The sequence below is a fragment of the Corynebacterium meitnerae genome, assembly GCF_027570075.1.
In the GTDB taxonomy this organism is placed as follows: domain Bacteria; phylum Actinomycetota; class Actinomycetes; order Mycobacteriales; family Mycobacteriaceae; genus Corynebacterium; species Corynebacterium meitnerae.
This window is the reverse complement of the sequence record NZ_JAKMUS010000008.1, coordinates 57,672-103,045: the sequence shown is the minus strand read 5'-3', so window position 1 is coordinate 103,045 and position 45,374 is coordinate 57,672. Positions and strand designations below refer to the sequence as shown.

Annotated in this window: 45 protein-coding genes (1 of these 45 only partly in view); 21 read left to right on the top strand and 24 right to left on the bottom strand. The window is 60.7% G+C overall.

The genetic code is table 11. The features are described from left to right. Nucleotides 1-110: 110 nt before the first annotated feature. The 3 genes from L8U60_RS06585 to L8U60_RS06575 are packed head-to-tail and all read right to left on the bottom strand — an operon-like array spanning nt 111 to nt 2,251. Complete coding sequence (locus L8U60_RS06585; protein ID WP_269965569.1) at nt 111-1,121, bottom strand: hypothetical protein; 1,011 nt, start codon at nt 1,119-1,121, stop codon at nt 111-113. After that, complete coding sequence (locus L8U60_RS06580) at nt 1,122-1,880, bottom strand: ATP-binding cassette domain-containing protein (protein ID WP_269965568.1); 759 nt, start codon at nt 1,878-1,880, stop codon at nt 1,122-1,124. Next, nucleotides 1,877-2,251, bottom strand: coding sequence for a GntR family transcriptional regulator (locus L8U60_RS06575; RefSeq protein ID WP_269965567.1), 375 nt, complete (start codon nt 2,249-2,251; stop codon nt 1,877-1,879). The genes L8U60_RS06580 and L8U60_RS06575 overlap by 4 nt, the downstream gene beginning before the upstream one ends. 210 nt (nt 2,252-2,461) lie before the next feature. Here L8U60_RS06575 and L8U60_RS06570 point away from each other — a divergent pair, with 210 nt between their 5' ends. Beyond that, a complete protein-coding gene (locus L8U60_RS06570; RefSeq protein WP_269965566.1) occupies nt 2,462-3,760 on the top strand; it encodes an NYN domain-containing protein in 1,299 nt (432 codons plus the stop codon). Between the two features lie 8 nt (nt 3,761-3,768). Here L8U60_RS06570 and L8U60_RS06565 read toward each other — a convergent pair whose 3' ends face one another. Both L8U60_RS06565 and L8U60_RS06560 read right to left on the bottom strand, forming a co-directional pair. Continuing rightward, nucleotides 3,769-4,608 (bottom strand): PspA/IM30 family protein, encoded by an 840-nt coding sequence (locus L8U60_RS06565; protein ID WP_269965565.1) that lies wholly within the window; start codon nt 4,606-4,608, stop codon nt 3,769-3,771. A gap of 150 nt (nt 4,609-4,758) precedes the next feature. Further along, the gene (locus L8U60_RS06560; protein ID WP_269965564.1) at nt 4,759-5,136 is read right to left on the bottom strand and encodes a thioredoxin family protein; all 378 of its coding nucleotides are present in this window, start codon (nt 5,134-5,136) and stop codon (nt 4,759-4,761) included. Between the two features lie 96 nt (nt 5,137-5,232). On the opposite strand from L8U60_RS06560, the gene L8U60_RS06555 reads away from it, so the two are divergent. Genes L8U60_RS06555 through L8U60_RS06540 form a run of 4 tightly spaced genes read left to right on the top strand, consistent with a single transcriptional unit; the run spans nt 5,233 to nt 9,184 of the window. Then, nucleotides 5,233-5,436, top strand: coding sequence for a copper chaperone (locus L8U60_RS06555; protein WP_269965563.1), 204 nt, complete (start codon nt 5,233-5,235; stop codon nt 5,434-5,436). Nucleotides 5,437-5,457: 21 nt separating this feature from the next. Next, nucleotides 5,458-5,673 carry a heavy-metal-associated domain-containing protein gene (locus L8U60_RS06550; protein ID WP_269965562.1) on the top strand — a complete coding sequence of 72 codons (216 nt, stop codon included), beginning with the start codon at nt 5,458-5,460 and terminating at the stop codon, nt 5,671-5,673. 1 nt (nt 5,674) lies between these two features. Then, on the top strand, nt 5,675-7,858 hold the full coding sequence (locus L8U60_RS06545) for a heavy metal translocating P-type ATPase (RefSeq protein WP_269965561.1): 2,184 nt from the start codon (nt 5,675-5,677) through the stop codon (nt 7,856-7,858). A gap of 15 nt (nt 7,859-7,873) precedes the next feature. After that, nucleotides 7,874-9,184 carry an MFS transporter gene (locus L8U60_RS06540; RefSeq protein ID WP_269965560.1) on the top strand — a complete coding sequence of 437 codons (1,311 nt, stop codon included), beginning with the start codon at nt 7,874-7,876 and terminating at the stop codon, nt 9,182-9,184. A 12-nt stretch (nt 9,185-9,196) separates the two neighbouring features. Here the strand turns inward: L8U60_RS06540 and dnaB are convergent, their stop codons facing one another. From dnaB to L8U60_RS06505, 7 genes are all read right to left on the bottom strand, one after another. Continuing rightward, entirely contained in the window at nt 9,197-10,723 is a 1,527-nt protein-coding gene (gene dnaB / locus L8U60_RS06535) for a replicative DNA helicase (RefSeq protein ID WP_269965559.1), read from the bottom strand. Nucleotides 10,724-11,216: 493 nt separating this feature from the next. Next, nucleotides 11,217-11,669: a 50S ribosomal protein L9 gene (rplI, locus tag L8U60_RS06530; RefSeq protein ID WP_034663823.1), complete on the bottom strand. Its 453-nt coding sequence runs from the start codon at nt 11,667-11,669 to the stop codon at nt 11,217-11,219. A 57-nt stretch (nt 11,670-11,726) separates the two neighbouring features. After that, the gene (locus L8U60_RS06525; RefSeq protein ID WP_269965558.1) at nt 11,727-12,296 is read right to left on the bottom strand and encodes a single-stranded DNA-binding protein; all 570 of its coding nucleotides are present in this window, start codon (nt 12,294-12,296) and stop codon (nt 11,727-11,729) included. A 174-nt stretch (nt 12,297-12,470) separates the two neighbouring features. Further along, nucleotides 12,471-12,761 (bottom strand): 30S ribosomal protein S6, encoded by a 291-nt coding sequence (gene rpsF, locus L8U60_RS06520; protein ID WP_269965557.1) that lies wholly within the window; start codon nt 12,759-12,761, stop codon nt 12,471-12,473. 476 nt (nt 12,762-13,237) lie between these two features. Then, nucleotides 13,238-14,668, bottom strand: coding sequence for a glycosyltransferase family 87 protein (locus L8U60_RS06515; RefSeq protein WP_269965575.1), 1,431 nt, complete (start codon nt 14,666-14,668; stop codon nt 13,238-13,240). Between the two features lie 104 nt (nt 14,669-14,772). Next, on the bottom strand, nt 14,773-17,067 hold the full coding sequence (locus L8U60_RS06510) for a transglycosylase domain-containing protein (RefSeq protein ID WP_269965556.1): 2,295 nt from the start codon (nt 17,065-17,067) through the stop codon (nt 14,773-14,775). Between the two features lie 193 nt (nt 17,068-17,260). Then, complete coding sequence (locus tag L8U60_RS06505; RefSeq protein ID WP_269965555.1) at nt 17,261-17,626, bottom strand: DUF5318 family protein; 366 nt, start codon at nt 17,624-17,626, stop codon at nt 17,261-17,263. Nucleotides 17,627-17,708: 82 nt separating this feature from the next. Here L8U60_RS06505 and L8U60_RS06500 point away from each other — a divergent pair, with 82 nt between their 5' ends. The 3 genes from L8U60_RS06500 to L8U60_RS06490 all read left to right on the top strand — a co-directional run bounded on the left by L8U60_RS06500 (nt 17,709) and on the right by L8U60_RS06490 (nt 19,765). Beyond that, nucleotides 17,709-18,173: a MarR family winged helix-turn-helix transcriptional regulator gene (locus tag L8U60_RS06500; RefSeq protein WP_420840164.1), complete on the top strand. Its 465-nt coding sequence runs from the start codon at nt 17,709-17,711 to the stop codon at nt 18,171-18,173. 94 nt (nt 18,174-18,267) lie between these two features. Further along, complete coding sequence (locus tag L8U60_RS06495) at nt 18,268-19,254, top strand: universal stress protein (protein ID WP_269965553.1); 987 nt, start codon at nt 18,268-18,270, stop codon at nt 19,252-19,254. 10 nt (nt 19,255-19,264) lie between these two features. Beyond that, nucleotides 19,265-19,765, top strand: coding sequence for a hypothetical protein (locus L8U60_RS06490; RefSeq protein ID WP_269965552.1), 501 nt, complete (start codon nt 19,265-19,267; stop codon nt 19,763-19,765). A 45-nt stretch (nt 19,766-19,810) separates the two neighbouring features. Here L8U60_RS06490 and trhO read toward each other — a convergent pair whose 3' ends face one another. From trhO to L8U60_RS06475, 3 genes are all read right to left on the bottom strand, one after another. Continuing rightward, nucleotides 19,811-20,689, bottom strand: coding sequence for an oxygen-dependent tRNA uridine(34) hydroxylase TrhO (trhO, locus tag L8U60_RS06485; protein WP_269965551.1), 879 nt, complete (start codon nt 20,687-20,689; stop codon nt 19,811-19,813). A 42-nt stretch (nt 20,690-20,731) separates the two neighbouring features. Further along, on the bottom strand, nt 20,732-22,225 hold the full coding sequence (locus tag L8U60_RS06480; protein ID WP_269965550.1) for a DUF1846 domain-containing protein: 1,494 nt from the start codon (nt 22,223-22,225) through the stop codon (nt 20,732-20,734). Between the two features lie 187 nt (nt 22,226-22,412). Then, a complete protein-coding gene (locus tag L8U60_RS06475) occupies nt 22,413-24,617 on the bottom strand; it encodes a malate synthase G (protein ID WP_269965549.1) in 2,205 nt (734 codons plus the stop codon). A 488-nt stretch (nt 24,618-25,105) separates the two neighbouring features. Between L8U60_RS06475 and aceA the strand changes: the two genes are divergently transcribed. From aceA to L8U60_RS06445, 6 genes are all read left to right on the top strand, one after another. Further along, nucleotides 25,106-26,398: an isocitrate lyase gene (gene aceA / locus L8U60_RS06470; protein ID WP_269965548.1), complete on the top strand. Its 1,293-nt coding sequence runs from the start codon at nt 25,106-25,108 to the stop codon at nt 26,396-26,398. A gap of 325 nt (nt 26,399-26,723) precedes the next feature. Further along, nucleotides 26,724-27,221: a ribonuclease E activity regulator RraA gene (gene rraA / locus L8U60_RS06465; protein ID WP_269965547.1), complete on the top strand. Its 498-nt coding sequence runs from the start codon at nt 26,724-26,726 to the stop codon at nt 27,219-27,221. Continuing rightward, the gene (locus L8U60_RS06460) at nt 27,222-28,031 is read left to right on the top strand and encodes an Fpg/Nei family DNA glycosylase (protein WP_269965546.1); all 810 of its coding nucleotides are present in this window, start codon (nt 27,222-27,224) and stop codon (nt 28,029-28,031) included. 47 nt (nt 28,032-28,078) lie between these two features. Continuing rightward, nucleotides 28,079-28,318: a hypothetical protein gene (locus L8U60_RS06455; RefSeq protein WP_034663850.1), complete on the top strand. Its 240-nt coding sequence runs from the start codon at nt 28,079-28,081 to the stop codon at nt 28,316-28,318. Further along, entirely contained in the window at nt 28,308-28,736 is a 429-nt protein-coding gene (locus L8U60_RS06450) for a type II toxin-antitoxin system VapC family toxin (RefSeq protein ID WP_269965545.1), read from the top strand. The genes L8U60_RS06455 and L8U60_RS06450 overlap by 11 nt, the downstream gene beginning before the upstream one ends. A 25-nt stretch (nt 28,737-28,761) precedes the next feature. After that, on the top strand, nt 28,762-30,363 hold the full coding sequence (locus tag L8U60_RS06445) for a bifunctional ADP-dependent NAD(P)H-hydrate dehydratase/NAD(P)H-hydrate epimerase (RefSeq protein ID WP_269965544.1): 1,602 nt from the start codon (nt 28,762-28,764) through the stop codon (nt 30,361-30,363). Here the strand turns inward: L8U60_RS06445 and L8U60_RS06440 are convergent. Then, nucleotides 30,360-31,088 carry a YwaF family protein gene (locus L8U60_RS06440; RefSeq protein WP_269965543.1) on the bottom strand — a complete coding sequence of 243 codons (729 nt, stop codon included), beginning with the start codon at nt 31,086-31,088 and terminating at the stop codon, nt 30,360-30,362. The genes L8U60_RS06445 and L8U60_RS06440 overlap by 4 nt on opposite strands. 151 nt (nt 31,089-31,239) lie before the next feature. On the opposite strand from L8U60_RS06440, the gene L8U60_RS06435 reads away from it, so the two are divergent. The 3 genes from L8U60_RS06435 to L8U60_RS06425 are packed head-to-tail and all read left to right on the top strand — an operon-like array spanning nt 31,240 to nt 34,332. Beyond that, nucleotides 31,240-32,370 carry an MFS transporter gene (locus L8U60_RS06435; protein WP_269965574.1) on the top strand — a complete coding sequence of 377 codons (1,131 nt, stop codon included), beginning with the start codon at nt 31,240-31,242 and terminating at the stop codon, nt 32,368-32,370. A 14-nt stretch (nt 32,371-32,384) separates the two neighbouring features. Next, nucleotides 32,385-32,957 (top strand): pirin family protein, encoded by a 573-nt coding sequence (locus tag L8U60_RS06430; RefSeq protein ID WP_269965542.1) that lies wholly within the window; start codon nt 32,385-32,387, stop codon nt 32,955-32,957. A gap of 31 nt (nt 32,958-32,988) precedes the next feature. After that, the gene (locus tag L8U60_RS06425; RefSeq protein ID WP_269965541.1) at nt 32,989-34,332 is read left to right on the top strand and encodes an IS1096 element passenger TnpR family protein; all 1,344 of its coding nucleotides are present in this window, start codon (nt 32,989-32,991) and stop codon (nt 34,330-34,332) included. Nucleotides 34,333-34,338: 6 nt separating this feature from the next. On the opposite strand, the gene L8U60_RS06420 is transcribed toward L8U60_RS06425, so the two are convergent. After that, nucleotides 34,339-34,680 carry a DUF202 domain-containing protein gene (locus L8U60_RS06420; protein WP_269965540.1) on the bottom strand — a complete coding sequence of 114 codons (342 nt, stop codon included), beginning with the start codon at nt 34,678-34,680 and terminating at the stop codon, nt 34,339-34,341. A gap of 14 nt (nt 34,681-34,694) precedes the next feature. After that, nucleotides 34,695-35,072, bottom strand: coding sequence for a YidH family protein (locus tag L8U60_RS06415; RefSeq protein ID WP_269965539.1), 378 nt, complete (start codon nt 35,070-35,072; stop codon nt 34,695-34,697). A gap of 39 nt (nt 35,073-35,111) precedes the next feature. Here L8U60_RS06415 and L8U60_RS06410 point away from each other — a divergent pair, with 39 nt between their 5' ends. Next, entirely contained in the window at nt 35,112-36,086 is a 975-nt protein-coding gene (locus L8U60_RS06410) for an acrylyl-CoA reductase family protein (RefSeq protein ID WP_269965538.1), read from the top strand. Nucleotides 36,087-36,213: 127 nt separating this feature from the next. On the opposite strand, the gene L8U60_RS06405 is transcribed toward L8U60_RS06410, so the two are convergent. The 3 genes from L8U60_RS06405 to leuS all read right to left on the bottom strand — a co-directional run bounded on the left by L8U60_RS06405 (nt 36,214) and on the right by leuS (nt 40,326). After that, nucleotides 36,214-36,732, bottom strand: coding sequence for a hypothetical protein (locus tag L8U60_RS06405; RefSeq protein ID WP_269965537.1), 519 nt, complete (start codon nt 36,730-36,732; stop codon nt 36,214-36,216). Between the two features lie 180 nt (nt 36,733-36,912). After that, entirely contained in the window at nt 36,913-37,455 is a 543-nt protein-coding gene (locus tag L8U60_RS06400; protein ID WP_420840163.1) for a VanZ family protein, read from the bottom strand. A 9-nt stretch (nt 37,456-37,464) separates the two neighbouring features. Next, nucleotides 37,465-40,326 (bottom strand): leucine--tRNA ligase, encoded by a 2,862-nt coding sequence (leuS, locus tag L8U60_RS06395; RefSeq protein ID WP_269965535.1) that lies wholly within the window; start codon nt 40,324-40,326, stop codon nt 37,465-37,467. 197 nt (nt 40,327-40,523) lie between these two features. On the opposite strand from leuS, the gene L8U60_RS06390 reads away from it, so the two are divergent. Beyond that, nucleotides 40,524-40,934: a hypothetical protein gene (locus L8U60_RS06390; protein WP_269965534.1), complete on the top strand. Its 411-nt coding sequence runs from the start codon at nt 40,524-40,526 to the stop codon at nt 40,932-40,934. An 8-nt stretch (nt 40,935-40,942) separates the two neighbouring features. On the opposite strand, the gene L8U60_RS06385 is transcribed toward L8U60_RS06390, so the two are convergent. From L8U60_RS06385 to L8U60_RS06375, 3 genes are all read right to left on the bottom strand, one after another. Further along, nucleotides 40,943-41,464 (bottom strand): flavodoxin domain-containing protein, encoded by a 522-nt coding sequence (locus L8U60_RS06385; protein ID WP_269965533.1) that lies wholly within the window; start codon nt 41,462-41,464, stop codon nt 40,943-40,945. Between the two features lie 23 nt (nt 41,465-41,487). Further along, on the bottom strand, nt 41,488-42,945 hold the full coding sequence (locus tag L8U60_RS06380; protein WP_269965532.1) for a DUF5129 domain-containing protein: 1,458 nt from the start codon (nt 42,943-42,945) through the stop codon (nt 41,488-41,490). Nucleotides 42,946-43,032: 87 nt separating this feature from the next. Beyond that, complete coding sequence (locus L8U60_RS06375; protein WP_269965531.1) at nt 43,033-44,262, bottom strand: dicarboxylate/amino acid:cation symporter; 1,230 nt, start codon at nt 44,260-44,262, stop codon at nt 43,033-43,035. Nucleotides 44,263-44,360: 98 nt separating this feature from the next. Here L8U60_RS06375 and L8U60_RS06370 point away from each other — a divergent pair, with 98 nt between their 5' ends. Further along, nucleotides 44,361-44,816: an SdpI family protein gene (locus L8U60_RS06370; protein ID WP_269965530.1), complete on the top strand. Its 456-nt coding sequence runs from the start codon at nt 44,361-44,363 to the stop codon at nt 44,814-44,816. 30 nt (nt 44,817-44,846) lie between these two features. Beyond that, on the top strand, nt 44,847-45,374 hold the 5' end (the start) of the coding sequence (locus L8U60_RS06365) for an anthranilate synthase component 1 (protein ID WP_269965529.1). It continues 1,017 nt past the right edge of the window; 528 of the gene's 1,545 nt are visible here — the first part of the coding sequence; the start codon lies at nt 44,847-44,849; its stop codon lies beyond the right edge, outside the window.

The following is a 45,374-nucleotide window of genomic DNA, read 5'->3' as shown; positions in this document are numbered from 1 at the left end:
CAACCCAGTCCCAATCAGACTGTCTGGCGGGGCGTTGTCGGTCACGCTGACTCACATAAAGCTACACACACCCACACAACAACACAAATCAGCTGGCTAGGTCATGTTTTTCAGAGCTTCTTTTGAGCATGTTTCGGGCTGATTGAACCCAAGAGATACCCAGCCTGAATGACAATGCCGATCAACGCGAGGATTCCGGCTGTCACCAGTGCAAAGATGACTGCGCCGTCGCGGAAGCCTTGGGCATTGGATGCCCCATTGGCAATGAAGAACATCAGGTAGCCGGGGCCCATGCCCACTTCCGTGCGCCAGATCTTCACTGCGGCGCCGATGATGGCACTGGCACAACCGCCGGCACCGATGGTGATCACTGCAGCCCAGGAGAACTCGGATGGCGATGCCAGAGCAGCCACGCCGATATACGCCGCGACCGAGACCAGCGCAGCCACCCATGAGAATGCCAGCCAGCGTCGGCGCGGCACGCCATAGCTCGCGCCAGTTGCCGGCCCGGGGATGCCGATCCCCTGCATGCAGTAAGCGGAGTACCAAACGATGATCGGTATACCACCGAAGAGCAGGCGAAATCTGTCATTGCCGATGAAGTCCGACAGGTACAGGAAGCCGCAATGCGCAATGGCCACAGCGAGAGCCCACAACAGTTGCGGTTTGAAGATCAATTCGAATTCGAAGCTGCCGCTTCCAAGATGCGAACCCGCCTTCCGGTCATCAGCCACTCCATCGCCGGCTATGTATTGCCCGCCGAAGAGCAGCCCCGACACCAGCGCCACGAGTGCGCCCGCGGCTCCAACCCAGTCCGGGCGCGCGACCAACGCAATGCCCGCGCTGAACACCACTGAGGGGACAACAGCCATGGCAGTGAGTTTTTTGGCCCGAGACTTGGGCATCCCGTATGCCGTATAGGCGGTGTCCTCCGACGACAACGCCCCGATCATGACGGCCGTCAGGATCATTGGGCCGAATATGACGCCGACTACTGAATCACGGGTGACATAAAGCAGCCCGAATGCAAGCATCGCCAATATCGGAGTCATCCAGATCAGTCGGGTCAGCGGTGGCGCGACGAACTGGTGGCGGAAATACCCAACCAGACTCGTATTCATCTAGGACACCTCCAAGTAGTGCTCAATGAGGTCGTCGAAAGTGGCAGCGCGAGCATGACGCGGGGCGTCGTAAATGGGCACAAGGTCCGGGCCCGCGACAGCGAATTCATCAGCATCCTCAGGGGCACATTGCTTGAGCACGACCCCATCACGCCCCAAGATCACCGCATCATCCAGGACTTTTGCCGCATCGTCGATATGGTGCGTGGCCATCACAATCGTCCGGCCGGAATCAGCCTGGGCAAGAAGATGGCGGTAGAAGACGTCCGTGTTGTGGGTGTCGAGGCCGACATAGGGTTCGTCGAGAAGCAAAAGCTCTGTACCCGATGCCAGCCCGATAATGATGGCGACCATGGCACGCTGTCCGCGCGAGAGCTTGTCGTAGCGGGTGCTCAGGGCACCGCCCATGACGAAATCGGCGATGAGCTCGTCGGCAAGCGCTGGGTCCCACGTGCGGTAGCGCAGCTGCGCACCTTTGATTACGTCCGTGCCGGACCACGTGCCGGGGTATGCGGTATCCACGCCGGTCAAGCAGGTGTTGTCCATGACGCGGGCATTGTCGAAGGGGCGCTCACCAAAGACTTTGACCATGCCTGAATCTGGTTTGAGCTGGCCGCCGATGATCTTCAGCAGCGTGGATTTGCCCACACCATTGCGACCGAGCAGGCCGTGAATGCCGGGACCGAAGTCCAAGGTGACGCCCTGCAAAACATCGGTTTTGCCGAAGCTGTGAGCCAAACGTGAGATGTGAACGGTCATTGGTACATTCCTCTACTTTCTGCGACGCGGTCGATGAGGTCGTGGAGATCGGTGCGGGAGTAGTCGAGGCGCAAGGCTTCGTCGATAAGCGGTGCGATGTAGTCGCCGGCGAAGTCCTCGCGGCGCGTGCTCACGATGCGTTCCCGCGCACCGTCGGTGACGAACATCCCGATGCCGCGGCGTTTTTCAAGGACTCCGGCGTCGACAAGCAAGCTCAGCCCTTTGCGCGCGGTGGCGGGATTGATGCTGTGGAATGCGGCGAGCTCATTCGTTGAGGGAGCGCGCTGCCCAGGTTCGAGTTCACCGTCCATGATCTGCTCCTGGATGAGACGAGCGATCTGAAGGAATAACGGCTCAGCGTCATTGCCCACGAAACACCTCCGGTTAGTCAGTTGCGTAACCAACCATACAAGCATGAGAATTTTTTGGCGCTGAAGTGCGTTGAACAGGGCAGAAGCCACCTATGTGGGCCCGCTCAGAGCTGGTCAACGAGATTTCTTAGCGAGACCCACGCAAGTCAGGCACACTGGGTGGACGACAAAACTTTTTAGCTACATGAATAGATACGGAAATCAGGAGCCATGCTTGAACGCACACTCGTCTTTGTGGACACGTCTTATCTGCTCGCGAGCTTTTACAACTCGTGGGAGACAGGAGCACGGTCTCAGTTAGAAATTGACCTCCCAGAGGTCGTTGCCAATCTTTCCGGCATGATCACGCAGCAGCTTGATCAGCCGATTCACCGTCAGTACTGGTACGACGGCATCCCCGACTCGGGCCCGCACCGCTACCAGCGCGCACTGCGCACGTGCGACGGCGTTCAGCTGCGTACAGGTCAACTCATTGAGTGGGGTGAACGTCGCACACAAAAAGGTGTGGATACCCGCTTGGTTGCTGACATCGTGGTCAATGCCATGCGCGGGCAATACACCGATTTCGTGCTGGTCAGTGGCGATGCGGACATGATCCCAGGCGTCGAGGAAGCCACCAACGCCGGCATCCGCGTACACCTTTATGGCTTCGGCTGGGATTCCATGTCCTCTGCCCTACGCCACGCGTGTGACACGACGACGATCCTGGACCCACGCGAGGATTTCGCCGACGCGATGCAACTTCAAATCCTTGAAGGCCCCCTCCCGCCGAGCATCCGCGAACGTCCACTCGCGGATGCCGAAATGGAAGACAACGAGGGCATGTGCGACATCCCTCGCCCCGACGGTGAGCAGCCACTGTCTGCCCAGCTTGTCGACGACGCCGAGGCCGACACCGAACAGAACTTCCAGGCAGCTCCCGCAACAGCTCCCGAAACCGCCCCTGAAGGAACTCCTAAGGAGCCTGCAGTAGAGGCTGTCGCGGAGACTATGACGAAACCTGAATTCACGGCGCACCCGGAGGCTGCAGCAGATCCTGGCGGAGAGGAAGAGGAAGAAGCTGTCGCGGAGAAAACACCCGCACCCGAACCGGCGCCGGCGCCTAAGCCGGGACCATCACCAGCCCAGCTGGCTGAAACCACAAGCGACAATGGCGCGGCACACACACCGAAGCCGTCCATGATGGCACCACGCCGGAAGCTGCGTTCCCGTTATGTCCCGCTGCCGGAGGAAGTGTGGACCTCTTCCGGGTTCCAAACACCGTTTGACGTGGGACAACAGTACGCAACCTGGTGGTTCGATAACGCGGCTTCCTCGGAGCAGCGCGACAAGGCACACATGCTCTCCGGCGGCGGTCTGCCCCCGGAGATTGATCGCCCGCTCCTTCAGTTCGCCTGCGAAACGCTTCACGAATACACGCTGAGTGAGAACCAGCGCGTGAATTTGCGCGACGGTTTCCACTCAGGGATTCGCGGCGTTCTGATCAACATCCGCCGGACGCAGAATTAGAACCAGACCTAGTCGTGTTCAGGTTTGGCACTAGCGTCTGACTGCCCAGCCTCCACGCCCTGAGCACCACCGGATTCGGTGCCCGGGGTGAGTTCGCCGGCAGTGGCAGCTTCCTTCTCCATAGCTGCACGGATTTCCGCCAGCTTGGACGTTGCCGCGACATCAGCGCCCGCTTGGCCGGCTTCAATCTCAGCCATGACACCTTCTGCACCAGTGGCCGTGGACTCGGCTAGTTCCTGCTGGCCTAGCGCGGTGGCGTAGCGGCGCTCAATCTTGTCGCGCACACCATCGAGGGTGGGCACGGAATCATCGGCATTAAACTGGCCGATGGTGTCCATCGCCTGCGCAGACATCTCCTGCATGTTGGCCTGGTCAACCTGGGCGCGGAGACGGTTCACCTCGGCGAGCTGCTCCTCCAGGCGCGCTTCAGACCTACGCTGTTCTTCCTCAGCCTGCTTGGCTGCCTGCTCGGCGGCACCATACTGGGTGGTTAGGTCCGCGAGTTGCTGCTCAGTTGCCACCAGCTGGGAGGCAAGCGCCTCAGCAGTGTTGTTGAACTCCTGTGCCTTGGCTGAATCGCCCTCAGCGGCAGCCTTATCCGCCATCTGCAGCGCCGTCTTGGTCTTCGCCTGCTGGTCAGCCTGGGTTTCACGCAGGCGGTTCAGCTTGATCTCCAGCTGCTTCTTCTGGCCGATAATCTCCGCAGCCTGACGCGTGATCGCGTTGTGCTGCTCCTTCGCCGCGTTCGCGGCCTGTTCGATTTGGACCTTCGGGTCAGCATTCTCATCAATCGCCGAATCGAACGACTGCATGAGGTACTTCCAGCCCTTGCTGAAAGGGTTAGCCATGATTGCGCGTCCTTTAAATAAGTAGGGAGCAGATACAGGGGTCTAGTTTACGTGGGAATCATCGCACCCGTCGGCATCAAAAACCCCACCACTTTTTGCTCGGGTGGAGCGGGAAAGGGGTGGGGGGAGACGTCGATAAGCGAAAAGGCCTTAAGCCTCGTCTTGCTGTGCGTTCTGTGCGGCGATGTCGCGGCGGACTTCCTCCATGTCTACGTCGCGGACGGCCTGGATGAACTCCTCAAACGCTGCTGGCGGCATTGCGCCGGAGGTCTGGGTGAGGAGGATGCCGTCGCGGAAGGCGAAGATCGAGGGGATCGACTGGATCTGCAGCGCGGCAGCGAGGCCCTGGTTGGCTTCAGTGTCGAGCTTGGCAAAAACGATGTCTTCGTGCTTGTCAGAAGCCTTCTCAAATGTCGGTGCGAAAGCCTTGCACGGACCGCACCAATCGGCCCATGCGTCCACGATGACGGTGCCATTTTCCTCGATGACCTTGGTGAACGTGTCTTCCGTAATATTAATGGTGCTCACTATTAATCCTTTCGGGCTACTCGGGTAACGTCTATCAGTGAGTTCAACCCCACTCAGTTTCGATTCATTCCCACTCGGGGCAGAAAAGGAGCAATCGTGACCAAGAACTACCGGTTCGAAGGACCTCAGGACGCTGAGTCCGTTGAAAAACTCCAGTCTGAAGTGAGCCAGGTGCTGGGCACGCAGGGTGTGGACATCAACGTTGAGGCCGGAATCATGCAGGTCACAGGCGAGGGCTTCACTGATGAGCAGATCGAGTTCGCGGTTGAGTACGCGGGCTTCTCACTTATCGACGTCTAAAGTTCGCGTACTATGGGCCCCATGAGCACTGAACCAACTGAGACAACTGTTTTTAACGTAGAAGGCATGACGTGCTCGCACTGTGAGGCGAGCGTCAATGAGGAGATCGGCGAGATCCCTGGCGTGACCAGCGTGAAGGCTGATCATACGACGGGTCGCGTCGAGGTTGTTGGCTCCGGTTTTAGCCGTGAGCAGATTGCTGAAGCCGTCGCGGAAGCTGGCTACACCCTGCTGTAACATGACAAACACGCCTACTCCCACCCACCTTGATCTTGGTGTGATGGGCATGACCTGTACTTCGTGTTCTTCACGGGTGCAGCGGAAACTGAACAAAGTTCCCGGGGTCGAGGCCACGGTGAACTACTCCACTGAAACTGCGGCGGTGGATTTTGATCCGGCGCTGACTGATCCGGATGCCCTCGTGCAGGTTGTGCGCGATGCGGGCTATGAGGCTTTCGTGGTCGGTGGCACTGGTGCCCCGGCTGACACGGATGCTCCCGATATGGATGCGGTGCGCGATGAGGAGACGGAGAAGCTCAAGCGAACCGTCATCTGGTCAGCGATATTGACGCTGCCCGTGTCCCTCCTGTCGATGGTCCATGCGCTGCAGTTCCCCGGCTGGGAATGGCCGGTGCTCGCGCTGACCACGGTGGTGTACTTCGTCGCTGGCGCTCCTTTCCACCGCGCAACGTGGACGAATCTGCGCCATGGCGCGGTGACCATGGACACGTTGATCTCCATGGGGACGACGGCTGCCTACGTGTGGTCCTTGTGGGCACTGTGGGTGCAGATCACCAGCCCAGCTGGGCACGAAGCACCGCCGATTTATCTTGAAACCGTCGCGGTAGTGATCACGTTCCTGCTGCTCGGCCGCTGGTTTGAGATGAAGGCAAAGGGCCGGTCCTCTGAGGCGTTGCGGGAGCTGGCCACGATGGGCGCGAAGGACGCTAGTGTTCTCCGCGACGGCCAAGAGGTGCGCATCCCTGCCGCTGAACTGCAGGTCGGTGACCATTTTGTGGTGCGCCCGGGTGAGAAGATCGCTACCGATGGCGTTGTCATTTCCGGTTCGTCGACGGTGGATAATTCCATGCTCACCGGTGAATCTGTTCCCGTGGACGTCGGCGAGGGTGACACCGTCACCGGCACGACGGTCAACCTGTCTGGCCGCCTGACCATTGAGGCCACCCGCGTCGGCGCAGAGACCACCTGGGCGCAAATGATCGAGTTGGTCCGCAATGCCCAGGCCGGTCAGGCGCCCGTGGAGCGCTTGGTGGACCGAATCTCCCGTGTCTTTGTGCCGGCAGTGATCGTCATTGCGCTGATCACGCTGGTTGTGCACCTGCTCATCGGGCATGATGCGCGGGCAGCATTCTCCGCGGCAGTCGCCGTTCTCATCATCGCTTGCCCCTGCGCGTTGGGGCTGGCCACACCCACCGCAATCCTGGTTGGTACTGGCCGCGGCGCGCAGCTGGGCCTGCTGATCAAGGGGCCGGAGATCCTGGAATCCACCCGCAAGGTGGACACGATTGTTCTGGACAAAACAGGCACTGTGACCAGCGGCAATATGTCGGTGGATTCGGTGGCCCCGGCTGCGGGCTCTGAGCGTAGCGCCGATGAGGTGCTCGCGCTCGCCGCGGCGGTGGAAGCCGGTTCGGAGCACCCGATCGCACGCGCCATCGTCGAAGCCGCGACCGAACGAGGGCTCACCCTCCCGGAGGCTCAAGAGTTCAGCTCCGAAGCAGGTCAAGGAGTGCGGGCGCTTATCGACGGCACCCGCGTCACCGTCGGCCGTGGCCATGGCCCTGAGGCGGAAGCGTACGAGGCAGAAGGCGCCACTGCAGTGTCGGTCAGCGTGGACGGCTCCGCTGCTGGTGTCATCGCTGTCAGCGATACCGTCAAGGAAACATCCGCGCAGGCGATTGCGGATCTGCGTTCCCTGGGACTAACCCCGCACCTGCTCACCGGCGATAACGCGGGTGCCGCGCACGCCGTGGCACGGGCAGTGGGGATTGACCAGGAATGTGTGACGGCGGGGGTGATGCCGGCGGGGAAGGTTGAGGTCGTCGAAACGCTTCAAGCCCAGGGCAAGACCGTGGCGATGGTCGGCGACGGCGTCAACGATGCCGCCGCTCTTGCCACCGCGGACCTCGGCCTGGCCATGGGGTCCGGCACGGACGTGGCCATTCAAGCTGCGGATATCACCCTCATGGGGGGTGACTTGGGCAGCGCTGCTGACGCGATCCGTCTCTCGCGGCGGACCCTGCGCACGATCAAGGGCAACCTGTTTTGGGCATTCGCTTACAACGTCATCCTCATTCCTGTCGCAGCGTTCGGCCTGCTTGACCCGATGTTCGCGGGTATCGCCATGGCATTCTCTTCCGTCTTCGTTGTAACTAATTCTTTGAGGTTGCGGCGGGGCTGAGTAGGCTTTTCCGCTATGACCACCCGAAATGAGCGGCTCGACCGCCTGCCTGTCACATCAAAACACCGCCGACTTTTGGTTGGCTCCGGCATCGGGTGGGCGCTTGACGCCATGGATGTTGGCCTGGTGTCTTTCATCATCGCGGCGTTGGCCGTGCACTGGGACCTGGATAAATCCACCACGTCCTGGATCGCGTCCGTTGGCTTCATCGGCATGGCCATTGGTGCCACGCTGGGTGGTTTGCTCGCGGACAAGTTCGGCCGCCGGCAGATCTTTGCCGCAACGCTGCTTGTCTACGGTTTGGCCACGGGCGCTTCCGCCTTGGCATGGTCCGTCGGTGCGCTCTTGGTCTTCCGCTTCTTCGTCGGCCTGGGTCTGGGCGCTGAACTTCCTGTGGCGTCGACGCTGGTCAGCGAGTTTGCTCCGCGCCGTAGCCGTGGCCGCATGGTGGTTATCCTCGAAGGATTCTGGGCTGTCGGCTGGATTCTCGCGGCGGTGATTGGCACCTTCGTGGTGTCGCAGGGCGAGAACGGTTGGCGTTGGGGTTTCGCGCTCGGCGCGGTGCCGGCACTGTATGCCATCTACGTGCGGATGGGCCTGCCAGAATCGGTGCGCTTCTTGGAGTCCAAGGGCCGGCACGAGGAGGCGGAGCAGATTGTCGCTTCCTTTGAAGCGGCTGCTGATCCCGCTGACCTGGAGGATCTGGACCCTTCCCCCGACGCTATGGACAAACCTGAATTCACGGGCGGAATTTGGGGCCCTGCTTTGAGGCGCCGAACGGCCGCCTTCTGGCTCGTCTGGTTCGGCGTTTCCCTCTCCTACTATGGCGCTTTCATCTGGATCCCATCCCTGTTGGTGGACCAGGGATTCACTTTGGTGCGCTCGTTTAGCTTCACGCTGATCATCACGTTGGCGCAGGTGCCTGGCTATGCGGCGGCCGCGTGGCTCATTGAGATCTGGGGCCGGCGCATCACCCTGTCCACCTTCCTGGCGGGTTCGGCATTCTCCGCCGTGCTCTTCGGCCTAGCCGCGGCACCGTGGCAGATCATCGCCGCGGGCTGCTTGCTGTCCTTCTTCAACCTCGGCGCCTGGGGTGCGCTCTACGCCATCGGCCCGGAGCTCTACCCCACCAACATCCGCGCGACCGGCACGGGCGCCGGCGCCTCCTTCGGGCGCATCGGTTCCATCATCGCCCCGCTTATCGTTCCCCCAGTGTTGGCGTGGGGTGGGTCGATGGCCGTCTTTGGCGTCTTCGCTGTCGCTTTTGCTGTGGCCGGCATCGCCGCGTTCACGCTGCCGGAGCAGCGCGGGAAGGCGTTGACGTAACCCAGGTTCGGTCTAACCCCGCGCCATGTTGACAAAGCGCGAGTAGTGCAGCTGGTGCGCCACCGCGATCGTGTCAATTGGGCCACCGCGGTGCTTGGCCACGATAATGTCGGCCTCACCAGCACGCTCGTTGTCCCTGTCCTGGGAGTCTGGGCGGTACAACAGCATAACGATGTCCGCGTCCTGCTCCAACGAACCGGACTCACGCAGGTCCGCCAACTGCGGGCGCTTATCCGTACGCGCTTCCGGTCCACGGTTCAACTGCGAAATCGCAATCACGGGGACTTCGAGCTCCTTGGCCAGCAGCTTGAGCTGACGCGAGAAGTCCGAGACCTCCTGCTGGCGTGATTCGACCTTCTTGCCGGAACTCATCAGCTGCATGTAGTCCAGCACCACCAGGTCCAAACCATGCTGCTGCTTCAGGCGGCGCGCCTTGGAGCGAATCTCCATCATGGTCAGGTTCGGGGAATCATCCACGAAGATCGGTGCCTGCTGGATCTCTCGCAGACGCTCCGTGAGCTTCTCCCAGTCCTTCTCCTCCATCTGTCCGGAACGCATCGCGGAGAGCTTGATCTCTGTCTCGGCGGAGAGAAGGCGCATGACGATTTCGGAGGCACTCATCTCTAGCGAGAAGATCACGGAGGTCAGACCATTGTGAATGGAGCAAGACCGCACAAAATCCATCGCCAGCGTGGACTTACCCACACCAGGACGGGCAGCGATGATGATCATCTGGCCGGCGTGCAGGCCGTTGGTCAAGCGATCCAGGTCAATGAAGCCGGTGGGCACACCCGCGGCGAGCCCGCCGTCCTTCTCAAAAGCAGCAAGCTCATCGACGGTTGGCTTCAACAGCTCCGACAGCGGCCGGTAATCCTCACCCGTCTGCTTCTGTGCGACGGCAAAGATTTCCTGCTGCGCGCGGTCAACGAGGGATTCGATCTCCATGCCCTCGCCGCCGTCATAGCCCAGCTGCGCCACGCGCGTACCGGCATCCACCAGCTGTCGCAGGGTGGACTTCTCCGCGACGATGTCCGCGTAGTAGCGGGCGTTTGCCGACGTTGGCACTTCAGAAATCAGCGTGTGCAGATATGGTGCTCCCCCGGCACGCTCCAGATGTCCCATGCGATCAAGGCGACCGGAAACAATCAGCACATCGACTTCAGAACCCTGCGAGTACAGGTCCAGAATCGCCTGATAGATCAACTGGTGCGCCGGGTAGTAGAAATCTTCCACGCGCAGTTCCTCGATCACATCGACAACCGTGTTGGAACTCAACAGCATCGCACCAAGCACGCCCTGCTCTGCCTGGCGGTCATGGGGTGGTTGACGGTACTCCGCTAGATCAGTGCGGTCTTTAGTGAAGCCGCGTCCGCGATCAGACTTATCGCCATAACGCGATCCCCCGCCGCGCGACCCGAACTCCTCCGGTGGTGGCGGCGGTGGCACCGCGCTGTCCGCGAAGCTGTCAAAGCTATCCCCGTCATAATTCTGCGCATCCCCGCCAGCGGTGTTATCCGCGGTGTTTCCGCCTACCGTCATCGCTTACCTCCATCGTCCCCTTTGTTCGTTTGATGTTACCCCGCAAACGCCGTCCGACTCTCTTCCAGAACTCCTTCCACACCAGTTATCCACAACCCCTTGTGGATAACTCACCCTAAACGCACGTCGGTTTCCACACGCCCCCACCCACGGTTGTGGATAACCTGTGGATAACTCGGGTAGATCTCCACACGCCGCACCATACTGCCAGTTCATCACACTTATATTCATAAATACAATCGGCTTCGAACAGTGAATAAAACCGCTACCAGCAGGTTCGCACAATACCTGAGAATTACCTTAATTTTACCGTTTGGCTACCTTTCTACGCCCCGCGAGCAGCAGTTATCCACTAGTTATCCACAGGCCCTGTGCACAACCCATAAACAAAACAAACGCGGGCCCCACTCCTCACAAGTGGGACCCGCGTTTAATGCTGTTGTCGTTGGATTGATGTAAGGGCTTTCGCCCTGTCAATCGCCGTTAAGCGGTATTAAGCGCTCACGACCTCGAAGTTCACCTTGCCCTCCACGTCATCGTGGAGCCTGACCTTAACCTGGTAGCCACCGGTACGGGTGACCAGACCCTTAGGTACGTCAACGCGACGCTTATCCAGCGCCGGGCCGCCAGCTGCCTCAACGGCAGCGACAATGTCAGCCGGCTTCACAGAGCCGAAGAGCTTGCCATTGTTGCCGGTGCGGACCTTCACGGTCACGCCCTGCAGCTGGTCGAGCTGATCGCGCAGCTCCTTCGCGTGCTCCAAGTCGCGCACGGAACGCTGCTCCTGGGCGCGCTTGATGTCCTCAATCTGCTTCTCAGCACCGCGGGTAGCCACGATAGCCAGGCCGCGGGGGAGCAGAAGGTTACGTCCGTAGCCGTCCTTGACCTCGACAATATCGCCGGGTTCACCAAGGTTCTCAACGGCAGCGGTGAGGATCAGTTTCATGAATCCTTACCCTTCCTTTTCGTGAAAGATGTTCGTTGTTATTGAAATGCTGCGTTTTTAGAACGGGGGCTCATCGTCCATGCCGCCGAAGCCGCCGGCAGGAGGAGCGGAGTTCCACGGATCATTCGCTGGCTGGCTAGCCTGACCACCCTGGGCCTGGCCGCCCTGGCTCTGACCGCCGAAACCACCAGTGTTCTGGTTGTTCTGGAATTGCTGGCCGCCCTGGTTACCACCGAAGCCGCCGCCGGAACCGCCCTCACGCGGGTTCCGGGACACGGAAGCGGAAGCGTACTTCAGGGATGGGCCGACCTCGTCGACCTCGACCTCAAATACCGTGCGGTTTTCGCCTTCGCGGGTCTGGTAAGAACGCTGACGCAAACGGCCGTTAACAATGACGCGCATGCCCTTGGTCAGGGATTCAGCGACATTCTCGGCGGCACCGCGCCACACATTGCATGTCAGGAACAAAGCATCCCCGTCATCCCACTGGCCCGTGTCACGGTTGTACGTGCGGGGAGTGGATGCGATACGGAAGTTAGCTACGGCCACGCCAGCCGGCGTGAAACGCAGTTCCGGATCAGCAACGAGATTGCCTACGACGGTGATGGGAGTTTCGCCCTGTGCCATGATGTTTTGTCCTTACCTTTACCTTTATGCGAGTGAGTCCATGTAGTTGTGCTGGTTTTCTTTCACACCCAAGCATATAGCTTAGGGTGAACATTGCCCTTGTGCTGGGGTTTTAGCCCTTTTTGCACTGGTTTATACCGGCACGAAGAACTCTCGTTCTAAAAGTTCGTGCGCTTACTTCTTATCGGTGCGCAGAACCTTGGTTCGCAGAATGTTGTCGTTCAGGTTCAGACGGCGGTCGAGCTCCTGGACGGTCTCGGACTCGCAATCCAGGGTGACTACTACGTAGACACCCTCTTCCTTCTTGTCGATCGGGTAGGCAAAGCGGCGCTTGCCCCAGATATCAACGTTTTCCACCTTGCCGTTATCCTTGCGGACAATTTCGAGGAACTTGTCCAGGGACGGGGCAACGGTGCGCTCATCCTGACTCGGGTCGAGGATGATCATTACTTCGTAGTGACGCACGGGACCTCATCACCTCCTATGGTCGTTTCATTGATGTCGGCCACCGCCCTTGTGGCAGTGGCAGGAGGGTCGCTTACGTCAAGCAACCTCACCAGCGTACCCCAGGGGTTACGCAGGGAGAAATTGCTTTTGCTTATCGACGCTCACGGGGCCAGCCCCCTAATCGTCCCTATCCACATCCAGGACGAGCCCTTCCGGATCAATGTCGATATCGATGTCGATATCGATGTCACCGGTGACGCTAGCGGGTGGGGGCAATGGCAATCGTCGCTAGTTTCTTCATGCCTTCACCCGGTTTGACTATGTGCTCAAGCGAGAAAAGGCGACCTGGGCTTTTGCTGGGCGCAGCGTGACATAGTCAAACCAACCCTAGGGGTTGGGGGCGGCGAAGAAGACGGCGAGGGAGACGGGCAGGATCGTCATGAAGATGAAGGCCAGGATGCCGAGCGTGACGGCGAGGCCCACCGGCTTTTTCTTCACGACTGTCCAGAAGCAGGCACCGAAGAGTCCGAAGGCGATGAAGATGGAGCAGATTCCAAGGATGGTTGCAGTTCCCATTGTTGTTTCGCTTCCTCCCAATCAGTGGGTGTGGTGAGTAGGGGATCACAGCCATAGTGCGCATCGCGGACCTTGTCCGGGCGGCGGCCGTACATCTGGCGGACGACAAGCACCATGATGGCCACGATGAGTCCGTCGCGAATAAGGACGATGAGGTTCAGTGCGCCTCCTGGCAGACCGAGGTTGTCGGTGCCCATCATGTGCCACATGAGGATAGGCCAGACGAGCATGTCCGCCGTCATCCACGTGAGCAGCAGACGCCAGTGGGGCAGTGCGAGGACCGCGGGGATAATCAGCCACAGCGAGTACTGGGGGCTCCACACCTTGTTGAAGAGCAGGAAGAACCCAACGATAAGGACGAAGAGTTCCGCCACGCGCGGCATCTGCGGCGCCTTCAGCCCGGCGATAAGAACGAAGAGGCAGCCAGAGAGGAACAGCACGAGAGTCACCGTATTGAGGATGACGGGTGCGCCTTCACCCGAGTCGAACCCCGTCCACCCGGTTGCGCGGGAGATCACCGCGTAGATCGTGGTCCATTCCCAGCCGCGTTCGGTGTTGAGGCGCTGGAACTCATGCCAGGCGTCATAGTTGCGCAGCATGATCGGCACGTTGACAACGAGCCAGGAAACAACAGTGGCGGCCAGCATCTTCAGGAAAGGCACGAGGTTCTTCTGACGCAGCGCAATGACAAGGTAGGCACCCAGCAGGAACAGGGGCCACATCTTGAAAGCGGTACCGAAGCCGATGAGCACACCAGCCAGCCAGAACTTCTTGTTCCGCGCCGCCAACAGTGCGCCCACCATGAATGCGATGGAGGGGATGTCCCAGTTCGTAAACGCGTGCATGATCAGCAGGGGAGAGGCCACCACCAAGATGGTGTCCCAAATGCGGTTGCCCGCCAGTTCCGCAACCATGCGTGCGGTGCCCACCCAGATGAGGGCCATGACGAAAGCGGTGACATAGAAGTACCAGCCAGACTCGGGCAGTGCCCAGTCCATGAGCGGGTACGTCGTGCGCGCGATCCAGCCCATCAGGCCCTGGAACAGGCCACCGAGAACCGGGTACTCCATATAGCGGGTGAGGTCCCCCTCCACCCACGAGTAGTCGTAGACAAAACCCGGCTGATCAAGCCCGCGGCCACCATAGAGCGGAACGATGTCGTTGTAACAAAAGGACGTGTACTGGCGGTTGCCGTCCCAGTTGAGCTGCAAGGCGCCGTCCACAAGCTTTCCTCGCGCACAGTTTGACTTGGCTAGCGCACCGAGCGCGAGGAACACCCACGCCACCGCGATGATGGCGCGCAACGGCGTCCACCAACGACCGCGGCCGATCTGCGCGAAGCGACCCATCGGCCCGCCGAGCGCCGCGATAACACCCTGCGCGGCGGGCTCTGTCAGTGCGGGTTGTACGCGGTCAGCGGGGTGCGCCCATCCTTTTGTCACGCCGAATCCCCTTAACCCACCAGGCTGTCCAACAAATCTCCGAGATTCAGATCAGGTGCCGGTGCCGGAGCAGGAGCCGGTGCAGGAGCGGGCTCCGGTGCAGGAGCTTCACTTGGGGCTTCCTCCGGCGCGTCAGACTCGGCGGTGTAGGGGTTCGTGTAGATCGGGGTGATCGGGTACGTGCCGCCGCTGTAGGCATTCACGCCCCAGTTGATCGGGGTGGCGGTGGGGAACTGCTCCATCTCGCTGTTGGCCAGGGAGCTGTCCAGCACGCCCTTCCAGATCGAGCCCGGCGTCATCGAGCCGTACATGTTGCCGCCCCACGCGTTGTAGATACGCGAGGTGTTGTCCGCGGTACCCACCCACACGGCCACAGCCAGCTGCGGGGTACCGCCAACCATCCAGGCGTCCTTGGTGCCACCGGTGTCACCGAACTGGGCGGTACCGGTCTTCGCGGCACTCGGGCGACCGCCAGCCAGGGAGGAATTAGACCACCCAGCGATAGGCAGCATCGCCTGGATCACGTTGTCTGCCACCTGGCCGGAGATGCGGCGCTCCTTGTACTCCGGATCGAACTCGTAGAGCACCTCACCATCGGCGGAGGTCACGCGCTGCACGAAGTGCGTCGGGTGCCAGACACCACGGTTGATCAAGGTCGCCATACCAGTGGCCATATCGATGACGCGGGACTGGTACTGGCCCAGAACAATGCCGTCATACGGTTGGCCGCCATCTGGCTCCTGCAGGGTGTGCGGGATGTTCGGCAGGGAACGTGCCACGCCCAGGGCGTGTGCGGTGTCCGCGGTGTCCTGCGTCGTATTGTCCAGATCAGACTGGATGCGGATGAAGGACGTGTTGTAGGAGTTCTTCATCGCCTCAGCCACGGTGGTCATTCCGCCACCGCCGCCGCCGTCGTTAGTAATGCGCGCATTACCCACGGTGACGGGGGAGGAGTCATACGTCGCGGACAGCGGAATACCCTGCTGAAGAGCCGCAGCAAGGCCGAAGATCTTAAACGTCGAGCCCGTCTGCAGGCCCGCGTTTGCGTAATCCCAGCCCGATGCGTCATCGCCACCGTAGTAGCCACGCACAGCGCCTGTCGACGGATCAATGGCCACCACACCAGTCCGCGCATCTTCCTGCAGCGGTGCCAACTGTGCCTCCGCCGTGTCCAGAATGTTCTGCTGCACCTGCGGGTCGATGGTGGTGGTGATCTGCAAACCACGGTTGGTCACATCATCTTCGGTGATGCCGATGTGGGACAGCTCCTCAATCACCTGGTTCTTAATCAGGCCGTTCGCACCCGTTGCCTCCGTGTATGCGGAGTAGGTCGCCGGATCACGCGTCTCCGGGAACTGCGCCTCGGCGCGCTTCTCTGGGCTCAACCAGCCCTCTGCAACCATGCCGTCAAGCACGTAGTTCCAACGGTTCTCCGACTCCTGCGGGTTGTTCCACGGATCCAACTGGCTTGGCAGCTGAATCAGGCCAGCCAGCACCGCACCTTCCTCAACCGTCAGCTCAGAGGCAGGTTTGTTGAAGTAGGCCTGCGCTGCTGCCTGAATGCCATACGCGTTGCGCCCGAAGTAAATGGTGTTCAGGTAGCCCTGCAGAATCTCTTCCTTGGACCAATTGCGGGTCATCTTGATGGAGTAGACCAGCTCGTTGAACTTACGGGCGTAAGAGCGCTCATTGCCCACGATGGTGTTCTTCACATACTGCTGCGTAATCGTGGAACCACCACCAGCAGAAGCATCACCCGTGAGCTGGCCCAGCAACGCACGACCGAAACCGGTGAAGGAGAAACCGGAGTTGTTCCAGAAATCACGGTCCTCCGCAGCCAGAACAGCATTCTGAACATGCTCCGGTACCTGGTCGAGCGTGATCTGCCGGCGGTTACCTTCCGCCGGCACCACACGTGCCAGTTCCGTCGTTCCGTCAGACGCGTAAATCGTGGAGATCTGCGCGGTTTGGATCTCACCCGGCGCGGGCAAATCCGCACGCACGTAGTTCACACCAAACAGAGTCAACGGCACAGCGAGAACAAGGACCAGCGCCAGCGCGAGCGCCGCCCACCACTGGCCTGCACGACTACGCCGTGCACCAGAAGGGCGGGAAGACTTCGGGGCAGTTTTCGACGAGGACTTCGACGAGGACTTCGCCGCCGCCGCACCACCGGCACCCTTCGCGGTCTTCTTCACAGTTTTCTTCACTGTCTTCTTAACCGTCTTCTTCACAACCTTCTTTGCCTTCTTCGGCTGTGCAGAAGAGTTGCTGCCGGCGGCGCGCTTCGGCGCCTCATTACGCATGCTCGCGTCCTTGCGTTGGTGCGCACCACGGGAGCTACGGGAGTCAGATTCGCGTGACAATGGAGTGTTCTTCCTGCCTAATTAGGACACTTTTAAAGGTCAGATTACTTCAGGGTAGTTGCTTCACCCTCAAATCACAGCACCAGAGGATTAGCAGAGGAGCACCAGAGGCGTCAGATAGCTTCAGTCCGGGCTAGTCCGGGACCGGTTCTGCCCGTGCTTCGGTGAGCAGGTGGTTCCAACCGCAGCGTCGGCAGACCTCAACGCGGTGAACAGTGATCGGGCCAACTTGCCCCGTGATCTCATCTATTTCTGCCTCACTACGCGCGGTGCCAGAGCGGCGGCCGAGGTTGTCACCGTAGATCCACAGCACGTCTTGCATGACGCCTTCGCATATGGGGCAGGGGCGGGCCGAGTCGGTGCCGTGGTGTTCGGCCGCGGCTTTCAATAGGAAGTCCGCGTCACAGAGTTCTTCCTTAGGAATGTGCCCGGCGTGATAGTCCCGCAACGTCGTACGGCGTTCCCATTCGTGGGACACTTCAGCGCTGAGACGAAACACGGTCGGCGATTGTACGCCCATTAACGTTTACTTACGCGAAATTAATGACATAAATGGCGTTTTTACCTACTAATTGCCTACGATGGTGGCCATGACAAACAAAATGGATGTCGCACACGAAGTCGCGGCAGACGTGCGCCCATTTCTCACGAAGCTTTACGTTGCTTACTTCCGCATCGCTGAGCAGTCGGACCTCACCGGTCCGCAGCTGTCCATCATGGAGCGGCTGATTGAGAACGGCCCGATGCGTATTAGCCAGCTCGCACAGGAGGAAGGCATCCGCATGCCCACGGCCTCCAACACCTTGCACCAGCTTGAGCAGCGCGAACTGATCCACCGCGTCCGCGATGAAGCAGATCGCCGTGGCGTGCGCGTGCAGATTACGGATACCGGCCGCATTGAATACGACCGTGTGGCACAAGAGCGCACCAAGTACGTGACGGAGATGCTGGCCACCCTGGACGCTGATGATCTTCAGCAGCTCAAGGACGCTGTTCCGGTGTTTGAGAAGCTGTCGGAGCTCTACACCACCCACAATCTGGCCTAGGTGCACATGAGTTTCTAGCACTCCGCCCGTGGGACCGATAAGATCCAAGTAACTTCGCAACGAAGTTTCTGTCGTCCCACACTCTCTTCAGGATATGGCCGAGAATCTGCATTTGCCTGCACTTTTGTCGTCGATGGACAGCGAGCGCCCTTTACGCATCGCCGTCTGCTGGGATCATTCGGGGGAAGAGGCTGTGTATTTTGCGGGGTGGCTTGCGCAATCCCTCCCTGTAGAGATCAGGGTGCTCACAACAGCGCCGCGCCCGTGGTCATTGCGCTCCACATCGAGCAAGAAATACAAGAAGTGGCTCGAGCACACGGCTGATGAACGCACGCAAGCCGTGCGCAAAGCGATGAAAGAGTACGTTCCCAGTCGCGCATGGGACAAAGAATTCGTTGTATTCCGTGACGGAAAGCCGCGCCATAAGCTGCTCAAAGAAGAAATCAAGCGGTTTGGCGCGGATCTTGTTCTGTTTGGCTCAAAGCCGAGGGCCGCGAAGGGCCGCTTCATTCCTAGTTCTTCTGCCGATGCACTGTTGCGCTCCGCACCGGCGTCGGCGGGCATTGTTCCGCGCGGCACCAAGCTGACCAAGAAGGGCATCACGCGCGTCAACTTCGCATTCCTCGACACCGCAGAGGCCGCTGAAAATTCGACCCGTGGCATCGGACTTGCGGCCGCACTCGCGCTCACGCTTGATGTGGAGCTGCGCATCATGGCTTTCTCACCAGAGGAAACGTACAGCTACGACGATGACATCACTCATCGCCCGCTTGTGGACGAATGGAATGAATCCTCCCTTGCCCTCCTCGACCGCGCCTGGGATGTGGTGAACAATGTGGCCCACGATCTGAATATTTCAGACCCCCACGAAGAGCTTAAGAACTTCGCGGTAGAAACCTGCGTGAGTTCTGGCGGAGGATGGCGCACCGTTGTGGAATCCCAGAATTGGAAGAAGGGTGATGTCCTCTTCCTGGATTCCTCCCCGCACACGAAGACTCGCAAAGGTCACGTGTATATCGGCTCGCAGACAGCGAAGTTCCTGAATCATGCCCCGGTACCCGTTGTGATCTTGCGGCGTTAGACTGAGCCACATGGCTTCCCATGAGTATCGTCCCGGTTTCGCCCCTGGCCACCCAGAAAATGACCTGCATGCTGCTGCGGACTACTCCAACAAGGTTCGGCCAACCCCGCACAGCTTTGATGAACTAGCGGATCAGCCGGACCCGAAAGAGGTCAATGAGCGCAATGCTGCTTCAACCAAGCAAGCGCTCTGGTTCGCAGCTGCCACGGTGGCAATCACCTTCCTCGTCGCAGGCATTCTCGCGTTCATCTCCCGCATGATGGGTGGCCCGCTGTGTGAAGCCGGCGAAGCAACCTGGCTCTGCACCGGCACGTGGCGCACCGCGTGGTCAGTGATCAGCTCCATCCCACCCGTCGCCGGCATTCTTGGCTGCGCCATCATCATGGTCCGCAAGCTCAACCGCTACGAGCGCTGGATGCCCTGGATGGGCGTGTTCTGGCTGCCCATCGTGCCGTTTGCCATGTGGTGGCTGACCATCACCATCGGCATTCTCGCAGCCGACAGCGCCTAGCTGGCCGTAAACGACCAGCTAGAAAAGGCCTAGTAGAAAAAGGGCCTAGTAGGAGCAGGCTGAGCAGTACGGTTGCTTTTCCCGGCAGTCCGGGCAGCTCAAGTACTGGCGGCGGCAGTCCGGTTCGTTGGCGCAGTTGTAGTGCTGGTTCGTGGCTTCACCGCAATGAACACAGTGGCCGAGCTGCACAAAATCCGGGTCATCTTCCGGGCCGAATTCGGTGTGCATGCGCTTGTCAAAGACGTAGAGCGAACCTTCCCACAGGCCCTGATTGCCAAATTTCTCGCCGTAGCGGACGATGCCGCCGTCGATTTGGTAGACCTCTTCAAACCCGCGGTTGATCATGAGCGATGACAGGATCTCGCAACGAATACCACCAGTGCAGTAGGACACCACAGGCTTGTCCTTCATCCAGTCATACTTGCCGGATTCCAGCTCCGCGATGAAGTCATGCGTGGTGTTCACGTCAGGCACCACGGCGTTTTTAAATTTTCCGATCTCCGCCTCGTACGCATTGCGGCCGTCGAAAAAGACCACGTCATCACGCTTTTCGACGAGCTCGTTCACCTCTTCCGGCTTCAGGTGCCGGCCGCCGCCGACGACCCCGGACCCGTCGACACGCAATTCTTCCGGCACACCGAAAGTGACAATCTCATCGCGCACTTTGACGCTGAGTTTCGGGAAGTCCGCCTTGCCGCCCTCAGACCATTTGAACTCGATGCCGCGGAAGTATTCCTTGGTTTTGCGCACGTAGGTCTTGCAGGCGTCCATGTCGCCGCCGACGGTGCCGTTGATGCCGTCGGGGGAGATGATGATGCGACCGTGAAGGCCCAAGCCCTCGCACAGATCCCGCTGCCACAGGCGGACCGCTTCCGGGTCGGCGATGGGGCGGAACTGGTAGTAGAGCAGGATCTTTTCTTGCATGTGTCCAGTCTAAGAAGTTCCCGCCGTGGCCGGAAATTACGCCTAGCGGCGGTGGTACAACGCCTTGCGCCAGTACTGCGGCTCCGTGGTAGCTAGGACCCCGAGGGAGCGGAAGATCCCCTCATCCACCGAGCCCAGGATGGTGGTGATGTGCGCGTCGCACCCACGCAGGGACTGCAGCTGCTCCAACGCCAGGCGGGCATTATCATCCTCCGCCGCCGAGGTAGACAGCGCGATGAGCACCTCGTCCGTGTGCAGGCGCGGGTTACGCGAACCCAGGTACTGCGTTTTCAGGCGCTGGATCGGCTCAATCGCATCGGGGGAGAGCAGGTGCACCTCATCCGCGATACCGGCCAGCTTCTTCAGCGCGTTGAGCAGCACCGCCGCGGACGGACCAAGCAGGTCAGAGGTCTTGCCGGTCACGATCGTGCCGTCCGGAAGTTCCAGTGCCGCACCGGGATTGCCGGTGGCCTCCGCGACCTCGAGGGCCGGCGCCACCACCGGGCGATCCGCCACGGTCAGGCCCGCCTTCCGCATCACGTTCGCGGCGCGAACCGGCACTTGCTCATCCACGTCACCGCGGCGGAAATCCACCTGCGCGATCAGGAAACGACGGACGATTTCCTGCTCCGCCGCATACCGGCACGCCGCATCATCGGAGATGCAGTAGCCGGCCATGTTCACACCCATGTCGGTGGGGGACTGGTACGGCTCCGTGCCCGTGGCTTCCTTCAGCAAGGCCTTGAGCAGCGGGAACACCTCAATGTCGCGGTTGTAGGAGGAGACCTGCTCGCCGTAGGCCGCCAGGTGGTACTGGTCGATGACGTTGATGTCATCCAGATCCACCGTCGCCGCCTCATAGGCCAGGTTCACCGGGTGCTCCAAGGGCAGGTTCCAGATCGGGAACGTCTCAAACTTGGCGTAGCCGGCCTTCGTGCCCCGCTGGTTGTCCTGGTACACCTGGCTCAAGCAGGTAGCCAGCTTGCCAGAGCCCGGGCCCGGCGCGGTCATCACCACAACATCGCGGCTGGTCTGCACATACTCGTTGCGGCCGAAGCCGTCCTCCGACACGATGCGCGGAATGTCATTCGGGTAGCCAGGGATGACGCGGTGCAGTCGCACTGTCACGCCGAGGCGCTCCAGTTTGTCGCGCAGCATGTCGGCTTGTTCAGCGCCGGCTTCGTACTGGGTGATCACCACGTTCTCCACGAGGAAGCCGCGCTCCCGGAAGACGTCGATAAGCCTCAAAACCTCATCTTCGTAGGTGATGCCCAGGTCAGCACGCACCTTTTGGCGCACGAGGTCCGGCGCAGCCACGCACACGACGATTTCGACTTCGTCTTTGATGCGCTCCAGCATGGCGATCTTGTTGTCCGGGGTGAAGCCGGGGAGGACACGGGAGGCATGGTGATCGTCGAAAAGCTTGCCGCCCATTTCCAGGTACAGCTTGCCGCCGATTTCTTCTCGACGCTTAGAGATGTGCTCCGACTGCATCTCAATATATTTCTGGCGGTCGAACCCTACTGAGTACGCCATGGTTCCTCCTTGCGTCGTAGTTATCGGCACTAAACACTACACCCACAAAGCACAAAAGAACCCCGGTTGACTTGGCCTGCGAAAAATTTCGCGGGCAGGGGTCAACCGGGGCTCAGAGCTCTCGGCCTCAATGCTTGCTTAAGGCCTGGACCCGTGCTTTTGCTTGCTTAAACAGCCCTAGGGCTGTTTAAGCAAGGCCGTGTGCAGCCTTAAACTCACGACGCTTCGCGTGCAGGATCGGCTCCGTGTAACCAGACGGGGACTCGGTGCCCTTGAAGATGAGGTCCTTCGCAGCCTGGAAACCGATGGACTTGTCGTAGTCCGCAGCCATCGGCAGGTAGTTCGGGTCACCAGCGTTCTGCTCGTCGACCTTCACAGCCATGCGCTTCAGAGAATCCAGCACCTGGTCCTCGGTGATGACACCGTGGACGAGCCAGTTAGCCAGCAGCTGGGAGGAAATACGCAGCGTTGCGCGGTCCTCCATCAGGTCCACATCGTGGATGTCCGGCACCTTGGAGCAGCCAACACCCTGCTCAACCCAGCGGACCACGTAGCCCAGGATGGACTGGCAGTTGTTGTCCAGCTCCTCAGCCTTCTCTGCATCGGACCAGACATCGCCCTCGGTGCTGACCGGGACGGTGAGCAGGCCCGGCACGGAGTTACGGCGGCCAGCAGCACGCAGCTCATCCTGAACAGCGTGGACATCTACCTGGTGGTAGTGGGTGGCGTGCAGGGTAGCGCCGGTCGGGGACGGAACCCATGCGGTGTTTGCACCCTCACGCGGCTGGCCGATCTTCTTCTCCAGCAGAGCAGCCATGTGGTCCGTCTCAGCCCACATGCCCTTACCAATCTGTGCGCGACCCGGCAGGGAGTGAGCGATACCAGCATCAACGTTGTGGTTCTCGTAGGACTGCTTCCACGGTGCGGTCTGCATGTCTGCCTTACGCACCATCGGGCCGGCCTGCATAGCGGTGTGGATCTCATCGCCCGTGCGGTCCAGGAAGCCGGTGTTGATGAACACCAGGCGGTCAGCAGCAGCCATGATGCAGGCATCCAGGTTGACGGAGGTGCGACGCTCCTCGTCCATGACACCCACCTTGACGGTGTGCTTCGGCAGACCCAGGATCGCCTCGACGCGGTCGAAGATTTCGTTGGTGAAGGCAACCTCGTCCGGGCCGTGCTGCTTCGGCTTCACCACGTAGATGGAGCCAACGCGGGAGTTACCGCGAGCGTTGTCCTCGCGCAGACCCGGGATAGCAGCGGCGACGGTGATGATGCCGTCGAGCAGACCCTCCGGCACCTCCTCGCCGTCAACGAGGATCGCCGGCGTGGTCATCAGGTGGCCAACGTTGCGGCACAGCATCATGACGCGGCCGTGCAGGGACTCCTCGGAACCATCCTTAGAGGTGAAGGTGACGTCATCAGCCAGGGTGCGCTCGAAGGTCTTGTCGCCCTTGGTCACGGTCTCGGAGATGTCGCCGCGGTTCAGGCCGAACCAGGTGGCGTATGCGCCAGCCTTATCGGTGCCGTCAACTGCTGCGACGGAATCCTCAAAGTCCATAATCGCGGTGACAGCGGACTCCAGAACAACGTCGGAGACGCCAGCGCGGTCGGTCTTGCCCACCGGGTGCTCGCGGTCGATCTTGATGATGATGTGCAGGCCGTTGTGGCGCAGCACAATACCGGCCGGTGCGTCCTTGGAGCCCTGGTAGCCGAGGTAGACAGCCGGGTCCTTCAGGGCGACCTCGTTGCCCTCAGACACGATCTTCAGGGAGCCATCTTCCGCAACCTCGTAGGAGTCCACGTCAGCGTGGGATGCACCCTCAAGCGGCACAGCCTCATCGAGGAAGTTGCGTGCCCACTCAATCACGCGGTCACCGCGGACCGGGTTGTACCCCTTGCCCGGCTCAGCGCCACCATCCGTCGGGATAGCGTCAGTGCCGTACAGCGCGTCATACAGGGAGCCGTAGCGAGCGTTCGCCGCGTTGATAGCAAAACGTGCATTCGTAATCGGCACAACCAGCTGCGGGCCAGCAACGGTTGCGAACTCCGGATCCACGTTCTCCGTACGGATCGCACCATCCAGCGGCTGCTCCACCAGGTAGCCGATGGAACGCAGGAACTCCTCGTGCGCTGCCGGGTCAGGCTGGCCCGGGTTGTCGCGGTAGTACTGGTCCATCGTGGCCTGCAGCTCATCGCGGCGAGCCAGCAGCTCCTTGTTCTTCGGGGTCAGGTCTGCGAGGTAAGCAGAAACATCGCCCCAGAACTTCTCGGCGTCAATGTTGATCTCGGGGAGCAGCTCCTCCACCACGAAGTCGTACAGCGGGCGGGCAACAGCCAGCCCAGCGACCTCGACGCGCTCAGTGCGGTCCTCGAATTGCGGCGTAGTCATATATGAGATCCTTTCGGCCAAACGTTATGTTCGCCCACCCATTGTAGGGAGCTCCTGTGGCGCGGGCATGTGGAGGCCAGCTTAGTGATGACGGTCACCTGCGTTAAGCATTTGCTTATCGACGCTCCCCCCACCACCCCCGAATTCGTGAATCTCCACACCCATCCCTGCCCGCCTTTCCACCCAAAACAAAAATTCACACACGCCCTAAACCCCCACGCCATCGCGGGGGAGGTGGCGGGTGTGACCGGCGGATTCGTCGATAAGCGAGCAAGAAAACACCCCACTCACCCCGAGCGATCTCACCCCCTGAGGGAATGTAACCGCCCGTAGGTGTTGACTCAGAGGTTCACAGGTAGGGATACTGGTCTTGAACGCCTAGGGCGTGGCTCAACTCACCATGTTTACAGCGATGTGCACACGCACACGCCCACAACATGAAGTTGAGTGGAAGCTTCCAACTTAGATCCCGTCAGAAAGGGGACCACATGACCACCACAGGACAGGCTCGTACCGCACAGGAAATCCAGAAGGACTGGGACGAGAACCCGCGCTGGAAGGGCATTACCCGTGACTACACCGCAGAGCAGGTTGAGGCTCTGCAGGGCACCGTCATTGAGGAGCAGACCCTCGCACGTCGCGGTGCTGAGATCCTCTGGGACGGCATCACCAAGGGCGATGGTTCCTACATCCACGCCCTCGGCGCCCTGACCGGTAACCAGGCTGTTCAGCAGGTTCGCGCTGGCCTGAAGGCTGTCTACCTCTCCGGTTGGCAGGTTGCAGGTGACGCTAACCTCTCCGGCAACACCTACCCGGACCAGTCCCTGTACCCGGCTAACTCTGTGCCGAACGTTGTCCGTCGTATCAACAACGCTCTGACCCGTGCAGACCAGATCGCACGCGTCGAGGGCGATGACTCCGTTGACAACTGGCTCGTGCCGATCGTCGCTGACGGTGAGGCTGGCTTCGGTGGCGCCCTCAACGTCTACGAGCTGCAGCGCGCAATGATCCAGGCTGGTGCCGCTGGTACCCACTGGGAGGATCAGCTCGCTTCTGAGAAGAAGTGTGGCCACCTCGGCGGCAAGGTCCTCATCCCGACCCAGCAGCACATCCGCACCCTGTCCTCCGCTCGTCTGGCAGCTGACGTCCTCAACGTCCCGACCGTGGTCATCGGCCGCACCGACGCTGAGGCTGCAACCCTGCTGACCTCCGACGTTGATGAGCGCGACGCTAAGTTCCTGACCGGTGAGCGCTCCGCTGAGGGCTACTACTACGTCAAGAACGGTGTTGAGCCGTGCATCGAGCGTGCTAAGTCCTACGCTCCGTACGCTGACATGATCTGGATGGAGACCGGTACCCCGGACCTCGAGCTGGCTAAGAAGTTCGCCGAGGGCGTCCACGCTGAGTTCCCGGACCAGCTGCTCGCCTACAACTGCTCCCCGTCCTTCAACTGGTCCTCCCACCTGGACGCAGAGGAGATCGCCAAGTTCCAGAAGGAGCTGGGCAAGATGGGCTTCACCTTCCAGTTCATCACCCTGGCTGGCTTCCACGCCCTCAACTACTCCATGTTCGACCTGGCTTACGGCTACGCTCGCGAGGGCATGCCGGCGTTCGTCGACCTGCAGAACCGCGAGTTCCAGGCAGCTTCCGAGCGCGGCTTCACCGCTGTCAAGCACCAGCGCGAGGTTGGCGCTGGCTACTTCGACCGCGTTGCTACCACCGTCGACCCGAACTCCTCCACCACCGCCCTCAAGGGCTCCACGGAGGAAGGCCAGTTCTAAGCTTGTAGCTTGATCTGACTAGAAACCCGCACTGCCGCGTGTAGTGCGGGTTTTCGCTTTGGACCAGGCTGGGTTTGGGCGGCTTCGTCGGCTGTGGCTGGGCGGCTGTGCATGAATTTAAAAAACCGTGCACAAAATCACTATTTTCCCAGGACGTGCACTCAACTTTCGAAAACCGTGCACAACTTCCGCCGGGATCAAGCCCACACGTCCGACGAAAACAAGCCACCCGGCGCTGACCACACCCCAAAACACGGCCTGAAAAGCGTAAACTCAATAAACAACAATCCCCGAAAAACACCACAAACGAAGGAGCACAAACCCCATGACGGACATCCAGTTCATCGCCACCGCCGACATCGCCGATATCCACGACAAAGACGTACAAAGCTGCGACATCCAGTTCCGCAACTATGGCGGCAAGGTGGAATTCTGCGGCGAGATCCAGACGATTTCCTGTTTCCAGGACAACGGCCTGGTGAAGAAGACGCTGAACTCCCCGGGCGAGGGCAAGGTGCTCGTCGTGGACGGTCACGCCTCCATGCACACCGCGCTCATGGGCGACATGATCGCCGCCGCTGGCGTGAAGAATGGCTGGGCCGGCGTGATCATCAACGGCCCGATCCGCGACTCGGCTGTGGTGGCCACCATGGACTTCGGCTGCAAGGCCCTGGGCACGAACCCACGTAAGTCCAACAAGGATGGCGTGGGGGAGCAGAACATCGTGCTGCGCCTGGGTGGCATCGAATTCGTCCCTGGCCACTACGTTTACGCTGATTCGGACGGTGTTGTCGTCTCTGAGAACCCAGTCGAGCCGAAGTAAGTGCCCGAAGGTCACGTTCTTCACCGCCTCGCGCGCCAACTCAACCACGAGTTCGGTGGCCGCGAGGTTGAGGTCACCAGCCCGCAGGGGAGGTTCGCGAAAGAAGCCAAGCTTATCGACGGCTCCACCCTCACCACCGCCCACGCCCACGGCAAACACCTGTTCATTCCCTTCGAGACGGAACAGAGGGACACCTGGGTGGTGTACATCCACCTCGGGTTGATTGGTTCGCTTCGCTTTGAGCCAGCGGAGGAGGAGTGGGGGCAGATGCGTCTGCACATTTCCAATGGCACTGTGGCCGCGAATCTGCGTGGACCCCAGGCTTGCCTGTTGGTGGGGCAGGGGGAGGCGGATGGAATCGTCGATAAGTCTGGCTTTGATCCGATCGTGGAGAAGGAGCCGCCTGACGCCTTGTTTGAGCGGGTCTCGCGCTCGCGGCGCACGATTGGGTCGCAGCTGATGGACCAGAAGCTTTTCGCTGGTGTGGGCAATATTTATCGTGCTGAGGTGCTATTCAGGCAGGGAATTCATCCGTCGGTGCCCGGCAATCAGTTGAGCCGCAGCGAGTTCGACGCGGTGTGGACGGATCTGGCCGAGCTCATGGACTACGGCGTCGACCATGGCCGGATCGACACCGTCCGCCCCGAGCACACCCCAGAGGCGATGGGTCGGCCCCCGCGCAAGGACGATCACGGCGGCGAGGTGTACGTCTACCGTCGCGCCGGCGATCCCTGCTACATATGCGGCACGCCCATTGAAATGAAGGTGGTGGAGGGCCGCAAACTGTACTGGTGTCCGGGCTGCCAGTAGGCCAAAAGGCCCTTTACCTGCATCACCAATGGTGATAGGTTGACCTCATGAGGCTCACTATCAGGTTGGACGATGACGTGTACATGGCCGCCAAAACCACGGCCGCGCAGCAGAACTCGAGTATCGGTCACGTCATCAATGAGCTTGCCCGCGATGGCTTGAAAGTGGTGCCTGATCAGGAACCTTTCCGCCAGAAGACCTTCAACATGGGTATGAAAGTGGATTGCACAAACGTGAGTGAGGTTCTTGGTCTGCTCGATGAGCAGGAATACTCCGATGATCGTTGACGCAAACGTCCTGATCTACGCTGTCGATTCCAGTTCGTCTCATCACCGCGAAGCCTCTGACTGGTTGGAATCAGCATTAAGTGGTCCAGAGAGAGTCGGGCTCCCTTGGGTATCTCTCATCGCCTTTCAGCGCATTTGTACAAACCCAAGGCTTTTTGACCATCCGCTTTCTCCCGCAGCAGCATCGGATCTCATTGAGGCATGGATCGAACACCCCAACACATGGATCCCAACCCCGAGTCTCAATCATGCTCATATCCTGCGGATGATCACGGTGAACAATGAAGCTGTGGGCAATCTCGTCACAGATGCCCATCTCGCTGCCCTTGCCATCGAGCATGGCACTTCAGTGTGTTCATTTGACCGTGATTTTGCCCGCTTCCATGAGGTTCAGTGGGTTAATCCCCTCGACCGCTAGCGTTAACGCGCCTAGGATGGGGTTCATGCTTCACGCCTACACAGCTGAACAGATCCGTGCGGCCGAAAAGCCCCTGCTTGAGGCCCAGACTGCGCCAGATGAGCTGATGAAATCCGCAGCTCACGCCGTGTTTGAGGCGGCGGAGGCCATGCTGAGCTGGCCGGATGCGGTGGGAGATTTCAGGGAGACACCAAGATGTCTGCTGCTCGTGGGCAAGGGCGGCAATGGGGGCGACGCGTTGTATGCCGGGGCGGAGCTGGCCCTGGCAGGGCACGCGGTTGATGCGTGGTTGGCGTGGGGAAGTGCCCATGAGCCGGCACTAAAGGCGTTCACCTACGCTGGGGGCACGGTGCTCGAAGACGCACCCGAGGATTACCGTGATTACCGCCTCGCCATCGATGGGCTGACGGGTCTCGGGGGCGCGGGTGGTCTGGACGAGCAGGTCGGAGAGGTGCTCGACGGCCTGGCAGACTGGTACGCGCGCGTGCTGGCGGTGGATGTGCCATCCGGCGTCAATGCGGATACGGGCGAGTGCGGGGACATCCACGTCACGGCGGATGCGACGGTGACATTTGGCGGATGGCGCCGGGCGCATGGTTTGGCGCCGGAGTGTGGGATTCAGTTGTTGGCGCAGCCGTCCATCGCCGATGGCCACACCATCGCGGATGAGTTGGATCTGGGCACCAGCGACACGCTGCTCTTCCGCGCCGTCCCAGGCGAGGCACCACAGCCGTGGCCGGACAGCCTTGACACACTCCCCGCCGACAATGAGCCACTCATGGAGCCGGGCTTCTACGACGACAAGTACACCGGCGGTGTCGTGGGCATTCGCGCTGGTAGTGCCACATACCCGGGTGCGGCGGTACTGGCCACAACGGGTGCGGTGCGCGCCACGCAAGCGATGGTCCGGTATGCGGGGCCGCAGGCGGGGGAGGTGGTGAGGGGGCTGCCGGAGGTCGTCGTGAAGCAAAGGCTTGAGGACACAGGGCGCGTGCAAGCGTGGGTCTTCGGGCCGGGCGTGGGCACGGATTCGCAGGCGCGCGGCGAATTGGCGCTGTTGTTGGGGCGCGAGGAGCCACTGCTTATCGACGCTGACGGCCTCACCCTCCTTTCCACCGACCCCGAACTGCGCGAATTGTTGCGCGGGCGGCCCGGTGAGACGGTGCTGACCCCGCACGACGGCGAGTTTGAGCGGCTCCGCGATGCGCTGGGCATTGAGCCCGCGAGCCGCTGGGAGGAGACGCAGGCTCTTTCGCAGGCGTTGAACTGCACTGTTGTGCGCAAAGGGCGCGCGACCATCGTTGCTGACCCGGCGCGGGACCACACGATCGTGGTGGACACGGGCTCATCGTGGGCGGCCACGCCTGGTTCCGGCGACGTGCTGTCCGGGATCATGGGCGCACGCATGGCGCGTGAGCAGGCGCGGTGGGGCAGGGCCACCTTGGGGGTCGCGCAATCCGTGATCATTCACGCCACTGCCGCGTGGCTGTCCGCACAGACGGAGTTCGGGCCAGGGCCGACAAGTGCCTCCAAGATCGCCGAATCCATCCCGGCAGCCACGGCGAAGCTCCGGGTTCTGCCCGCGGAGCCTGCGGCGAATCGTGCCAAAAAGTTCCGGGGTTTTTAGCGGTTCTGGCGCCACACACCTGTCATCAGCGCAAACACGAACGGCAGACCCGGCGCGCAGATGAGCAGGTACCAGGGCCACGGGCCGAAGAACTTCAGCGGGGACCAGCCGCGCGGGTGGCCGTTGGAGAAGAAGTAATTGCCGCCCGTGGCCTTATTGGCCACACCGGACACTGCCGCCCACACCATGGTGATGCCGGCGACCACGCGCCAGTCTTTCCAGTTCGGCCGGTAGCCCAGGCCGAAGGTGAGTACGACGGGTACCACGGTGGCCATGATGTGGAAGTACCAGTAGGCCAGCTCCTGCAGCCACTTCTTGTCCTGCACAAACGCCATGTCCGGGAAGAAAATAGCCATGGGGTTGAGGAAGAGCCCCCAGTAATAGGACAGCGCCGTCGCCGTCGGATTGCCAGTGCCCAGCGCCAGGGGAGTGATGTATCGCAGCAGGTCAGTGATGTGGAACGGCGCGGTTTCATCCCACACCAGGCGCTTCGGGTTGAGCACCCAGATGAAGTACGCGGTGGTGATGATCCCCATAATCGCGCCGGCAACCTGACGCGCTGCTTTGACTGTGCCGCGTGGGAGCTGCTTCACGGCGACCACAAGAATCCCGCACAGCATGATGAACAGCACGACGGCAGCGAGGTGTTTGCCGTCGAACTGCCGGATCGTTGGATACGTCTTGCCTGTATGACGCGACGTCCATGGTGGCGGTTGATTAGGCATGTTCATGTTTTAGCACGATTTGTTGCTTCTCGACGTTCACTTGCAACATGCATTTCCACCCCCGCAGGTCTAGCGTTGCAGTGTGTCTTCAAAGGTGTCTTCAAAGGTGTCTTCTACTTCTCAGAGTTTCCCCTACCTGCCGCTGAATGCGATGGGCTTCGCGGCGTTTGTGTACGTGACCTTTGAGATGTTCTCCATCGGTCTCATCAGCCCGATGGCCACTGACCTCGGTGTGACAGAGGGCCAGGTGGGGTTGCTGATGACGGTGTACGCCGGCATCGTCGCCCTCATCACTATTCCGCTCATGGAGCTGACCTCGCGCTTTGACCGTAAGCCGGTGTTTATGGCCACGCTTATTTTCCTGCTGCTGGGCATCGTGCTACAGGGCTTGGCCGCCAATTATTGGATGCTCGTTGCCGGCCGCGTGTGTGCGGCTTTGACCCACGGTTTGTTCTGGTCCTTGGTCAACCCCATGGCCGCGCGCCTCGCCCCAACGGGCATGACGGCGAAAGCAGTGGGTGTGGTGTCTTTGGGGTCCACCATGGCGTTGGTGGCGGGCTCCCCGCTGACCACGCTGCTTGGCGGTGCCGTGGGGTGGCGTGGTGCCACGTGGATCCTCGGCGCGCTGGTGGCCGTGGCTTTCGTCCTACTCATATTCTTCCTGCCCTCCATGCCCGCTGTCCCGCCACGTGGCAAAGAGGAGGGAGTGCAGAAGCGCTCCGCACTGCCGGCACTGGTGGTGTACCTGGCCTTGGTCATCACCGCGCTGTTCTGCACCTACACCTACTTGGGCCTGTTCGTGGAACACACCCTCGGCCACTCCTTCGTTGCTCTTGGGCTCTTCGGCTACGGGCTGTTTGGCATCGTGGGCGTGCTGTCCGCCGGCAAGCGTTCGGACCGTCGCATGCTGCGCATGAATGCGCTGGGTACTGGTTTGATCCTCACTGCTGGTCTGGCTGGGTTCCTCGCCCTGCTTCTTAGCGGCACAGCACCCGCCCTCGGGTTAATTCTCGCCGTGGCCGTGATCATGCTGCTCGGTGTTTCCGGTGGTGGTCTGCCCACCGCTGCCACCACTCTGTTCCTGCATGCTGGGGAGGCGAACCAAAACCGGGCGTCCTCGATTTATGTGGTGACGTTCCAGGTGGGCATCGCTAGTGGTTCTGCCGTCGGTGCCCTGCCGGTGGACTCTGGGTACTTCCCCGGCACGCTGCTGATCACCGCGGCGCTGGCTCTCCTCGCTGCCGCCGAGCTCAGTTTCCGCGCCCGCCCCCTTTTGCGCTGATGTAGCCTGGCCGCATGACTCCAACACCACGTCCGGGTGCAGCTGAGGTGACGTTCCGTCGCCTGCCGTTGGCGGACGGTGAGACCTTCAGTGGCTGGACTTCCGCGCGTGCTGCCAACCCCAACAAGCAGGTGGTCACGTGGGTGAGCAGCCAAGGGACGCTGCTGGCCGGTTCGCACTCGTTGCGCACTGGCTTCCAGCTGGGCATCGTCGATAATGCATGCACGCCCACGACCATGGATTTCGGTGAGTTTTCGCCGGAGCCCTTCTCCCTCGTTGGGTTTGGTGGGGTGAAGGCGGGGGAGGGCCGGGTGTTCGTCGGTAAGCTTTTTGGGCAGACGAGCCCCGTGGAAACCGCACGCCCGATGCTCGGCGCGCAGCTGCGGGTGGAGCCCGGCGCGGAGTTCGTGTTCGTGGTGGATGAGACGTTCACGCACGGCATGATTGCACTGGAGACGGGCCTATTCCTGGAGAATGCGAGCCTGGATCCCGCAACCATCGCCATCACACGTCCCGGCGCGAAGACCCTCAACGTGGTCAACGCGGCGGATCGGCCTGTCTCCGCGATTCTGCTTGGCGGTAGCTAGAGGCCCAAAAATTTTCCCGATGTCCACTTAAGTGGACAATATCGGCGCACATGAGCTGGAATTACGCCGTATTGTTGGCCCCATGATCATGACGCTGCTTCTGTCACTGGAGGGTTCCAGCCCGGAAGTGTCCAGGTTGGTCAATGTTTCTGACAACATGCACCTGGGCTCGTTTGCCACGCTTATCGACGCAGCCTTTGGCTTCTCCGGCACCACCAACCACATTTACATCAGCGACGAAGACGGCAAACGCACCCTCTACACCGCTGCCCCCGGCGCGGAGGAGAAGGATGAAACCACGCTGGCCATCGGCGATATCGGTGAGATGACCTACGTGTATGACCCAGCAGCGAATTGGACGATCCGGCTGGACGTGCTCGGCATCACGGATGTCGATTCCCCGGCACCCCTCCTCGTGGACGCGCAAGGACCTGACGTGATCGAAGCCTGCGGTGGGCCCGAGATGATGACGGCGTTTTATCACGAAGCCCGCCGCCTCGCAGCTGGGCTCGAACCAGATATGCGCGTCTCCCCGCTGCTGCTCAGCTTCATGCCTGTGATGTCCCCGGAGCGCCTCATTGAGCGTTTGTCCACGGCTGATCACTCCACCGTGGCAGAACGCATGGCCTTTACATCCGAGGATTTCTTCATGCCCGCCGAACCCGACTTCACGTCAGACCCGCACACCCCCAACATCGCGGATGACTTTGATGCCTTCATCAATTCCCGCCCTGACCTGCAGCAAATCATCTCTTTCGACCCCAACCCGGAGCGCAACCCAGCCATTATCTCCGCGATGTCGGAGTTCTTCGCCGACCACCTGCCGGAGGGTGAGGAGTTTGATATCTACCCCTTCACCCGTCTGGTCAGCAACGTCCGTTCCTTCCTGTACCACTGCGTCGACGGCGTGAAATTGACCAAGAAAGGCATGCTGCGTGCCGGCGATGTGCGCACCCTGGCTGAGAACATCGGCCTCACCCTTGGCCCCGGCAACCACACGGCGGAGGCCGTCCCGCCCCTCAATGCACTGCGCGCCTTCCTGGAACTGAAGAATTTCCTCCGAACGGAAGATGACTACCTCCGCACCAGCCTTCGCGGCTTGGACAACGCTGAGGACGCGAACAACCTCATCGAGGTAGTCGAGGATGCCCTGTACTTCTATTTCCACACCGTTTACAGCGAAAGCGCCCTCAACGTATTCAGGTGGGTAGTCGACCCGACCGGTCCAACTAAGCCACCACGCGACCCGGAGTTTGTGGTGAATCTGTTCATCGCGCTTGGCATCCTTGAGGAGGGCTCCACCCCGGACCACATTGTCCCCACCGTCCCCGGCGATGAGGTCCTTGGGATCTACCTCACCTTCCCGGACGAATAAGCCCCGCTACCCGGCCTGCACCACCAGGAAAAGGCCAATGGCCGCGAACACCGCCATGCCCAGGGTGACGGCAAAAACACCGAACACGTTGGCCCGCACTTGCTCCTGTTCGATGCCCTCCGCCCCGACGCGGTACTGGGCCCGGTTGCGCGCAATGATCACCAGCGCAATGAAACACAACAGGCCAACTGCCCCGAAAACTAACGCTGAGTAGGGCTGTGACCAGCGCAGGAGCGTCAGTGATGCCACGAGCATGGCCAAGGCAGTCCGTGTCCACGACAGGGAAGTGCGCTCCGGCTGCAGGCCAAGATCAACCACCGGGATAGGGGAGCGGGCAGGACGAGGCATAACCAACCCCGCCTCTAGAACAGCCCCAGCAGCACGACGATGCTAGCCAACGCCACACCAATACCCAACACCGGCACGATGCCCGGCGCGGGCAGCGGCTTCTTGTGCCGCAGCGCGCGCTCAATGCGCACCCATCGCACCGCCGCCCCCATCGCAATTGCGGCGCCCACAAGGATGAGTGCCACCGCCGCCATTTGGCGTGCCTCGGGGCTCAGCCCGCCGAGACCGAAGGCCTCCAGAGCAATGCCACCGGCCAGAAACGCCAGCGCAGTACGCGTCCACGCCAAAAACGTGCGCTCATTCGCCAACGTGAAACGCGGGTCCGGTTCTTCACCATCAGGGAAGACAATGCGGGTGAATGCACCGCGTTCGTCTGGATTCTGCGCGCTCATATCGCACAGTCTAGGAACAAAATGCCTACCCTGGGAAACATGACCGCTACGAAGACTCTTCTTGTTACTGACAACGGCCCTGCAATCGTCGATACCGCCCCCGAACACGCCGGGGAGGGCGACACCCTCATTCGTGTCAGCCACTCCTCCGTCAACTACAAGGACGGCATGGCTCTCGCCGGCAACAAGGGCGTCGTACGCACCTTGCCTATCGTCCCTGGTATTGACGCTGTGGGCACGCTCGAGGACAGCACACTCGTCACCGTCAACGGCTGGGGCATCGGTGAACGCCGCAATGGCGGTTACACGCCCGAATTGCGTATCGACGCCGCCCACATCACCCGCGTCCCCGACACCTTCGATGCTTGGACCGCCGCCGCCATCGGCACCGCCGGCTACACCGCCGCCATGTCCGTGGCTGCCTACGAGCGCTTCACTAACTCCCGCCCTGACCACGAAGCCGGCGCTGTCCGCGGCCCCGTCGCTGTCACCGGCGCCACCGGCGGTGTTGGTTCCATTGCCATCCAGCTCCTTGCCGCCCGCGGGCACGAAGTCGCTGCCATCACCAGCCGCGTCGAAGAACACGGCGACTACCTGCGTGAACTCGGCGCCATCGACGTCATCGACCGCGAGGAACTAGCCAACAAGGGCAAGCCATTGCAGAAGGCCCGCTTCGGCGGCGCCATCGACACCGTCGGCTCCACCCCGCTGGCTAACCTTCTCGCCCAGGTCCAGTGGGGCGGCACCGTCACCGCCTGCGGTCTCGCCGCCGGCCCCGACTTGGACACCACCGTGATCCCCTTCATCCTCCGCGGCGTCAACCTCGCCGGCATCAACTCCGTCGATGCCCCGGCCGCCTTCCGCGATGAGGCCTGGGCCATCCTCGCCGAATCCCTCGACGTGAACAAGCTCCGCTCCTACACCGACACCGTCGACCTCGAAGGTGCCATCCAAGCCGGCGCCGACCTGCTCGCTGGCAACGCCCGCCATGGCCGCACCGTCGTTGAGTTGTGATGAAGTTTTTCAATTAAGTAGCTAGACGTACCACCACGCACAACCTATACTGAACTCAAAGGTTCCACCCTGCTGATAAGAGCCCCTAAAGGCTTTTCGCCCCGTGCGATAGGTGGGGTGGTCGCTTTTATTTGGGTCGTACCCAACAGATCTCCCGCTTTTCGTTAAAGAGATTCGAATAATCCCATGTGACGGCATTATTTAACTGTTTTGCAGCCTCACAGTCGTTTCGTTCAAGAGACCGAAACGTAGCCCAGGAAAAATAGTCAGCAATTTGTCCATTCAGATCTTGTTTAACAGGGTGGAACAACACACGGTAGGGAACACCAAGATTACTCAAAATGGGTTTTACGGCCTTCAGGAAGGCCTTCTGCTGTCTGGCAGTAAGTACTGAATCGAAGATCATAATGACCTGCTCGTCAGTTGTTTTCCTTAGAGTCTTTTCTATCCATCGGGCCATCTCCGTTCCAAATAATCCCAAAAGAGCAACTTCAGATTGCAAATGTGGGGTAGTGAAGGCCTTATTAACCCATAACGTATGGACACGGAGCACTGACATCTCGCTAATACAACTGAGAACCCGTTTTCTGGTTCCACGAGAATTCTCAGTCGCGTGAAACTCTAGGTCCTCGCTACCTTGCGCCATTAGCTCGTACTTCAGTTTCCCCGAAAACTGCAGTGTTACTCGATACTCACCATCGCGTTACCCGATACTCACCACGGTGTTACTAAATGCACGCGCGCAACACCCTGATTCATCCATAAAGACAAACAATGTCTTCTTACCCGTCGTTTTAGTCAAGATAACCCCCTTAAATCGATACCCTTAACTTAGTTGCTTCACCTTGCTGGGATCTCCCAGGCTTTCGCCGCCGATGACTAGGCCGACGAAGATGATGGTCGCTAGGGATGCCAGTCCGATCCAGAACCAGTGGAATTTCGGGCCGAATAGTTTGGCCAGTACGGCACCGATGAAGGCACCGAGGGTGTTCATCAGCAGATCATCGATGTCGCTGTAGCCAAGCGCGAAGATGTATTGGGATGTCTCGATGGCCAGGCTGAAACAAGCTCCGAGCAGGGTCGTTGCAAGAAGTGGGCGGGATACGCGCTGGAAGAGGATGTAAGCCAGCATGCCCACGGGCACGAAGAATGCGACATTCCCGCCGTACTCAAAGACGGGTCCGAACCATGAGCTGGCATTAATCAGATCATCGAAGGGGGCGAGGGAAAGTCCCCGCCGCATTTGGTTGGCGGGATCCCACAGGTAGCCGATCCGATAAAAAGCTTTGAGCATGGTCAAGGCAATGACCACGCCCGAATAGCCCACGAGGGCGCCGATCGCGGCAGAGCGTTGACTCACGACCGACACCCTTTCCGGCTACTTAACCACCAGGTTGACCATGCGGCCCGGCACCACGATGGTCTTCACCACGTTCTTGCCTTCGGTGAGGGAGACCACGCGGTCGTCGGCAAGCGCGATCTTCTCGATCTCGTCCTTGGACGCTTCAGTCGGCACGTCAACACGCGCGCGGACCTTGCCGTTGATCTGGACGGGGATTTCCAGGGTGTCGTCCACAAGCAAGCTCTCATCGAAGGTCGGGAACGCTTCGAATGTGATCGTGCCTTCGTGGCCGAGGCGTGCCCACAGCTCTTCGGCGATGTGCGGCGCGACGGGGGAGACCATCTGCACGAGAGGTTCCACCGTTTCACGTGAAACATTGCCGGTCGACTCGCGGGACTTGGTCAGGTAGTTCACGAACTCGATGAGCTTGGCCACCACGGTGTTATCACGCAGGTGCTCGTAGTCCTCGCGCACGCCGGCGATGGTGCGGTGGAGGTGCTTCGCATCCTCCTCACTCATCGGCTGGTCACTGACGGTGACCTCACCGGTCTCCTCGTCGACGACCAGGCGCCACAGACGCTGGAGGAAGCGGTGTGCACCCACAACGTCCTTGGTTGCCCACGGGCGGGAGGTGTCCAGCGGTCCCATGGACATCTCATAAACACGCAGCGTATCGGCACCAAAGTCCCGTGCGATGTCATCCGGAGCAACGGCATTCTTCAGGGACTTGCCCATCTTGCCGTACTCCTGGTTGACCTCTTCGCCGTTGTAGTAGAACTTGCCGTCCTTCTCCTCAACCTCAGCGGCCGGCACGTACACACCACGGGAATCGGTGTAGGCGTACGCCTGGATGTAGCCCTGGTTGTACAGGCGGCGGTACGGCTCCTTGGAGCTGACGTAGCCAAGGTCAAAGAGCACCTTGTGCCAGAAGCGGGCGTAGAGCAGGTGCAGCACCGCGTGCTCCACACCACCGACGTAAAGGTCCACACCACCCGGATCATTCGCGCCGTGCTTGTCCGGCTGCGGACCGGTCCAGTAGCGCTCATTTTCCAGGTCGCAGAACTTGTCCGCATTCGTCGGATCGATGTAGCGCAGCTGGTACCAGGACGATCCTGCCCACTGCGGCATGACGTTGGTGTCGCGGGTGTACTGCTTCTCACCATCGCCGAGATCCAGCGTCACATTCACCCAATCGGTGGCCTTCGCCAGCGGGGGAGAGGGCTCCGAGTCCGCGTCGTCCGGATCGAAGGAGACCGGGTTGTAGTCCTCCACATCCGGCAGCTCGACCGGCAGCATCGACTCGGGCAGCGCGTGCGCCACACCGTTCTCGTCGTACACGATCGGGAACGGCTCGCCCCAGTAGCGCTGACGCGCAAACAGCCAGTCGCGCAGCTTGTACTGAATACGCTCCTGGCCAGCACCTTCGCTGACCAGCCAGGCGATGGCCTTCTCAATGCCCTCGTCCTTGCCCAGACCATTGATGTCCAGGCCACGGTCATTCGCGGAGTTGATGTGCGGGCCATCCTCCATGAAGGCCTCTTCTGCGATATTGCCGCCGTCGAGCACCGGCACGATCGGCAGACCAAAGACCGTAGCGAACTCGTAGTCGCGCTCATCGTGCGCCGGCACCGCCATGATCGCGCCCGTGCCGTAACCCATGAGCACGTAATCCGCGATGAACACCGGCACCTTCTCACCGCTCACCGGGTTCACGGCATACGAGCCCAGGAAAACACCGGTCTTTTCCTTATTCTCCTGACGCTCCACGTCAGACTTCGCCGCGATCGCGCGCTTGTACGCCGCCACAGCATCCTTCGGCGTTGCTTCGCCATAGGTCCATCGCTTATCGACGTCCCCTGCGTACCCCTCTGCCACCAACTCATCCACGAGCTCATGCTCCGGCGCGAGAACCATGTAGGTGGCACCGAAGAGGGTGTCGGGGCGGGTGGTGAAGACGTCGATGCCGAATTCCTGACCTGCCGGACCCTGCGCACGGAAGGTTACTTCCGCACCACGGGAACGGCCGATCCAGTTGCGCTGCATTGCCTTGACCTTGTCCGGCCAGTCGAGCAGCTCGAGGTCGTCCAGAAGCCGGTCCGAGTAAGCGGTGATGCGCATCATCCACTGACGCAGACGCTTGCGGAAGACCGGGAAGTTGCCGCGCTCCGAGCGGCCATCAGCGGTGACCTCCTCGTTTGCCAGCACCGTGCCCAGGCCCGGGCACCAGTTGACCATGGAATCAGACAGGTAGACGAGGCGGAATTCGTCGATAGCCTTCTGCTTCTCCGCCGCGTCGAGGTCGGCATACACGCGCCCATCCTTGGTGGTGCGGGTACCGGCCTCGAGTTCGTCGACAAGCTCCTTAATCGGGCGCGCCTTTTGCTGATCCTCATCGAACCAGGAATTGAAGATCTGCAGGAAGATCCACTGCGTCCACTTGTAAAACTCCGGGTCCGTGGTGGCCACCGAACGACGACGATCGTGCCCCAGACCCAGCGCGTCGAGCTGACGCGTCATGTTCTCAATATTCGCCATCGTGGTCGTGCGCGGGTGCGTACCCGTCTGGATGGCGTACTGTTCCGCCGGCAAACCGAACGCGTCGTAGCCGAGCGTGTGCAACACGTTCTTGCCCAACATGCGGTTGTAGCGCGCGAACACATCCGTCGCGATGTAACCCAGCGGGTGACCCACGTGCAGGCCCGCGCCGGAGGGGTAGGGGAACATGTCCTGGACATTGAGCTTGTCAGCCGGCAGCTCACCTTCACCCGTAGCTAGATCGCCCACCGGGTTCGGTGCATTGAACGTCCCGTTGTCGATCCAGTACTTCTGCCACTTCTGCTCAATCTCGTTGGCAATACCCGCCGTGTAGCGGTACGCCGGTCCAGTCGCGTTAGTCATGGTTAGCCAGTGTAATAGGTCGCCCCCACCAGCACAGCGCCCGGACACCTCTAGCGATGTTTCACGTGAAACATGGCTTGTTTACCCCCGCACTGAGGTGAAAACAGGAGCAGAATCTTCGTTACAGAACAATGCTGATAACTTCCATACTGGAACGCGTTTTCCCAGCCCAATGGCCATTTTCCCAAGGAGCACCCATGAAGAAACTCACCGCTGCCGCTGTTGCTGCGGCCATCGCACTGTCCCCAGTCACCGCCACCCCGCAGGCTAATGCGTTGACCATCGAGGATGTTCAGCGTCAGCTGGGTGAAGCAGCGCACCACGCGCAGACCTCTGCTCAGAATTACTTCTCGTTTGTTTTTGCGCCGGTGGAGGCCCCCACCGGCTACCCAGCCGGCCCTTTCTATGCTTCCTCGGTCTGGGCTCAGCGCGCTACGTTGCCGATCATCGGAGTGTTCCTTGCCGTTGGTGTGGTGGCTGCGCCCATCATCCTCATCGTTCAGGCCGCTAAGGGTGAGATTGACCTGAAAGAGGAGTCCAGCCAGCTGTCCAGCGAGATGTCAAAGGATCTCCAGAACCAGCAGAACAACAACACTCAGGCGCAGTAAAAACTCGCCTACTTTTTAGCCCACTCCATGATCGCGTCGAGCCTGCCAAGGTCGACGCGATCAGTGTCTTTGCCGTAAGTGTCAATCATCATGCGCTCGTTTTCGGTTTTGCCGGGCTTGAGCTTCAACATCGTGATCAGGCCTTTCATGATGTTGCGGTGCTTGGGGCTGAGCTCGGAGTAGTTCAGCCGACCGGGCAGGTAGAAGCGCTCGACATGCTCAGCCAGGTCGCCGAGCAGCGCGCGGGCCGGGTCCTGCGCCTCAACCACGTGGTCAAGAGTCATGCCAACTGTCACGAGGGCTACTTTTCGCTTCTCGACGCCCTCCTTACCCAGCTCCTTCACCACCTTCACACCAGGATGGGAAGGCCCGTGAATTGGGGAGAGGATGATCAGGGGTTCATCGGTGGCGCGGATGGCAGACGCAGTGTCCTCGGTGATGTCCTCGGCGGTGGTGCCAAGGCGCGTGGCGAGTTCTTCGGCGTATTGCTTGGTCGAGCCGTAGAAACTGGCGTAGTAGATAGCGGTCATGCTGTTTCTCCTAGAACTTCTTCCTAGAACGACGAGGAACTGCCCGAGGCGCTGAAGCCGGAGGAGGACACACCCGGGCGGGTGCTGGAGGAAGACTGTGCGTCTTCGTGGGCGCGGACGTTGCTGTCGTGCCAGCTGCTCATGGACACGTAGCTGATGTAGCCGGGGTAGTAGTAATCACGCTCGTAGATGGCTGGGCGGTGGAGTGGCTCGTATTCCTTGACGTCGGAGAACTCTTCCTTCTTCACTTGGTCCAGCAGCAGGCGGTAATCACCGAGTACACGGACGAATTCGTCCATGAAGTTCGGGGCCGTCGGGTTGGAGTCGAGCCAGTTGATGCGCTCCAGCAGCTGGCCAAGCTCGTAGCTCAACCGATCATTCTTTACGCCGACGCGGGCCTCCATCACGTCCTCGCGTAGATCGGTGAGGCTGGTGCGGCGGGTGGTGGCATCGCCATTTTCAATGTTGAATATCCGGTTGATGTTGTCCTCGGCGTTGGAGACGTGCTCGACCGATTCAGCGGCATCGCGCAGCTTCTTGCTGTTCTTCAGCACCTGCTTGTCATTGGTCATGTCAATATCGCCGATCCCGCCGGCGCCACTGACGGTCTCGTGGTAGCCGAGGAAGCGATCACGGACCTCCGCCCACTGCTTGCGCATCTCCGCATCGGCGAAGGCGGAGGACAGGGAACTCGCGCGGATGTCCACCTCATCGAGGCGGCCGGATAGCGCCGCGTACTCACCGGTCACGGCCTTGTAGTCCTCGCGGGCTTGCTCCAGCTTGCGGCGTCGGCTCTGCCGGGAAAGGCCTACGGCCACACCAACGGCGGCAGTGGCACCAGCAGCGCCCGCACCGCCACCAAAGGCCCACCCGCCGCGGTCACCATTAGCTTTGTCCAGGCCGTATTCCTCGGCGGCCTCCACGTCGAAAGCTGTCTTGGCGGCGGCGAAAAGACCAGCCGGGATGTTGCCGTCGCGCACGCCGGGCTCCATGGCATCGAGGACCTCTTCATCGCGCTGGCCGTAATCGACCTGGAGCTCGGCGGCCACGTCGTCGCCGTAGTAGGCAAACGCCTGGCGGGGATCAAGGCCCACGCCGATGATGGCGGTGCCATCGGCGAAGCGGTCATCGTCGTTCTCCGCATTGCCAATGAGTTCCGGGTAGGCGTCCCGCACGTACTCTTCCACGGAGTCGAAAACATTCTCGTGGTTAGTGGCGAAGACGAGGTAGTGGAGCTGCTTTACCACGGCGGGGTGGTCGAGGCGTTCAGCGTCGCGAAGCATGCGGGCTTCATCCTCGGGGGAGAGGACGTCCTGGGGGTCGTCGATAGTCACGGTGGGAGCCTGGCCCACCTCAACAACGAACTGCGCCGGGTCGGGCGCGTCCGTCAGTGAATAAATCAGTCCGGTAGTGCCAACACCGACGAGAGCGGCGGCGCCTAAGGTTCCGAGGGCGATCTTCGCTGTTGATCCCAAAGCCATGCGCTCCATCGTAGGCGCGCAAAGAAAAAAACCGATGTTTCACGTGAAACATCGGTTTTTGGCTAAAGCCAAGAGGGGTTAGCGAAGCTACGCGCTTTCGTCGATAAGCTCCTGCTCCTCAGAATCATCGGCCGAAATGCGCTCCACCTTGCCAGCAGCGAAGCGGTTGACCACGAGCGCGATCGCGCCGTCGCCGGTGACGTTGGCTGCGGTGCCGAAGGAGTCGATGACGATGTAGGCGGCGATCATGAGCGCGACCATGTCGTCGTTAAAGCCGAGCATGGAGGCGAGCAGACCGGTTGCCGCCATGATGGCGCCACCTGGGACGCCCGGCGCGGCGATCATCATGATGCCGAGCAGGAGGATGAAGCCGAGGGAGAGACCCCAGGAGACGTCCATGCCAGCCATGTAGATGACGGCGAAGGCGTAGAGGGCAATCTTCATCATGGAGCCAGACAGGTGGATCGTTGCGCAGAGCGGAACGACGAAGCCGGCAACGTTCTCATCCACCTTGTTGTTCAGGGTGGACTTGAGGGTGACCGGGATCGTGGCTGCAGACGAGGAGGTACCCAGGGCGGTGAAGTAGGCCGGCAGCATGTTGCGCAGCGCGGTCACCGGGTTGACGCCAGCGACAGCGCCAGCGATGAGGTACTGGAGAACGAGCAGCACGATGGTCATGATGACAGCGAGAGCCAGCACCTTGCCGAAGGCGGTGAGGGTGGCGCCCATGTTGTCGTTCATGCCCAGGTTGAGGAACATGCCGAAGATGAACAGCGGCAGCAGCGGGATAACAAAGGAGGTAACCACCTTCATAATCGCGCCTTCGAATTCGGTGGCCAGCTTGTACATCGTGTCGGACTTCACTGCGGTCATAGCAATGCCCACGCAGAAGGCCAGCACCAGAGCCGTCATGACAGCGAACGGCGGATCAATCTCCACAGAGAAGAAGGGGGACAAAGCACCCTCCTCCACGTCATCCACAGCCGTGATGAGCTTCTGGTCGCCCAGCAGCCACGGGTACAGCGCCACGGAGAGACCCCAGGCGGTGAGGCCGGAGATGATAGTGGAGCCGTAGGCGATGCCGGCGGTGAGGCCCAGCCACTTGCCGGCGCCCTTGCCCAGACCGGCGATGGCCGGGGTGATCAACGCGAAGATGAGCACCGGGACAAAGAAGCCCAAGAAGTTGGAGAACAGTCCGTTGAAGGTAATGAAAATGCGGGCGAGCCACACGGGGAAGAAGAAGCTGCAAGCGATGCCGAGGATGATGGCCACGACAATCCAGAACAGCAGCGACCGGGTGATCGACTTAGAGTTCATAGTAGAAACCTTTGCACAGGAATTGACATGTACTCCTGCATTGTCCATCACGGAACCTCCCAATACGAAACTGTTGCCCCCTAGTAGACTTTCTAGGCATGACTGCTGGCGCCATTATCGGAATTATCTTCATCGTTTGTGCTCTTGCTCTGCTGATTCCTGGTGCGCTCGCTACTGCGGGTCGCCTGCCAGGTAACAGCATTGTGGGTTTGCGTGTCCCAGAGGTGCGTAAGGATGAAGGTATTTGGGTGCAGGCTCACCGGATTGTGGGCCCGTACTTGATCTTCGGGGGTGCTGCGCTGGCATTCGGCGCGGCGTTTTCATTCATCGCTTCCGGTTGGCTGTGGCTTGTTCCAGCGGTGCTCGCTGTGCTCGCGGTTGTCGCGTGTGCGCTCGGCGGGAACATGGGTGCGCGTGCTGCACGGCTTATCGACGACGTTCGGGCCGCCAACGCTAACTCTGCCGACTCCACCAATTCCACCGACGCCACCCCGGCGCCCGCGGTGAACCTGGATGCGCTCCGCAATGCAGCGCGTGAGGCGGATCAGAGTTAAATGCCTCATCACCAGCCTAAGCTTGACAGCATGAGCAATCCTTCACCCCGTGTTCAACACATGGACGTGGCGTACCACGCCGATGCCTCCGCCTTGTTCGCTCACCTTGGCGGCACAACACTCACGGATACGGTGCTGCTGGAATCCGCCGACATCACCACGAAGTCTGGTTTGCAGTCCGTGGCGGTGCTCGGCGCGTCTGTGCGTTTGACGTGCAACGGCCACGAGGTTGTGGCGGAGCCGCTGAGCCCGGCGGGGAAGCAGATCATTGCTCGCCTGACGGAGCAGCTGGCCGACTACCTCACCTCACGCGAGCCGGTCACGTTCAGCTTCCCACCGTCCACGGCCGCGGATGAGCGTGAGCGCCTGACTGCCCCGAGCACGGTTGAGGTCCTGCGCGCCCTGACCCGCGATGCGGGCTACTCCGACTCCGAGAATGTCCTCCCCATGGTCGTCGGTGGATTCGCCTTTGATTACCTGGCCACGTTCGAGGAACTGCCGGCCGTCGATGAGAGCACGAACACCTACCCGGATTTCCAGTTCATCCTCGCCGAGATC

Coding starts and splice junctions, on each gene's coding strand:
- L8U60_RS06585 (WP_269965569.1), bottom strand. CDS start 1,121: ATGAATACGAGTCTGGTTGGGTATTTCCGCCACCAGTTCGTCGCGCCA.
- L8U60_RS06580 (WP_269965568.1), bottom strand. CDS start 1,880: ATGACCGTTCACATCTCACGTTTGGCTCACAGCTTCGGCAAAACCGAT.
- L8U60_RS06570 (WP_269965566.1), top strand. CDS start 2,462: ATGCTTGAACGCACACTCGTCTTTGTGGACACGTCTTATCTGCTCGCG.
- L8U60_RS06565 (WP_269965565.1), bottom strand. CDS start 4,608: ATGGCTAACCCTTTCAGCAAGGGCTGGAAGTACCTCATGCAGTCGTTC.
- L8U60_RS06550 (WP_269965562.1), top strand. CDS start 5,458: ATGAGCACTGAACCAACTGAGACAACTGTTTTTAACGTAGAAGGCATG.
- L8U60_RS06545 (WP_269965561.1), top strand. CDS start 5,675: ATGACAAACACGCCTACTCCCACCCACCTTGATCTTGGTGTGATGGGC.
- L8U60_RS06540 (WP_269965560.1), top strand. CDS start 7,874: ATGACCACCCGAAATGAGCGGCTCGACCGCCTGCCTGTCACATCAAAA.
- dnaB (WP_269965559.1), bottom strand. CDS start 10,723: ATGACGGTAGGCGGAAACACCGCGGATAACACCGCTGGCGGGGATGCG.
- rplI (WP_034663823.1), bottom strand. CDS start 11,669: ATGAAACTGATCCTCACCGCTGCCGTTGAGAACCTTGGTGAACCCGGC.
- L8U60_RS06525 (WP_269965558.1), bottom strand. CDS start 12,296: ATGGCACAGGGCGAAACTCCCATCACCGTCGTAGGCAATCTCGTTGCT.
- L8U60_RS06515 (WP_269965575.1), bottom strand. CDS start 14,668: ATGGGTCGCTTCGCGCAGATCGGCCGCGGTCGTTGGTGGACGCCGTTG.
- L8U60_RS06510 (WP_269965556.1), bottom strand. CDS start 17,067: ATGCGTAATGAGGCGCCGAAGCGCGCCGCCGGCAGCAACTCTTCTGCA.
- L8U60_RS06500 (WP_420840164.1), top strand. CDS start 17,709: ATGGTGGCCATGACAAACAAAATGGATGTCGCACACGAAGTCGCGGCA.
- L8U60_RS06495 (WP_269965553.1), top strand. CDS start 18,268: ATGGCCGAGAATCTGCATTTGCCTGCACTTTTGTCGTCGATGGACAGC.
- L8U60_RS06490 (WP_269965552.1), top strand. CDS start 19,265: ATGGCTTCCCATGAGTATCGTCCCGGTTTCGCCCCTGGCCACCCAGAA.
- trhO (WP_269965551.1), bottom strand. CDS start 20,689: ATGCAAGAAAAGATCCTGCTCTACTACCAGTTCCGCCCCATCGCCGAC.
- L8U60_RS06480 (WP_269965550.1), bottom strand. CDS start 22,225: ATGGCGTACTCAGTAGGGTTCGACCGCCAGAAATATATTGAGATGCAG.
- L8U60_RS06475 (WP_269965549.1), bottom strand. CDS start 24,617: ATGACTACGCCGCAATTCGAGGACCGCACTGAGCGCGTCGAGGTCGCT.
- aceA (WP_269965548.1), top strand. CDS start 25,106: ATGACCACCACAGGACAGGCTCGTACCGCACAGGAAATCCAGAAGGAC.
- rraA (WP_269965547.1), top strand. CDS start 26,724: ATGACGGACATCCAGTTCATCGCCACCGCCGACATCGCCGATATCCAC.
- L8U60_RS06455 (WP_034663850.1), top strand. CDS start 28,079: ATGAGGCTCACTATCAGGTTGGACGATGACGTGTACATGGCCGCCAAA.
- L8U60_RS06450 (WP_269965545.1), top strand. CDS start 28,308: ATGATCGTTGACGCAAACGTCCTGATCTACGCTGTCGATTCCAGTTCG.
- L8U60_RS06445 (WP_269965544.1), top strand. CDS start 28,762: ATGCTTCACGCCTACACAGCTGAACAGATCCGTGCGGCCGAAAAGCCC.
- L8U60_RS06440 (WP_269965543.1), bottom strand. CDS start 31,088: ATGCCTAATCAACCGCCACCATGGACGTCGCGTCATACAGGCAAGACG.
- L8U60_RS06435 (WP_269965574.1), top strand. CDS start 31,240: ATGGGCTTCGCGGCGTTTGTGTACGTGACCTTTGAGATGTTCTCCATC.
- L8U60_RS06430 (WP_269965542.1), top strand. CDS start 32,385: ATGACTCCAACACCACGTCCGGGTGCAGCTGAGGTGACGTTCCGTCGC.
- L8U60_RS06420 (WP_269965540.1), bottom strand. CDS start 34,680: ATGCCTCGTCCTGCCCGCTCCCCTATCCCGGTGGTTGATCTTGGCCTG.
- L8U60_RS06415 (WP_269965539.1), bottom strand. CDS start 35,072: ATGAGCGCGCAGAATCCAGACGAACGCGGTGCATTCACCCGCATTGTC.
- L8U60_RS06410 (WP_269965538.1), top strand. CDS start 35,112: ATGACCGCTACGAAGACTCTTCTTGTTACTGACAACGGCCCTGCAATC.
- L8U60_RS06405 (WP_269965537.1), bottom strand. CDS start 36,732: ATGGCGCAAGGTAGCGAGGACCTAGAGTTTCACGCGACTGAGAATTCT.
- leuS (WP_269965535.1), bottom strand. CDS start 40,326: ATGACTAACGCGACTGGACCGGCGTACCGCTACACGGCGGGTATTGCC.
- L8U60_RS06390 (WP_269965534.1), top strand. CDS start 40,524: ATGAAGAAACTCACCGCTGCCGCTGTTGCTGCGGCCATCGCACTGTCC.
- L8U60_RS06385 (WP_269965533.1), bottom strand. CDS start 41,464: ATGACCGCTATCTACTACGCCAGTTTCTACGGCTCGACCAAGCAATAC.
- L8U60_RS06380 (WP_269965532.1), bottom strand. CDS start 42,945: ATGGCTTTGGGATCAACAGCGAAGATCGCCCTCGGAACCTTAGGCGCC.
- L8U60_RS06375 (WP_269965531.1), bottom strand. CDS start 44,262: ATGAACTCTAAGTCGATCACCCGGTCGCTGCTGTTCTGGATTGTCGTG.
- L8U60_RS06370 (WP_269965530.1), top strand. CDS start 44,361: ATGACTGCTGGCGCCATTATCGGAATTATCTTCATCGTTTGTGCTCTT.